Origin of the sequence: Pedobacter sp. G11 (assembly GCF_003860265.1) — a bacterium.
Taxonomy (GTDB): Bacteria; Bacteroidota; Bacteroidia; order Sphingobacteriales; family Sphingobacteriaceae; genus Pedobacter; species Pedobacter agri.
The window spans coordinates 582,966-640,636 of the sequence record NZ_CP034190.1 but is presented as its reverse complement, the minus strand read 5'-3'; the positions used below and the strand labels follow the sequence as shown (position 1 = coordinate 640,636).

At 37.1% G+C, this 57,671-nt stretch carries 52 protein-coding genes and 1 tRNA gene (2 of these 53 cut by a window edge); 27 read left to right on the top strand and 26 right to left on the bottom strand.

Features of this window, described 5'->3' with window-relative positions:
* Positions 1–2,391 carry the 5' portion of an isoleucine--tRNA ligase gene (gene ileS, locus EA772_RS02825; RefSeq protein WP_124911102.1) on the bottom strand. Its footprint begins 1,020 nt before the window's first position, so only the first 2,391 of its 3,411 coding nucleotides appear in the window; the start codon lies at positions 2,389–2,391; its stop codon lies off the left edge, out of view.
* Between the two features lie 268 nt (positions 2,392–2,659).
* Between ileS and EA772_RS02820 the strand changes: the two genes are divergently transcribed.
* The gene (locus EA772_RS02820) at positions 2,660–2,932 is read left to right on the top strand and encodes an isoleucyl-tRNA synthetase (protein ID WP_116169220.1); all 273 of its coding nucleotides are present in this window, start codon (positions 2,660–2,662) and stop codon (positions 2,930–2,932) included.
* 307 nt (positions 2,933–3,239) lie between these two features.
* Here the strand turns inward: EA772_RS02820 and EA772_RS02815 are convergent, their stop codons facing one another.
* The gene (locus tag EA772_RS02815; protein ID WP_246834027.1) at positions 3,240–5,591 is read right to left on the bottom strand and encodes an RND family transporter; all 2,352 of its coding nucleotides are present in this window, start codon (positions 5,589–5,591) and stop codon (positions 3,240–3,242) included.
* Between the two features lie 121 nt (positions 5,592–5,712).
* On the opposite strand from EA772_RS02815, the gene recO reads away from it, so the two are divergent.
* Together recO and EA772_RS02805 are read left to right on the top strand one after the other, a co-directional pair.
* Positions 5,713–6,438 (top strand): DNA repair protein RecO, encoded by a 726-nt coding sequence (gene recO, locus EA772_RS02810; RefSeq protein WP_116169221.1) that lies wholly within the window; start codon positions 5,713–5,715, stop codon positions 6,436–6,438.
* A gap of 63 nt (positions 6,439–6,501) precedes the next feature.
* Positions 6,502–6,576: transfer RNA gene (locus tag EA772_RS02805), tRNA-Val, on the top strand.
* Between the two features lie 31 nt (positions 6,577–6,607).
* On the opposite strand, the gene EA772_RS02800 is transcribed toward EA772_RS02805, so the two are convergent.
* Positions 6,608–7,111, bottom strand: coding sequence for a cupin domain-containing protein (locus EA772_RS02800; RefSeq protein ID WP_124911101.1), 504 nt, complete (start codon positions 7,109–7,111; stop codon positions 6,608–6,610).
* 124 nt (positions 7,112–7,235) lie between these two features.
* On the opposite strand from EA772_RS02800, the gene EA772_RS02795 reads away from it, so the two are divergent.
* The 3 genes from EA772_RS02795 to EA772_RS02785 all read left to right on the top strand — a co-directional run bounded on the left by EA772_RS02795 (position 7,236) and on the right by EA772_RS02785 (position 9,780).
* Positions 7,236–8,147, top strand: coding sequence for a hypothetical protein (locus tag EA772_RS02795; protein WP_116169223.1), 912 nt, complete (start codon positions 7,236–7,238; stop codon positions 8,145–8,147).
* Positions 8,148–8,184: 37 nt separating this feature from the next.
* Positions 8,185–8,811, top strand: a complete 627-nt coding sequence (locus EA772_RS02790) for a class I SAM-dependent methyltransferase (protein ID WP_124911100.1) — start codon at positions 8,185–8,187, stop codon at positions 8,809–8,811.
* A 72-nt stretch (positions 8,812–8,883) separates the two neighbouring features.
* Complete coding sequence (locus EA772_RS02785; RefSeq protein ID WP_124911099.1) at positions 8,884–9,780, top strand: NAD(P)/FAD-dependent oxidoreductase; 897 nt, start codon at positions 8,884–8,886, stop codon at positions 9,778–9,780.
* Between the two features lie 14 nt (positions 9,781–9,794).
* Here EA772_RS02785 and EA772_RS22000 read toward each other — a convergent pair whose 3' ends face one another.
* Positions 9,795–9,959: a hypothetical protein gene (locus EA772_RS22000; RefSeq protein ID WP_010600366.1), complete on the bottom strand. Its 165-nt coding sequence runs from the start codon at positions 9,957–9,959 to the stop codon at positions 9,795–9,797.
* Between the two features lie 246 nt (positions 9,960–10,205).
* Between EA772_RS22000 and EA772_RS02780 the strand changes: the two genes are divergently transcribed.
* Positions 10,206–11,291: an SGNH/GDSL hydrolase family protein gene (locus tag EA772_RS02780; protein ID WP_168187472.1), complete on the top strand. Its 1,086-nt coding sequence runs from the start codon at positions 10,206–10,208 to the stop codon at positions 11,289–11,291.
* On the opposite strand, the gene EA772_RS02775 is transcribed toward EA772_RS02780, so the two are convergent.
* On the bottom strand, positions 11,292–12,725 hold the full coding sequence (locus EA772_RS02775) for an amino acid permease (RefSeq protein WP_124911097.1): 1,434 nt from the start codon (positions 12,723–12,725) through the stop codon (positions 11,292–11,294).
* A 407-nt stretch (positions 12,726–13,132) separates the two neighbouring features.
* Here EA772_RS02775 and EA772_RS02770 point away from each other — a divergent pair, with 407 nt between their 5' ends.
* From EA772_RS02770 to EA772_RS02755, 4 genes are all read left to right on the top strand, one after another.
* On the top strand, positions 13,133–13,468 hold the full coding sequence (locus EA772_RS02770) for a PadR family transcriptional regulator (protein ID WP_116169228.1): 336 nt from the start codon (positions 13,133–13,135) through the stop codon (positions 13,466–13,468).
* Positions 13,469–13,480: 12 nt separating this feature from the next.
* Entirely contained in the window at positions 13,481–15,235 is a 1,755-nt protein-coding gene (locus EA772_RS02765) for a PspC domain-containing protein (protein WP_124911096.1), read from the top strand.
* 114 nt (positions 15,236–15,349) lie between these two features.
* The gene (locus tag EA772_RS02760) at positions 15,350–17,800 is read left to right on the top strand and encodes an outer membrane beta-barrel family protein (RefSeq protein WP_124911095.1); all 2,451 of its coding nucleotides are present in this window, start codon (positions 15,350–15,352) and stop codon (positions 17,798–17,800) included.
* An 81-nt stretch (positions 17,801–17,881) separates the two neighbouring features.
* Complete coding sequence (locus tag EA772_RS02755; RefSeq protein WP_124911094.1) at positions 17,882–18,247, top strand: hypothetical protein; 366 nt, start codon at positions 17,882–17,884, stop codon at positions 18,245–18,247.
* 27 nt (positions 18,248–18,274) lie between these two features.
* On the opposite strand, the gene EA772_RS02750 is transcribed toward EA772_RS02755, so the two are convergent.
* Positions 18,275–18,769 (bottom strand): hypothetical protein, encoded by a 495-nt coding sequence (locus EA772_RS02750; protein WP_010600373.1) that lies wholly within the window; start codon positions 18,767–18,769, stop codon positions 18,275–18,277.
* A gap of 207 nt (positions 18,770–18,976) precedes the next feature.
* Between EA772_RS02750 and EA772_RS02745 the strand changes: the two genes are divergently transcribed.
* The 4 genes from EA772_RS02745 to EA772_RS02730 are packed head-to-tail and all read left to right on the top strand — an operon-like array spanning position 18,977 to position 23,825.
* A complete protein-coding gene (locus tag EA772_RS02745; RefSeq protein WP_124911093.1) occupies positions 18,977–19,636 on the top strand; it encodes a GDSL-type esterase/lipase family protein in 660 nt (219 codons plus the stop codon).
* A 56-nt stretch (positions 19,637–19,692) separates the two neighbouring features.
* Positions 19,693–22,017 carry a TonB-dependent receptor gene (locus EA772_RS02740; RefSeq protein ID WP_124911092.1) on the top strand — a complete coding sequence of 775 codons (2,325 nt, stop codon included), beginning with the start codon at positions 19,693–19,695 and terminating at the stop codon, positions 22,015–22,017.
* Positions 22,018–22,021: 4 nt separating this feature from the next.
* The gene (locus EA772_RS02735) at positions 22,022–22,825 is read left to right on the top strand and encodes a DUF4249 domain-containing protein (protein ID WP_124911091.1); all 804 of its coding nucleotides are present in this window, start codon (positions 22,022–22,024) and stop codon (positions 22,823–22,825) included.
* A 40-nt stretch (positions 22,826–22,865) separates the two neighbouring features.
* Positions 22,866–23,825, top strand: a complete 960-nt coding sequence (locus EA772_RS02730; RefSeq protein WP_124911090.1) for a D-glycerate dehydrogenase — start codon at positions 22,866–22,868, stop codon at positions 23,823–23,825.
* 143 nt (positions 23,826–23,968) lie between these two features.
* Here the strand turns inward: EA772_RS02730 and EA772_RS02725 are convergent, their stop codons facing one another.
* The 6 genes from EA772_RS02725 to mutL all read right to left on the bottom strand — a co-directional run bounded on the left by EA772_RS02725 (position 23,969) and on the right by mutL (position 32,203).
* Entirely contained in the window at positions 23,969–26,695 is a 2,727-nt protein-coding gene (locus EA772_RS02725) for a carboxypeptidase regulatory-like domain-containing protein (RefSeq protein ID WP_246834026.1), read from the bottom strand.
* Between the two features lie 174 nt (positions 26,696–26,869).
* Positions 26,870–27,502 carry an NAD(P)H-dependent oxidoreductase gene (locus tag EA772_RS02720; protein WP_010600379.1) on the bottom strand — a complete coding sequence of 211 codons (633 nt, stop codon included), beginning with the start codon at positions 27,500–27,502 and terminating at the stop codon, positions 26,870–26,872.
* Positions 27,503–27,607: 105 nt separating this feature from the next.
* Positions 27,608–28,714: an endonuclease/exonuclease/phosphatase family protein gene (locus EA772_RS02715; protein WP_124911089.1), complete on the bottom strand. Its 1,107-nt coding sequence runs from the start codon at positions 28,712–28,714 to the stop codon at positions 27,608–27,610.
* Positions 28,714–29,568 (bottom strand): rhomboid family intramembrane serine protease, encoded by an 855-nt coding sequence (locus EA772_RS02710; protein ID WP_124911088.1) that lies wholly within the window; start codon positions 29,566–29,568, stop codon positions 28,714–28,716. Before EA772_RS02710 ends, EA772_RS02715 begins: the two co-directional genes overlap by 1 nt.
* A complete protein-coding gene (locus EA772_RS02705; protein ID WP_010601304.1) occupies positions 29,561–30,265 on the bottom strand; it encodes a rhomboid family intramembrane serine protease in 705 nt (234 codons plus the stop codon). Before EA772_RS02705 ends, EA772_RS02710 begins: the two co-directional genes overlap by 8 nt.
* A 102-nt stretch (positions 30,266–30,367) precedes the next feature.
* Positions 30,368–32,203 (bottom strand): DNA mismatch repair endonuclease MutL, encoded by a 1,836-nt coding sequence (mutL, locus tag EA772_RS02700; protein WP_124911087.1) that lies wholly within the window; start codon positions 32,201–32,203, stop codon positions 30,368–30,370.
* Between the two features lie 329 nt (positions 32,204–32,532).
* Here mutL and EA772_RS02695 point away from each other — a divergent pair, with 329 nt between their 5' ends.
* Together EA772_RS02695 and EA772_RS02690 are read left to right on the top strand one after the other, a co-directional pair.
* Entirely contained in the window at positions 32,533–34,167 is a 1,635-nt protein-coding gene (locus EA772_RS02695) for an amidohydrolase (RefSeq protein ID WP_124911086.1), read from the top strand.
* A complete protein-coding gene (locus tag EA772_RS02690; protein ID WP_371683159.1) occupies positions 34,154–35,971 on the top strand; it encodes a serine hydrolase domain-containing protein in 1,818 nt (605 codons plus the stop codon). The genes EA772_RS02695 and EA772_RS02690 overlap by 14 nt, the downstream gene beginning before the upstream one ends.
* 104 nt (positions 35,972–36,075) lie before the next feature.
* Here EA772_RS02690 and EA772_RS02685 read toward each other — a convergent pair whose 3' ends face one another.
* The 5 genes from EA772_RS02685 to EA772_RS02665 all read right to left on the bottom strand — a co-directional run bounded on the left by EA772_RS02685 (position 36,076) and on the right by EA772_RS02665 (position 40,076).
* Positions 36,076–36,678: a lipopolysaccharide assembly protein LapB gene (locus tag EA772_RS02685; protein ID WP_124911085.1), complete on the bottom strand. Its 603-nt coding sequence runs from the start codon at positions 36,676–36,678 to the stop codon at positions 36,076–36,078.
* A 90-nt stretch (positions 36,679–36,768) separates the two neighbouring features.
* Entirely contained in the window at positions 36,769–37,488 is a 720-nt protein-coding gene (locus EA772_RS02680; protein ID WP_124911084.1) for a sterol desaturase family protein, read from the bottom strand.
* Between the two features lie 67 nt (positions 37,489–37,555).
* Positions 37,556–38,149 (bottom strand): Crp/Fnr family transcriptional regulator, encoded by a 594-nt coding sequence (locus EA772_RS02675; protein ID WP_124911083.1) that lies wholly within the window; start codon positions 38,147–38,149, stop codon positions 37,556–37,558.
* 13 nt (positions 38,150–38,162) lie between these two features.
* Positions 38,163–39,005, bottom strand: a complete 843-nt coding sequence (locus EA772_RS02670; RefSeq protein WP_124911082.1) for a hypothetical protein — start codon at positions 39,003–39,005, stop codon at positions 38,163–38,165.
* A gap of 108 nt (positions 39,006–39,113) precedes the next feature.
* Positions 39,114–40,076, bottom strand: coding sequence for an isopenicillin N synthase family oxygenase (locus EA772_RS02665; protein WP_124911081.1), 963 nt, complete (start codon positions 40,074–40,076; stop codon positions 39,114–39,116).
* A gap of 243 nt (positions 40,077–40,319) precedes the next feature.
* Here EA772_RS02665 and msrA point away from each other — a divergent pair, with 243 nt between their 5' ends.
* From msrA to EA772_RS02640, 5 genes are all read left to right on the top strand, one after another.
* A complete protein-coding gene (msrA, locus tag EA772_RS02660) occupies positions 40,320–40,919 on the top strand; it encodes a peptide-methionine (S)-S-oxide reductase MsrA (protein WP_124911080.1) in 600 nt (199 codons plus the stop codon).
* A 398-nt stretch (positions 40,920–41,317) separates the two neighbouring features.
* The gene (gene cysS / locus EA772_RS02655) at positions 41,318–42,778 is read left to right on the top strand and encodes a cysteine--tRNA ligase (RefSeq protein ID WP_124911079.1); all 1,461 of its coding nucleotides are present in this window, start codon (positions 41,318–41,320) and stop codon (positions 42,776–42,778) included.
* A 181-nt stretch (positions 42,779–42,959) separates the two neighbouring features.
* Positions 42,960–43,940 (top strand): M28 family peptidase, encoded by a 981-nt coding sequence (locus tag EA772_RS02650; protein WP_124911078.1) that lies wholly within the window; start codon positions 42,960–42,962, stop codon positions 43,938–43,940.
* Between the two features lie 80 nt (positions 43,941–44,020).
* Positions 44,021–44,878, top strand: coding sequence for a nuclear transport factor 2 family protein (locus EA772_RS02645; protein ID WP_010601292.1), 858 nt, complete (start codon positions 44,021–44,023; stop codon positions 44,876–44,878).
* A gap of 220 nt (positions 44,879–45,098) precedes the next feature.
* Positions 45,099–45,983: a glycerophosphodiester phosphodiesterase family protein gene (locus EA772_RS02640; RefSeq protein ID WP_246834025.1), complete on the top strand. Its 885-nt coding sequence runs from the start codon at positions 45,099–45,101 to the stop codon at positions 45,981–45,983.
* A 105-nt stretch (positions 45,984–46,088) separates the two neighbouring features.
* On the opposite strand, the gene EA772_RS02635 is transcribed toward EA772_RS02640, so the two are convergent.
* From EA772_RS02635 to EA772_RS02600, 8 genes are all read right to left on the bottom strand, one after another.
* Complete coding sequence (locus tag EA772_RS02635) at positions 46,089–46,331, bottom strand: hypothetical protein (RefSeq protein WP_010601290.1); 243 nt, start codon at positions 46,329–46,331, stop codon at positions 46,089–46,091.
* A gap of 70 nt (positions 46,332–46,401) precedes the next feature.
* The gene (locus tag EA772_RS21995; RefSeq protein WP_010601289.1) at positions 46,402–46,890 is read right to left on the bottom strand and encodes a hypothetical protein; all 489 of its coding nucleotides are present in this window, start codon (positions 46,888–46,890) and stop codon (positions 46,402–46,404) included.
* A gap of 56 nt (positions 46,891–46,946) precedes the next feature.
* Positions 46,947–47,525 (bottom strand): YdeI family protein, encoded by a 579-nt coding sequence (locus EA772_RS02625; protein WP_124911076.1) that lies wholly within the window; start codon positions 47,523–47,525, stop codon positions 46,947–46,949.
* 6 nt (positions 47,526–47,531) lie between these two features.
* Positions 47,532–47,984 carry a DUF1569 domain-containing protein gene (locus EA772_RS02620; protein ID WP_124911075.1) on the bottom strand — a complete coding sequence of 151 codons (453 nt, stop codon included), beginning with the start codon at positions 47,982–47,984 and terminating at the stop codon, positions 47,532–47,534.
* 73 nt (positions 47,985–48,057) lie between these two features.
* Positions 48,058–48,747, bottom strand: coding sequence for a YafY family protein (locus EA772_RS02615; RefSeq protein WP_010601286.1), 690 nt, complete (start codon positions 48,745–48,747; stop codon positions 48,058–48,060).
* Between the two features lie 61 nt (positions 48,748–48,808).
* Positions 48,809–49,771 carry a MoxR family ATPase gene (locus tag EA772_RS02610; protein WP_124911074.1) on the bottom strand — a complete coding sequence of 321 codons (963 nt, stop codon included), beginning with the start codon at positions 49,769–49,771 and terminating at the stop codon, positions 48,809–48,811.
* Between the two features lie 5 nt (positions 49,772–49,776).
* Positions 49,777–51,144, bottom strand: a complete 1,368-nt coding sequence (locus tag EA772_RS02605) for a peptidylprolyl isomerase (RefSeq protein ID WP_010601284.1) — start codon at positions 51,142–51,144, stop codon at positions 49,777–49,779.
* A 50-nt stretch (positions 51,145–51,194) separates the two neighbouring features.
* Positions 51,195–51,791 carry a hypothetical protein gene (locus tag EA772_RS02600; RefSeq protein ID WP_124911073.1) on the bottom strand — a complete coding sequence of 199 codons (597 nt, stop codon included), beginning with the start codon at positions 51,789–51,791 and terminating at the stop codon, positions 51,195–51,197.
* A 95-nt stretch (positions 51,792–51,886) separates the two neighbouring features.
* Here EA772_RS02600 and EA772_RS02595 point away from each other — a divergent pair, with 95 nt between their 5' ends.
* Together EA772_RS02595 and EA772_RS02590 are read left to right on the top strand one after the other, a co-directional pair.
* Positions 51,887–52,540: a hypothetical protein gene (locus tag EA772_RS02595; RefSeq protein ID WP_124911072.1), complete on the top strand. Its 654-nt coding sequence runs from the start codon at positions 51,887–51,889 to the stop codon at positions 52,538–52,540.
* Between the two features lie 57 nt (positions 52,541–52,597).
* Positions 52,598–53,179: a non-canonical purine NTP diphosphatase gene (locus EA772_RS02590; protein WP_124911071.1), complete on the top strand. Its 582-nt coding sequence runs from the start codon at positions 52,598–52,600 to the stop codon at positions 53,177–53,179.
* A 57-nt stretch (positions 53,180–53,236) separates the two neighbouring features.
* Here the strand turns inward: EA772_RS02590 and EA772_RS02585 are convergent, their stop codons facing one another.
* Entirely contained in the window at positions 53,237–55,558 is a 2,322-nt protein-coding gene (locus EA772_RS02585) for an OstA-like protein (RefSeq protein WP_124911070.1), read from the bottom strand.
* Positions 55,559–55,623: 65 nt separating this feature from the next.
* On the opposite strand from EA772_RS02585, the gene tilS reads away from it, so the two are divergent.
* From tilS to EA772_RS02570, 3 genes are all read left to right on the top strand, one after another.
* Positions 55,624–56,955: a tRNA lysidine(34) synthetase TilS gene (gene tilS / locus EA772_RS02580; protein ID WP_124911069.1), complete on the top strand. Its 1,332-nt coding sequence runs from the start codon at positions 55,624–55,626 to the stop codon at positions 56,953–56,955.
* The gene (locus EA772_RS02575) at positions 56,956–57,444 is read left to right on the top strand and encodes a hypothetical protein (RefSeq protein WP_010601266.1); all 489 of its coding nucleotides are present in this window, start codon (positions 56,956–56,958) and stop codon (positions 57,442–57,444) included. It abuts the gene before it with no gap.
* A 133-nt stretch (positions 57,445–57,577) separates the two neighbouring features.
* Positions 57,578–57,671, top strand: partial view of a hypothetical protein gene (locus EA772_RS02570; RefSeq protein WP_116169260.1) — the 5' end (the start) only. Its footprint extends 371 nt past the window's final position; 94 of the gene's 465 nt are visible here — the first part of the coding sequence; it begins with the start codon at positions 57,578–57,580; the stop codon falls past the right edge of the window.

The window sequence follows — 57,671 nt, the reverse complement described above, 5'->3', positions numbered from 1 at the left end:
AATTGCTCTGGTAGCCTTAGTAGGCTCATAAGTGTTGTATGCCTCATCAACTTCGTTAATTAAGTTTTGCAATAAAGATAAAATCCAACGATCTAATTCGGTTCTATCTGCAACCTTGCTTAAGTTGTCTTTATCAATTTCGAACTTATCAATATTAGCATACAAAGCAAAGAATGCATATGTATTATAAAGCGTTCCGAAGAATTTACGACGCACTTCCTCAATTCCGTCGATGTCAAATTTAAGGTTATCCCATGGATTGGCATTTGAAATCATGTACCAGCGAGTAGCATCGGCACCATATTTATTTATGGTTTGAAAAGGATCGGCAGCGTTGCCTAAACGTTTAGACATTTTCTGCCCGTTTTTGTCCAACACTAATCCATTTGAAACCACGTTTTTGTAAGCGATCTTATCAAAAACTAAGGTAGAGATGGCATGCAAGGTATAAAACCACCCACGGGTTTGGTCTACACCTTCGGCTATAAAATCTGCCGGGAAATCTTCATTTCCATCAATACTTTCCTTGTTTTCAAAAGGGTAGTGCCACTGTGCATAAGGCATGGCGCCAGAATCGAACCAAACATCAATTAAATCACTTTCACGCGTCATTGGTTTACCTGATGGAGATACCAGCGTAATCTGATCCACTACATTTTTATGCAAGTCGATTAAATCGTAATTCTCTTCAGACATGTTGCCAATTTCAAATCCTTTAAACGGATTTTCTTTTTGGAAACCAGCTGCTATAGATTTTTCGATGGCATTGTAAAGTTCTTCAACAGAACCGATTAAAACTTCTTCTTTTTTATCTTCAGTTCTCCAGATTGGCAAAGGAATGCCCCAATATCTAGAGCGTGATAGATTCCAGTCGTTCGCATTCTTTAACCAGTTACCAAAACGACCTTCGCCGGTAGATTTTGGTTTCCAATTAATGGTTTCGTTCAGGTCGAACATTCTGTCTTTAACATCTGTTACCTTAATGAACCATGAATCTAAAGGATAATATAAAAGCGGCTCATCAGTTCTCCAGCTATGTGGGTAACTGTGAACATATTTTTCTACTTTAAACGCCTTGTTTTCTTCTTTTAATAAGATGGCAATTTCTACGTCAACTGATTTTTCAGGTGCGGTACCGGCATCATAATATTCGTTTTTAACATATTTGCCAGCGAATGGACCAACATGTTTAGTGAATTTCCCTTGTAAATCTACCAGAGGAACAAGAATATCGTTATCATCCAATACCAACATTGGTGGAATTTCAGGGACTGCTTCTTTTGCAACTTTAGCATCATCAGCACCAAAAGTTGGAGCGGTGTGTACAATACCGGTACCATCTTCAGTCGTTACAAAATCTCCGGAAATTACTCGGAAAGCATTTTCAGCATTATTGTATGGTAAAGCATAAGTTAAAAGTTGCTCGTATCTAATGCCAACCAATTCAGTTCCTTTGCATTCGGCAAGAATTTGGTAAGGGATTTTCTTATCGCCTGCTTTAAAATTTGCGAAATCATCCACATCATTACTTTCGAAGAAAGTTTTGCTGAATTGCTTTCCAACCAGGTTTTTGGCAAGAATAACATTCGTTGGCAAAAATGTATACTGGTTAAAGGTTTTTACTAAAACATAATCAATTTTTGGCCCTACAGTTAAAGCGGTATTCGATGGTAAAGTCCATGGAGTTGTGGTCCAGGCAAGCAAATAGATGTCGCCAAAGCCTTGTAAAAAGGCCGGCAAAGTATCGTTTAATGCCTTAAACTGTGCAACAATTGTGGTATCGGTAACATCGCGGTAAGCACCAGGTTGGTTTACCTCGTGCGAGCTTAATCCTGTTCCTGCTTTCGGTGAATATGGCTGGATGGTATAACCTTTATAAATTAAGCCTTTATCGTAAATCTGTTTCAGTAACCACCAAACCGATTCCATGTATTTCGATTTATAGGTGATATATGGGTCGTCCATATCAACCCAATAGCCCATTTTTTCAGTCAAATCGTTCCACACATCGGTGTAGCGCATTACTGTTTTTTTACACGCTTCGTTATAATCTTCAATAGAAATAGTTCTACCGATATCCTCTTTGGTTATACCTAATTCTTTTTCAGTACCAAGCTCTACAGGTAAGCCATGGGTATCCCAACCGGCTTTACGTTTAACCTGATAACCCTTAATTGTTTTATAGCGGCAAAAAATATCTTTAATAGCACGAGCCATTACGTGGTGAATCCCCGGCATACCATTGGCAGACGGAGGTCCTTCGTAAAAAGTAAACGGATTGGATTTTGGGCGTGAAGAAATGCTCTTTTCAAAGATGTTTTCTTCTTTCCAAAAATCCAGTATATCTTGCCCTATTTTGGCAAGGTCTAATTGTTTAAATTCGTTATACATCAATCAAGTACCTCAAAAAATTAAGGTTGCAAAGTTAAAATTTTTCGCTCAAATTCGGTAGTTTAGATGTAAATACTTTTGAGGTGAAATTATTTAATATCGGACTTTTGTTAATGATTACAGCCGTAATTGCACTGCCAATTGTAGCAGTTATTAATCCTGCCAATCGCGATTTCGTACTGTATTCATTTTATTTCTGTGGTGCATTAGAACTAATTGGACTCATCTTTGTTTTAGTTCATATTATCAAACTTAAACGAATGAATCCATGATCAAGTTACTTAAATTACAAAAAGCCGTTTTGGTGCTTATACTTGGCGTGCTATCGTTTATTGCCTACCGCATTTTAAGCGCTTACGAAGTAAGCTGGGCCCGCTATTTACAAGTTTTAGCAGGCGTTTTGGTTATGGTTGGTGCGTTGTGGATGTTATACCCTATACTGTTCGCCAAAAATGATGGGGACGGTAAAGCAGAAATCATTACCGATCCTACAATTCCTGTACCGGTAGACGAAGAAGATGAAAAGCCAGCCAAGGAGTAAGTTGGTTGATTATTTGATAGTAAACTCATATTTCCTCAAATCTGTTTAACAGCTTTCTAAATAAAAGATTCTGAAAATCATGACCTGCATTTCATTTTAATGTTCGTCCTGCTGTTCTCTTTACTCGTTCAATGAAAAATTTCACTCGTGTTCGCTGCCATCAGGTTTAGATACTCAAGTTCGAATAATAAATTCAATTTCTAAAGCTCAAGTTATGCCAAAATTATTTCAGTATCTCCCTTTGAAAGAAAAACTCTGAAATAAATTCAGGTAACTGCAGATTAAACTAAATCAGTTTCAGCAGTGGTTAGTGGTCAAACTCTTCCGCATTTTTAGCCGATTCTTCATCAGAAACCATCTTCCTAACTTTCTTTTTATCTAACCACAAAACCAAAGCTGGTAATAAAGTTAAGTTGAAAATTAACGCAACAAATAAAGTTATCGAAAGAAGTAAACCTAAAATAACTGTTCCGCCGAAAGTGGAGGCCGTAAAAATTCCAAAGCCAAAAAATAAAATTAAAGCAATATGGGTCATGCTTACGCCAGTTTCGGTAATCGTATCTGTAATTACTTTCGGAACGCTAAAGTTGGTCAGGTTTAATTCTTGCTGGTATCGGGTTAGAAAATATATGGTTTGATCGGATGCCAATCCAAAAGCAATGGTGAAAATTAAAATGGTTGATGGTTTTAGAGAGATACCAAAATAACCCATAATTCCAGCAGTAATAATTAACGGAACAATGTTCGGTAACAGGGAAATAAACATAATACCCAAACTTTTGAATTGGGCCAGGCGAAGAAGCGAGATCAGAACAATCGCCAGTCCGATACTTTCAAAAAGGTGTTTGAGCATATAATCTGTTCCTTTTGAAAAGATGATGCTGGAACCTGTCAACTCAACATCAAATTTATCCGGAGGTAAAATGCTATCAATACGAGGTTTGAGTTCAGCCATAATTGCATCTAAACGTTTCGAACCCACATCGGCCATCTGGAAACTAATTCTTGTGCTTTGATTGCCCTTGCTTACAAAATTAGTTAATAAGCTTGCGTTTCCTTTTCCACCACTGGCAATGTAAGCCAGGATGAAGTTTTTCTCCATGTTATCAGGTAATCTGAAAAAAGTGGAATCATTATTATAAAATGCTTGAGTAGCATATTTTAAGCCCATATTTACGGAGATCGAACGGGAAAATTCAGGATAAGCTGCAATCATCTTTTCCATTTTCTCCATGCGTTTTAGGTTAGTCAGGTTGAAAACACCATTTTTTTTCCTGGTGTCAACGCTTACTTCCAAAGGCAGTATCCCTTCGAAATTTTTCTCAAAGAATTTTAGGTCTGCTAGTATTGTTGAGCTCTTAGGCAAGTCATCAACTACATAACCATTTACATTAATTTTCATCACGCCAATAAAAGCAATAATGGAAATTACAATTGTGCCTATATAAATCAGACTACTTTTCTGCTGAACAAGGCGATCGGTTTTAACCAATAACTTGTGCAGAAAACCATCTTCCAAATGTGTTTGCGCTTTTAATTTAGGAGCAGGCAGGTAACTGAAAATGATCGGGATTAAACACAGGCACATTAACCAGGTAATCATTACATTTATCGATGCCACACTACCAAACTGCATCAATAATTCGCTGCCTGTGAAATATAAAACACCAAAACCGATAGCTGCAGTGATGTTTGCAATTAATGTAGTAACGGCAATCCTTTCAATAGTAACGCTTAAAGCCCTTTGTTTGTCGCCATCTTTCCGAAGTTCGTTTTGATACTTATTGAGCAGTAAAATACTGTTCGGGATACCTATAATAACAATTAGCGGTGGAATCAATCCGGTTAATATTGTCAGTTCATAGCCGAATAAAACCAAGGTACCAATACTCCAGATTACGCCCATAACCACCACCAGAATCGGGTAAAAGACTGCTGAGAACTTCCTGAAAAATATCAATAAAATGAGTGCTGAAACGAGAATTGATAAACCTAAAAACAACACAAATTCATTGCTAACCAACTTACTTACTGCCGTACGGATGTATGGCAAACCGGAGATGTGAACTTGTATTTTTGTTTCCTTTTCGAAGGCTTTCGCTTTTTCTTCAATTTGTTTTAATATTGGATTTCGTTCCGCAGAATTCAGGATTTTTGTATCGAAGGTAATTGCCATCAATGTGGCATTTTGTTTATTATAAACTAATCCTTCAAAAAATGGCGTGTTGTATAATGTGCTTTTAATCGAATCCATTTCAGCATCCGTTTTCACCAAACCATTTGGAATGGCCTTTAAAACAAACTTTTGCTCAACAGTATCTTTTTCCAGCTGGAAAATCTTACCAGACGATAGAACGGCCTTTATTCCTTTTAGCTTCTGAATGTCATTCGATAACTGAACCCACTTGTTGTAAATATCTTTCTTAAAAATACCAGGCGATTGAATGCCAACAACCATAACGCTTCCATCCTCACCAAAAGTTTTTTTGAAGTTATTATATTTCACAAAGGCGCTGTCGGTTACGGGGAGGATTTTGCTTCCGGTATAAGAAAGTTTGACATTTTTGGCCTGATAAGCCATGAAAACTGTACCAAGTACGAAAAATACAATAATCGCAATACGGTTCTGAAGAATAAACCTCGATAGCTTAACCCACATGTGTTGTCTAGTTTTAATAATATGATAAGGGCAAAACTACTCTTATTTATAAATTGGCATGCTTTTTTGCTCAATTTATTTTGCACAAATAACATACTTTTGAAAAAAATGTTTTAGCTAGATGTTGCACAAAGTCAAGGGGATTGTTTTGAAAACCACCAATTACAGTGAAAGCAGCGTAATTGTTCAGGTGCTTACCGATAAATTCGGGATGCAATCTTACCTAATCAATGGGGTAAAGAAGCCTAAAGCAAAGATTAAGATGAATATGCTGCAATCGCTGCATCTTTTAGATATGGTGGTTTACCATAAAACAAATACCAATATTCAGCGGGTTTCGGAAATTAGGCAGACGCCTGTTTTCAAAAGTATTCCCTATGATATGGTGAAAACCAGTATTGTTATTTTCTTGAATGAAGTGCTTTACAAAAGTATTCGACAACAATCAGCAGATGATAGCTTGTTTGATTATATCTTTAATGCCATCGCCTGGTTTGATGAAACTGAAGAACTCAATCCAAATTTTCACCTTTCATTTTTACTTAAACTCACTCGTTTTTTAGGCTTTTCTCCAAATGAAAAGAGAAGGACGGATCAAAACTACTTTGATTTACAGGAAGGAGAATTTGTTTCAAGAGTTCCCATTCATTCCAACTATCTTCAGTTAGAAGATGCTTTAGGCTTTATTTCTCTTTTTAAAACACCACTTGAAAAAATTTCTGAAATAAAAATGAGTAACATACAAAGGCGTTTTTTGTTAGATAAGATATTGGTTTTCTATACCTTACATACGGCTTCGTTTGGGGAAGTTCAATCGCACAAAATATTAGAAACTTTGTTAAGCTGAAAAAAAATAAAAAAGATTTGCGAAACAAGATTATAGCGCTATATTTGCATTCCCAAAAGGAAAGGGAAATTAGCTCAGCTGGTTCAGAGCACCTCGTTTACACCGAGGGGGTCGGGGGTTCGAACCCCTCATTTCCCACACTAAGCCTTTCAGGAAACTGAGAGGCTTTTTATTTTTTGAAATAATCTGCCGGATAAAACTTCTGACCATACTTTTCTCCAACTTCACTTACCTTGGCTATGGTTTCTTCATTAATCTCAGGAGTGGGCAAAAACGTATTGGTTTCAACTGGTGTCCCAATTTCTTCAAACATTTCTTCCATACCAGCAGGAGTAACAATACAAATCATATGTGCAAGATTCTTCCTCAGGTTTTTAAATTGATGAATCATGCCTCCCTTTGGGATGTTCACAAATGAACCCTTCTTTGCTGTATAATTTCCTTCCTCGGTCGTAAATTCAATTTCGCCATCTAAAATGTAGAATGCTTCCTGAATATCTGGATGTGAATGAGGACCAGGTCCGCCTAGAGATGGAACAAGCATGTCTATTACCGCATATTCGTTATTGGTATGCTTGCCGGAGATAATCGTTTTATAATTATTTCCTGCAACCGAAACAGTTTTGCCATCTTCTGTATTAACAGTAGTAAGCTTGTTGAATAAATTTTTCATCTCTATCGTTATGTATTATGCTAACATTTCAATTCTCCACTTGTTTGATTGTTATTAATTTACTCCGTATTTAAATAATATATCCGAAATTGGCTCTTAAATTCACGATGCACTTCAGAAGTAAATGGATAAAATAATTAGGTTTATATTTTTTGGAAATTACTTCGTAGGTTTTCTTGCAGTGGCTTTAACTGTCGAGGCAACTCTGCAATTGCGTTTGCCTTTCAATTCATTAAACTATTATCTTTTGCTGTTTTTAGCACCTACCATTTATTATACTTACGCCTATAACAAAGTTTCAAATCAGCCATTGGCTACAAACCCCAGAGCACAATGGTATTTTAAACACAAAAAATTAATCAATTGGAGTCAAAGTATATTATTTACAGTTTGTACTTCGCTAATTGTTAATCTACTTTATGATAATTTTAATAACCTATTAAAACTTCCAATCAGCTATTGGGCTGCCATTGTCGTAGTTGTAGTCGCGGCATTGTTGTATTATGGTTTGTTGCCCAAATCTTTTTTAAAATTTAACTTGCGCAGTACAGGTTGGCTAAAAGCTTTTGTTATCGGATTTGTTTGGGCATGCTGTGCAAATGTGCTACCACTAATTATGCTCAAAATCGAAACCGGAATAGGTTATCACGATTCTGTTTTGTGGACGTGGCTATTCATAAAAAACTGGATGTTCTGCACCGTCAATGCCATAATTTTCGATATCAAAGATTATCCAACAGATGCCAATAAGCATTTGCGAACTTTCGTGGTGCGTTATGGATTGCGCAAAACTATTTTCCAAATTCTCATCCCTTTATTAATTGTAGGATTATTTTCATTAGGAATATTTGCAAATTACAAAGGATTTGGCCTTCCGCAGGTATTGTGTAACGTTTTGCCATTTGTTGTAACCATTTACGTGGCCTATTCCATGCACCGAAGAAAAAATATTCTCTATTATTTGATGGTTATTGATGGTTTAATTTTATTTAAAGCCATTTGTGGTATTATCGGGATGCAATTTGTAACTAGCTAGCAGATTACCATGAATTTTCCAGTTAACTTTAACGTTCTTGATCAATAACTACGATAAAATAGCCAACTACTACGATTCCTTAAGCCGTTTGGTATTTGGGAAATCGCAGCTCAACGCCCAAATTAATCAGCTGAAAAATATTACGAAAAATAGTTCTATACTGATTGTCGGTGGGGGTACGGGCTGGATTTTGGAAGAAATAGGTAAACGTCATCCTTCAGGCTTAAAAATTACTTATGTGGAAATTTCTGCTAAAATGCTGAAACTCTCTAAAGATAGAGATTATGGAGCAAACAGCGTTTTGTTTATTCATTCCAGTATCGAAGATTTCAATCTAGAGGATCATTTCAATATTATTTTAACGCCATTTTTGTTCGATAATTTTGCTCAGGAAAGATGTCATTTAGTTTTTCAAAAATTGGACGTCAGGTTAAATAAAGATGGACTATGGTTTCTCGTTGATTTCACAACTCAACCCAAAAGCGGAAAGTGGTGGAAAAAACTTTTTTTAAAGGTGATGTATAAATTTTTCGGTTTGATAAGTGATGTTGAGGCAAGTAATCTGGTAGATATGTCACCATATTTCAATGATGCAGGTTATAAAATAATTGAAGAGCGAAGCTATTATGGTCAGTTTATTAAGGCATTGATCTATCAAAAATAAAATGACATTTATTTAATGCAACTATATTGCATTTAAAAAATTTTTGCTGAATTTTGTTTCAAAGAACTTGATATGGATTTTGATGTAATTATAATCGGCGGCAGTTATGCCGGGTTATCTGCGGCCTTAGCTTTAGGTAGGGCTAAAAGAAACATACTAATTGTTGATGCTGATAAACCCTGTAACAGGCAAACGCCACATGCTCACAACTTTTTAACTCATGATGGAGATCGGCCTGCGGAGATTTCCGCCCAGGCAAAAGCAGAAGTGCTTCAATACCCTACTGTAAAATTCATTGATGGAACGGTGAACGCAGCCAAAAAAATAACAGGTGGTTTCAGTGTTGTAGTAAACGAGCTTATAAGTTATTCAAGCAGAAAATTGCTGATTGCAACCGGTTTGAAAGATGTATCTCCAAATATTAAAGGCTTTGCTGAATGTTGGGGTATCTCGGTTATTCACTGTCCATATTGTCATGGCTATGAAGTAAGTGGCGAAAAAATCGGCTTACTTATGAATGGAGATATCGCTTATGAAATGGCCAAAAATGTTAATCATTGGAATAAAGATTTAACGCTTTTAACCAATGGCAAGTCAGAATTGACTGCTGAACAAACCAATAAGTTAAAATCTAAATCAATTAAAATCATCGAAACAGGAATTGCGGAATTAATACACCATGATGGCGAATTGGAGCGTGTTGTTTTCGCCGATGGAACGATTTTGAAATTAAAAGCCATTTACGCTAAAACTGATGTGGAACAACATATCGATTTTCATCAACAACTAGGCTTTGATCTCACAGAATTTAAAACAATAAAAGTAGATGAGCAGCAGCAAACAACTGCTAAAGGCGTTTATGCCGCAGGAGATTGTACGACCCTGATGAGATCGCTATCAGTAATAACAGCAGCTGGAACTATTGCGGCCGTAATGATCAATAAAGAAATGATTGCAGAAGATTTCTGAAGAATCATTAGAAACTAAAATAAAATAGCGCCAACAATTGTGGCAATAAGCATTGTAGCCATTACAATTCTATCTGCATTAATCCACTGTTCTCTGGTTAATGGTATGTCAGCTTTTTTTACTTTTTCAGCTTTTTCTCGGCTGAGTCTGAAAACCGATGTGTCTAATTTAATAATCATAGGAAAATGTTTTTACGGGTTATTTTTTTAATTCAAATCCTAAGCCAAAAACCCATAAAATTGTTTAATTGTGGATAACTTACAATATTTTGTGAAATATTGATGATTTATAAAAGCGTTATGTAAAATTATTGATAAACAAGTGGTTAGTTCTGTATTTAAAAAGAAACAACGATTGATTTTTAATATGTGATAGGTATACAGATTGCTTATATTGGATTGATTTTTTTAAATAAGTTTATCCTTATGAAATCTATATATTTCTCAATGGTATTCCTTTGCTTGTTGGCAAAACCCTCTTATTCGCAAGATGCGAATCCTGCCCGATTTGTTAAAGCAGCCGATCTGACGATAATTGGTAAAATGATTCAAACCGGGAATATTTATCAAAGGTTAGATACTATAGATTATCCAAGGCTTCCCGCTGCAGTTAAAAGATTACTGACTATGTCGGCAGGGATTGCGGTTTCTTTTAAAACTGATAGCAAATTTTTAAAAGCAAAATGGTGTAATTCTAAAAGTAAAGTGGGTAGCAATATGACTGCTATTGCTCAAAAGGGACTTGATTTATATGTTAAATTAAATGGGAAGTGGCAGTTTTGTGGTGTAGGTAAACCTTTAGAACAGTGTACTGAAGCATCGCTGGTAAACAATCTGATGGAAGGGCAGAAGGAGTTTTTGCTCTATCTTCCTTTATATGATGAGATTAATGATTTAGCAATTGGCATTAGTTCTAACTCAACGATTACAGCCGGCACAATTCCATTTAAGAGCAGGATTTTAATTTATGGCTCTAGTATTTTGCATGGTGCTTCGGCGAGCAGATCAGGATTGGCCTATCCGGCAATTTTGTCTCGACAAACAGGTTTAAACTTCATCAATATGGGTTTAAGCGGAAGCGCTAAAATGGAAAAGGAAGTCGCCGATTTGATAGCTAAAATTGATGCCGACGCTTACATTTTAGATTGTGTGCCTAATTCATCGCCCGAGCAAATTAAAAGCAGAACGGATTATCTGGTTCAAACCATCAGAAACTTACATCCGAAAGCGCCTATTATTATCATGCAGAGTTTGATTAGGGAAAGTGGTTATGTAGATGCGGCTATTGGAGATCGGGTACGGTTACAGAATGAAGAGATCAAAAGTCAATTCCTCAACTTGCAAAAGAAAGGTGTTAAAGATTTATATTTTATTTCCGCAGAAAATTTTCTGGGAAATGACCATGAAGGAACTGTTGATGGCACGCACCCAAATGACTTAGGATTTTATCGTTTTACGGAAGATATTCGGCCAAAACTCTTGAAAATTTTGGCCAAATACAATATCAAATAATTAGCCTTCACGGAGTTTGCTATTCTTTTTACCGTAAAAGAAATAAATTGCTAAACCGATAGCTAACCACACTACTAAACGTATCCAGGTATCGGCAGGTAAAAATACCATCATGGCTACGCAGGTTAAAATACCTAAAATCGGAATCAACGGAACCCAGGGCACTCTGAACGGACGTTTGGCATCCGGATCAGTTTTTCGTAGAATTAAAATACCGACACATACCATCAGGAACGCTAGCAAGGTCCCGATACTTGTCATTTCACCCACTACATTCATCGGAACGAAGGCTGCGAAAAGTGCAATGAAAATACAGAGAATAATGTTTGATTTCCAGGGCGTTTTAAATTTTGAATGCACATCAGAAAACATTTTTGGCAATAAACCATCCTTACTAATAGAGTAAAACATTCGCGATTGTGCCATTAAATCTATCAAAATTACAGAAGTATAGCCGATTAAAATGGCCAAAATAATGGCCTGGCTTAACCATCCGTAAGGTGTTTTTTCAATCGCAATGGCAACTGGTGCACCACTATTTGCAAATTCTTTATAATTTGCTAAGCCCGTCATTACATGGCCGAACAGGCCAAATAAAACTGTACAAACTAATAGTGACCCAATAATTCCGATTGGTAAATCACGGCCGGGGTTTTTGGTTTCCTGAGCAGATGCGGCCACGGCATCGAAGCCGATGAATACAAAGAAAACCAAGCCTGCACCACGCAAAATTCCACTCCATCCAAACTGCCCAAACGTACCCGTGTTTTCCGGAATATATGGATGATAGTTTGCTGGGTCGATGTACTGCCAACCGAGTGCGATGAAAATCAGAACCACGCCAACTTTTAAAAATACAATAATTCCATTTACAATTGCTGAACCTTTGGTTCCACGGATTAAAATGGCTGTCATTAAAACTACCACTAAAGCGGCAGGGATATTAATAATTCCATTTACGGTTGAACCATCGGCTAGTTTTGCAGTTTCGAAAGGAGAGAGGGTAAGTTGTGGTGGTAAATAAATCCCTAAACTTCCTAAAAAGCGTGTTAAATATTGCGACCAGCTAATGGCAACCGTGGCACAACCTACAGAGTATTCCAAAACCAGATCCCAGCCAATAATCCAGGCAAAAAGCTCGCCCATGGTGGCATAAGAATAAGTATAGGCACTGCCTGCAACTGGAATCATCGAGGCGAATTCGGCATAACAGAGGGCTGCAAAACCACAGCCTAATGCCGCTATTACAAATGATAAAGTTACCGCTGGTCCGGAATGATTGGCTGCCGCCAGACCTGTAATGGAAAATAATCCGGCACCGAGGGTTAAACCAACGCCAATTAAAATCAAATTAATCGGACCCAAGGTTCTTTTGAGCGTTCCCTCGCCGCTTTCGTTTGCTTCAGCAACAATGCTGGCAATTGATTTTTTCATGAATGAAGTTATAATGCTGCAAAATTATTAAAATATATTTAGCCTACCTAATTTGTAGTGATTTGTTTGATGGTTTATACTTTCTATTGAACAAAGTATTGACTTGAGAAGATTTTTCAAAGGATCACTTTATTTCTTACACAAGCCTAACTATATAAACCCGATAAAGCCAAATAGCTCCCGATTTCTTTTTTAAAATCGGGACTATGGGCGATAGCGGGACCGCTGATACCGAAGCATTTCTGGCATTCCTTTCCAACAAAACCTTAAAAAGATAATCCTAATGAGAAGAATAAAAATTTCACCATAAAATTAATTATCTGACTATCAATGCTTTGATTCAAAAGTTTAATATATTTTAGTACTATGTATTGCATAGTACAATATAAAACATATATCTTTGTATTATGATAGCAGAAAATACGCAAACACAAATGCGGAAGGGAATTCTGGAATACTGTGTTTTATCAATCATCTCACGTGGCGAAATTTACGCCTCGGATATTATTGCTGAATTAAGGTCGGCAAAGCTATTGGTGGTTGAAGGCACACTATATCCATTATTAACCAGGCTTAAAAACAATGGTTTGTTAAGCTACAACTGGGTAGAATCTACCTCAGGCCCGCCCCGTAAATATTATACCTTAACAGAAGTTGGAAAGGATATTTTATCTCAATTAGATCAAACCTGGCAAGAACTGGCTTATGCTGTAGGTGTTTCACAAGAAGGAGCCAAATCATAATTTTAAATAGAAATGGAAAAGACCATCATCATAAATATAGGCAACACAATTATTCACATCGAAGAAAGTGCCTACGAACTCTTAAAAGTTTATTTAAACGAAGTAAAGCAGCATTTTATTAATCATGCCGACGATTTAGAGATTGTAACCGACATCGAAAATCGTATCGCTGAATTATTAACGGAACAACTTGAAGCGCAAAAGAAACAGGTGGTTGATGTAAATGATGTGAATTTGGTAATTGCACAAATGGGGCGTGTTCAGGATTTCGACGGTGTGGAAGAGAATGAAGAAGAACCTGTACTAAATACGAACTATCAATTCCAAGCGGATAAAAAATTATACCGCGATATGGATGAGCGTGTAATTGCAGGTGTTTGCGCCGGAATTGCGCATTATATCAATACTGAAGCGAAATGGATTCGTCTGGCTGCCTTGCTTTCGGTGTTTTTAGGTGGTGCTGGCTTTTTGGTTTATGCCATCCTTTGGATTATTATGCCAAAAGCTAAATCACGTATCGAAAGAATGGAAATGAAAGGCGAACCTGCGAATTTGCAAGGTTTTCAAAAGAACTTAGATGAAGAATTGCTTGCGTTAAAACAAGGTTTGGCCATTGCTGGCAAACATACCGGATCTATTTTCGGGCAAATTGGTATTTTCATCGGCGAATTTTTCGAGTGGCTGGGCCGTTTCATTTCAGGAACCGGAAAGGTAGTTTTTAAAGTAATTGCAGGACTGATCGTACTATTTGGTGTGCTGTTTATGCTTTCGCTAATTGTTGGTTTTGCAGCATTTCAAGGATTCTGGGATTCGAGTGTTTATGAATATTTCCCTTTTTCTATTATTGATGAAGGCAACCGGGGGGTAATTTTATTCAGTGCATTCATCGTATTTTTTATTCCGGTGTTGGCTTTGGTATTGTTTTCCATTCGTTTTGCTTTCAACAAGCAGGCTATTAACAAAACACTTTCGTTTCCATTGTTAATTATTTGGTTGGCGGGTGTAGCAACAGCTGGTTATCATGCGGCAAAGATTTCATCGGAGTTTAAACAACATGCAGAGCTTACACAAAGCAATGATTTAAAATCGTATAAAACCTACATTATTGATATTGACAGAAGTAAATATTTTAGTAAAGAGGATAGCTTAAAATATAATATCAATCCGGATAATCGCAGGCAAATTGTAACAGATGATTTTGATAACGGTCCTTTTGTAGCGCCATATAATATCCGCATCAATGTTGAAAAAAGTGAAAACACGGCTAGTCGATTAATTCAAAAATATGAGTCGCAAGGTAAAACGTTTCAAAGGGCCTTACAAAATGCACAGAATATTGATTATAACTATCACCTGAAGGATTCCACCATCTTATTTAATCCGCGTTTTCAATTACGAAAAGGCACCATTTGGAGAAACCAGGAGGTTTGGCTGAATCTTGAAGTTCCGGTAGGAACGAGATTAATCTTCAAAGAGGATGCATACCGTTACATCAATAACTGGGGAACCTGGGACTGCTCAGATAAAGAAGGTGATGACAATGGTTACAGTACCTGGATCATGACGGAAGAAGGTTTAAAATGCATTGCTCAATTGAAAGAGGAGGCTTTGAACAAGAAAAAATTACAATTAGAATTACGTGAGCTGGAACTTTCGAAAAAAATGAGAACTACAGATTCCACTTTTCAAGATTCTGTATTAAGTAGAATGAAAGAAGTTAAAGAAGAATTAGGCATCAAGCCTGAAGAAAATACCGATAATCAATAGAAGTAAACGCATAATCTTAATTGAGTGGTTGCAGTTAAGAAATTTCTTGTCTAAAATGAGTACGCTCCGTTGTAAAATGCCGCGGAGAGACTAAAATGAGTTAAAGAAAAAATCATGAAAAAGTTATTAATGCTCTTGACATGCCTAATGGTGTGTGGGGTTTCCTTTGCCCAAAATATCTATAAAATTACAGGTAAAATTGTTGATGAAAAGGCTGTGCCTGTGCCGTTTGCGATTGTTCGTGTTCTCAATTTTCCAGATACAAGCCTGGTGAAAAGTGTTTCTTCGAATCAGGATGGTTTATATGAAATCAATCAGCTAAAAAGCGGAAGTTACCTGTTATCGGTGTCAGTGGTGGGATACAAGGCCAAAAAAACGGAAAGATTCTCACTGAATGCAGATCTGAAAATGTCCGACATCAACATCGAGAGTTCAACGAAACAGTTAAAAGAGGTGAGCATTTCTGGTAAAAAGCCTTTTATCGAACATCAGATAGATAAAACCGTTCTGAATGTTGAAAACAGTATAACCTCAACCGGTGGAACGGCTCTTGAAGTTTTGGAAAAAGCACCGGGTGTACAAATCGATCGGCAAAGTGACCAGATCAAGCTGAATAATAAATCTGGCGTGCTGGTAATGATTGATGGTAAAACCAACTTTCTATCCGGTGCTGATGTGACGGCCCTGTTGAGTAATATGAGTGCGGAGCAAATTTCTACTATTGAATTGATCACCAATCCATCCTCAAAATATGATGCAGCCGGAAATGCAGGGATCATCAATATCAAACTAAAACGAAATAAAGCCTACGGTACAAACGGAACAGTTTCTTTTAATGGCGGCCAGGGAATTATGCCAAATTCGCCAACAGATTTATATCGGGGCGGCGTTAACCTGAATTTAAATCACCGTGAAGGGAAATGGAATATTTTTGGTAATGGAGCCGTAGCACGGAAATCAAATTTTAATAATACCTACCTCAACCGAACCACTTTATCTAATGGATTGGCCAGTTACTTAACCCAAAATTTTAACAGGCAAAATAAAGGTGTTGGTTTTCAGGGAAAACTAGGCGCAGATTATTACGCTTCGGAGAAAACTGTATTCGGTGTGATGTTAGATGCAAATACGATAAAAACGAAACTGACTAATTTTAGTAATACCAACATCAGTGCCGTTCAAAATGGGGCAACTAATTTGAGTTCGATTTTACAAGATGCCTTGTCTACTTCGCCAATTGGTAATTTAACCGCGAATTTCAACATCAAACACGATTTTGACAAGAATGGAAGGAGCTTGACATTTGATGTGGATTATTCGGGCTTTAGCAATGAGAAGCAAGAAAATTTTTTGGCGAACTATTTGAATGCTTCAGGTGATGCAACCAACCAAACCAGTTTACGAAACACTACCGACGCTAAAATTAATGTTTACGCAGCCAAAACAGATTTAACGCTTCCACTTTCCAAAACCATGAAAATTGAAACTGGCTTGAAGAGCAGTTATGTGGTTACCAATAATGATTTTCTTTCGGAACAATTTTTATCTGGTGTTTGGCAAAATGACTTTGGGAAATCCAACTATTTCGTATACAAAGAGAATATTAATGCCGCCTATGCAAATTTCTCGAAAGATTGGAAAGTATGGCAAGTTCAGGTAGGTTTAAGAGCGGAGCATACGCATTCGAATGGAAATTCAGTTACAGATAATAAAGAAGTAGACAGGAACTATCTTTCACTTTTTCCCACGGCATTCCTAAATCATAAAATTACTGAAAATCATAATATTCGTTATTCATATAGCAGGAGAGTAGATCGCCCGAATTATCAGCAGCTCAATCCATTTGTTTTCTATATGGATCCGTTGGCTGTAGATCAGGGAAATCCATATTTAAAACCTCAGTTTACTGATAATTTCGAGATCAATTATAGTTACAAACAGGCTTCACTATCATTAGGCTATTCTGATACCCGTGATATGATTACCCAAATTAGTCAACAAAATGATGCGACCAGGGTAATAAGCGTCATTCGTCAAAACCTAGGTCGGTTCCAGAATTTTTCGGCAGGTATTTATGTGCCCATTAAAATTGCAAAATGGTGGAATTTGCAAAATAATGCCAGCGTCTATTACAGCAAATTTGAAGATGGAAATTTAGAAGGTGCGGCTTACAGCGCTGGAAAAGCCGCTGTAAATTTGTATAGCTCGAGCAGTTTCACATTACCGCAAAATTTTTCTGTAGAAATAAATTTCTGGTTAAATACACCCCGAGTTTCGGGAGTAGAACGCACCACTGTTACGCAATATGCCATTAACGCCGGTATACAGAAAAGCATGCTCAATAAAAAACTTAAGTTAAGATTAAATATGGATGATATCTTCCTGACGAATTACTGGGCAGGAAGCCTGATTTATCAAAATGTGAACATGAATGTAACGAACCGCTACACCAGCCGACGAGCCAACTTCAACATCAGTTATAGTTTCGGAAATCAAAATGTGAAATCTGCCAGATCAAGAAATACGGCGACAGATGATATTAAAAACAGAGCCGGAGGAAGTTAATGGTAGTTAGTTTATAGGCAATGAGTCGTTAATGCATCGAACCAATTAACCATTTCAATTAATCAACTAAATAAACATCATATGAAAAAAATAGTATATGGAATAGTTATTTTCCTTTCTTCTCTTGGTTACAGCTGTAAAAACGGCCATGGTAACTTATCTTTAAATACAATAGATACTGAAACCGGGTTCAAATTTATTGCAGACTATGATAAAGATAAAGCCGGAAAAATAGAAAAATACTTAGATAGCGCTTTAAACAACGAACGCCCACTTGATCAGAATATCGATTTGTTGGTTAACTTAAACAGTACAGAAAAGTTTAATTTAAAAGCTCAAAAAGGCAGGCTGGAAATTAATTTTGATAAAAGAAACAGCTCTTTAGCTGGATATATGAAAGTAAAAAAACTGACAAAAGGTATTCAGAAAAGGCTGCTGGAGCAATAGAGAAATATTTACTCAGTTGAGATTAGTTTATTGATTGAGTAATTTCCTATACATACTTGCTTTTTTGAATATAAACTCATCAGCATGAGTGGGGTAGGGTTTGCCATGAGGCCCGGCATAAACATGGTCATGATGTGTTTTTTTATCGTATTTAGCATCATAAACAAACAGCCATAAATTAACATGATCTAAAATATCCAAAAATTCGTTTGGCATATGATCAAGTAAGTGAGATTGAGTCATAATGATTCTTTTGATCTCTAAATTATTTGGATACCAGATGCTTTGTTCGATAAATTCCCTTTCTCCCGGAATGTGGTTAACGATTTTTTGAAATCTTGTAAATTCCTGCTTATTCACTTTTGATAAGATCTCCAGGGGCGCAAAAATTTTTTCCAATTGTTCCCTTTTGCTTGCGAGCAATTTGTTCCGTTTATCGAAATACCGATTAATAATAATCGCTAAAATGGCACCAAGAATACCTATGGTTCCGGGAATGATTATTGGCAGCAGTTTGTCCATTTTACATCAGTTTAATATTTATAATAGATATTTTTTTTTGAATTAATCGATTAGTATCGAGTATGTTATGGATTATCGAATATAATCATTCAACGTTATTTATGCAAAGCATTATGTTGCTTTTAATTTCTGCTATTAATCCGTTACATTTTTAAATAGTTTACTAAACTGATCCTCCTTATCTTGCAGAATTCAAATATGATAAGCATGAAAAAAATATTCTTAACCTTTTTATTTTCACAACTTATACTTTTAACCGCTTTTGCACAATCAAAACCAAACTTTTGGGATGATGTACAAACCATTAAAAAGTACGATAAAATGTTTCAGCCGCCCGCTAATCCGGTTTTATTTGTGGGCAGTTCATCGATAAGAAAGTGGGATGATTTGACACAGGTTTTTGCAAAATATAACGCTTTAAACAGAGGCATTGGCGGGGCGGTAATCAATGATATCACTTACTATTTAAATGATGTTGTTTTCCCTTACAACCCTCGTCAAATTGTGCTTTATGTTGGTGAAAACGATCTTCCTGATTCGAAGACTACCGCAGATAGCGTATTAAACAGAACGATTAAGTTGTTCAACTCCATCAGGGCGAAGCTGCCAAATGTGCCCATCGTTTATATTTCCATAAAACCAAGCCCGAGCAGAGATCAATTTCGGGACAAGGCTGTCGCATCAAATGCTTTAATTAAAGATTTTCTTTCCGGCCAGCTTAATACCAAGTTTGTAGATGTATTCAAACTGATGCTGACCAAAGATGGGAAAAACCGCCCTGAATTGTTTGTAGGCGATATGTTGCATATGAATGCTGCGGGCTATGCCATTTGGAAAAAGGCTGTAGAGAAACATTTGATAAAATGATAGCACTTTCAAATGTGTACCTTTGAAAACCATCTTAAAAATCAGATTATTTTAGCATGTCGATAAAACAATATTTGCTCCTCCTCCTTTTTTTTACTTCAACCTCCACATTACTTGCTCAAAATAAATTTACGCTAAGCGGTACTATTCGCGATGGAAGTTCAGGTGAGACGCTTATCGGTGCTACGATTAAGATTTCAGGGCCAACTTCTGCAGGAACACAAACCAATAATTACGGGTATTTTGCATTAACCCAACCTGCCGGTAACTACACAGTCACCATCAGCTACTTAGGTTTTATTCCGGTTACGAAAAACATCTACCTTAACAAGGATACAAAGCTGAATGAGGAACTCAAGGTAGGAAACGATTTGGGTGGAATCGTAATCCGTGCCAAAAACCGCAAAAATGAAAATGTAAAAAGTGCACAGATGGGTTTGGAGCGCATTGATATGAAAGCTTTGAATTCTATTCCTGTTTTGTTGGGAGAGAAGGACATTTTAAAAACCATTCAACTTTTGCCTGGCGTAAAATCGGGTGGGGAAGGAAATACTGGTTTCTACGTCCGTGGTGGTGCTGCCGATCAGAATTTAATCATTTTGGATGAAGCTGTGGTTTACAACTCATCGCACTTGTTAGGATTCTTTTCTACTTTCAATGCCGATGCCATCAAAGATGTGAGTTTGTACAAAGGCGGAATGCCTGCTCAATATGGTGGTCGTTTATCATCAGTTTTAGATGTGAAGATGGATGATGGAAACAATAAAGAATTCAAATTCCAAGGTGGAATTGGTTTAATTGCCTCTCGCTTAAAAGCAGAAGGGCCAATTGTGAAAGATAAGGGTTCGTTTATGGTGAGTTTCAGAAGAACCTATATTGATCTGTTTTTACAGGCATCTCCAGACTCATCTATCAATGGCAGCACTTTGAATTTTTACGATATCAATGCAAAAGCCAATTACAAAATAAACGACAAAAACACCATCTATATTTCGGGTTATTTTGGTAAGGATAATATTGGCGTGAAAGATCTTTTTGAAAATAACTGGGGGAATGTAACCACAACTTTTCGTTTGAACCATATTTTCAACGACCGCCTGTTCTCCAATACCTCTTTAATTTACAACAACTATAATTATACGGTCAGGCTGCTGAATGATGTAACCAATTTCAAAGCGACATCCTTGGTTCGCGATTTTAACTTTAAGGAAGATTTTCAGTATTTCAGCAATAAACATACATTGAGGTTTGGCCTTAATGCTACCCATCACCGCATCTCGCCAATTGATATTACCACTTCGCAAGAATCGCAGGTTAATCCGTTAACGCAGGAAAAACGGTATGGATTGGAAACGGCGGTTTACGTTTCTGATGAGTGGGCTGTAAATGAAAAGCTAAATTTCCTGTATGGTGCAAGGTTGGCGGCCTTTTCACTTTTGGGGCCAGGAAATTTTGGAAGTTATGATGCAGATGGAAATGTTTTATCATCAGAAAAAGTAACCAGCGGGAAATTTTATAAAAATTACCTTAACCTCGAACCACGCTTTTCGGTAAGTTATCTTTTTAATGAGGAAAATTCCGTAAAAGCTTCATACAATCGGAACACACAAAACATTCATATCTTAACCAATGCTACGTCCAGCTCACCAACGGATCAGTATGTATTGAGCAGCAACAACATTAAACCAGAAATTGCCGATCAGGTGGCAGCAGGTTACTTCCGGAATTTCAATGAAAATAACTATGAATTTTCTGGTGAAGTATATTATAAATGGATGCAGAACCAAATTGATTACCGCGATGCTGCTGAACTTTTGGGCAATGCGAATGTAGAATCAGAGCTTTTGTACGGAACGGGCAGGGCCTACGGATTAGAACTGTTTTTTAAAAAGAAGTTTGGTAAGTTAAATGGATGGGTTGGGTATACTTTATCTAAAACAGAAAGAAAATTTGCGGAATTGAATAACGGAAATTATTTCCCGGCAAGGCAAGATCGAACGCATGATGTATCGTTTGTAGGAATTTATAATTTGAACAAACGCTGGACTTTTTCATCGAGTTTGATTTACAGCACCGGAAATGCTGTAACTTATCCGGCAGGAAAATATATTGTTGGCGGGCAAACGGTTTATTATTATACCCAAAGGAATGCAGGCAGAATGCCCTACAATATGCGTTTGGATTTAAGCGCTACGCTTGAAGGAAAAAATAAAGGTAAATTTCAGTCGAGCTGGAACTTTGGAGTATATAATGCGTTGGGTAGAAAAAACCCTTACTCAATAGAATTTATCAATGATCCGAATGATCCTGGTAAAACCGTTGCCGAACAAACCTCGCTATTTGGAATGATTCCTTCAGTAACCTGGAATTTTAAATTTTAATGCCATGAAGAAACTTATCATATATATCGCAGTAATCAGTTTTTGTTTTACTTCCTGCAAAAAAATCATTGAGGTAGATACCACTAATGCCGAGCCACAAATTGTAATTGAAGGAAAAATTACCGATCAGGCGGGTGGTGCATCTGTAATTATCAGCAAAACGGTTGGTTATGATGAAAGTGGTGTTTATCCGAAGGTTTCAGGGGCAACAGTTGTTGTTACAGATCCCAGTAACGGAATGGTGGTTACCTTTTTTGAGCAAAGTCCAGGGGTTTATTCGCAAACTTTGAAGGGGATCCCCGGCCATACTTACAATTTAAGTGTTAAGGTAGATGGCAAAACTTATACGGCGAGCTCAACCATGCCGAAGCTTGTAAAACTCGATTCTATTGGCGTAGTAAGCAATTCATTTTTTGGCAATGAAAGGAAAACAGCAGCTGCTTTTTTGGTTGATCCTGCAAATGAAACCAATTTTTACCATTTCAACTTATACGTAAACAACGTTTTTTCTAAAAGAGTTTACGTTAATAACGACCGATTAACCAATGGAAATAAATTGCGTATTCAGTTATATTATGAATCGAACGATGATGATGACGATGGTTTGAAAACAGGTGATGCAGTTATTGTTGAGATGAAAGGAATAGATTCTAATATATTCGACTACTGGTATACTTTGAGCCAGCAATCGGGGCGTGGGCCAAACCAGGGCACAACGCCGGCAAATCCTCCATCAAATATTTCGAACGGTGCGTTGGGTTACTTTAGTGCGCACACCTATCAAAGGCAGTCGATTACGGTAAAATAATATTTGCAAAACCCGCATGGCTTTTAGCTGTTAACCTTAGATGAAAGTATTTATTAGCGGTAACATTGCTCCGGCTGCTTTACAGCGGCTGGAAGAAAATAATATTTCCATTACCCAATGGAATGAAGATCGACAAATTACAACCGATGAGCTAATTGAAGCTTGTAAAAACCAGGATGGTTTTATCAGTGTAGGCCCGAATAAAATTAATGCCGATTTTTTAAATGCCAGTAAGCACTTGAAGGTAATTGCACTACATTCTGTAGGTTTTGATCAGGTTGATATTGAAGTAGCCAAAAAATTAAATATTCCCGTTGGAAATACGCCGGGAGTTTTAAGCGCTGCAACAGCCGATACGGCCTTTCTGCTGATGCTAGCAGTTTCAAGAAAAGCCTTTTTTGGTTATAGAAAAATAACAGATGGCAACTGGGTAAAATATGAGCCTGCCCAGGAACTTGGAATCGAACTAAATGGCAAAACACTTGGCGTTTTTGGCTTGGGGAAAATCGGATTGGAAATGGCAAAAAAATGTAAAGCTGCCTATAACATGAAGGTGGTTTACCATAATCGTTCAAGAAACGAAGCGGCTGAAAAGGAAATCGCGGCTGAATATCTTTCATTCGATGAACTTTTAGCGCAAAGCGATGTGTTAACTGTGCATACGGCACTTACTTCTGAAACTAAAGAGAAATTCTCAATGGAGGTTTTTCGGAAGATGAAATCCAATGCTATTTTTATCAATACAGCTAGAGGTGGCATTCACAACGAGCAGGATTTAATTAAGGCGCTTGAAGAGAAAGTAATTTGGGGAGCCGGTTTAGATGTAACCAATCCTGAGCCTATGGATAAAAACAATCCGTTATTATTTATGGAAAGTGTTGCTGTTTTACCACATATTGGTTCGGCAACCGAAGAAACCCGGGAGGCGATGGCAGGATTAATTGTCGAAAATATTCTGGCAGGATTAAATGGCGAGAAGATTCCTTATCCGATTTATTAGCATTTCTTAAAAATTACAAAGGCATATGTTTTTTAAACCTATGCCTTTGTAATTTAGTTCACTTATTTTTTGCCATTGGTCGAGATTTGCAATCTCAACCTTTAAAATGTGGATGCGTAATCCACATCGAAACAAATTAAATTTTATTTTACCAAATACCTCAGCACCGACCGGCCCAGGTTGCCGTTACCATCAATCCCTTCAATAATTACTTTGTACTGCCCTTTTCCATCAGCATTATAAAATTCAAAAGATGAATTCCCGGTAGCATCGGTTACAATTTTAGGATTCCAGTAAATCGTGGTTCTTAAGTCGTTTCTGTTCATGTTTGCAGCAACATCGTAACGTGGGGAATAAAATTCTTTCTCTTTATTGTAACCTTGCGGTGAAAATGTAAGCTCATAGCTTTTAGGCAACATGTCTAAAAGTTGGGCCTTCGATATTTTTTGACCTTTTGGTGCTTTCTTCTGATTAATTACAATCACACCATTAACATTATTGGCTCTATTCACTAAACCTAACTGGTCTCTTAAAAATATTTCAATTGATTCGATGTCATTTGCGTTTAATGTGTTAATCTGATTTACATCCACATTCATCCCATTGATAAAAACACCCATAGGTACCCTGTTTCCCTGATTATAATCTCTGCTTACATAGAAAACATTATCTATAAAGGTTACCCCAGGCATCAAAGTCTGTAAACAATTAATCAACAAATTACAGCCCTGTAATCTATCTCCGGTAATTTCGTGATCTGCAATTTGGCTTAAGCCGCTTAAGGCAGGATAATCTTTATGACTAACTTTTGGGATGGTTGCCGCTTTAATGGTTACATCTTTCAAAGTATGCAGGTAAGCGTACTGCCTTTTGCTGTTATCCAGGTAAGTTGTTAAAGCACTGTCGATATTGACAACCTCTTCTGCTGCACTAAAGTTTCTGGTTAATGCCGGTACCGGCGATCCGTTTAAACTAATGGCCATAGCTTTGTAGTTTACATTGTACTTGGCAGAAACAGTTACTTTAGATGAATCGTTTAAAACCAGATTCTGCACCCTGAAGTTACCCACCGGGTCTGTAGTAATCTGGGTATTGAAACGTTTGTCAGGAATAGTTACCAAAAGTGTTCCTTTTCTTACGGGGATACCATTGTTCATTCTTAATACCCCCGATAGTTCGATGCCCTGCTCAGGTAAGAAGCTTATTTTCGGCAATTGTCCGCTTAAAATATCTGTGTACTTAAAACTACGATAGCCTTGTGTTAAAAGAAGCGCATCTAAATCAGCATTTTTCTTGGCATCTGGTGAATTGAAATAATAATTTGGTTTTTCAATATAACCTTTCAAGTCACTGCTCAATAATAACCCGGTTAAAATGGTAGTTGTGCCATCTTCGCTGGCTGGAACTTTACTTTCGTCGATTACTGCTACAGAAAATGTACCTTCTACAGGTGCGCCGTCTTTTTTAGCGGAAACATTAACTTTTACTTTTTTCTTAATTCCAGATGTAGGCGTAGGCGTTGACAGCGCTAAATTTAACGTGTTTTTGTTTTGCACAAAAACCAAACGTTCGCTTAAAGGTTTACCTGCATCGGTAAATAAAGTGAACTGTGCAATGCCCATCGGGAATTTTGATTTCGGAACAGTTGTACTGTATTCTTTAGTTGATAAAGCCGTTTGCGCACCATAGCAGATTACGCCTTTACTTTGTGCAACCAGATAAAGTTTTTTAGTGCGGTTTTGATCATAAAAAGCATCGTTGGAAACAATTTTTACCAGCACATTTTCTGCGTTACTGTTATCAATACTGATGGTAATTCCAGAGGCTTTGACTTCAGGTAGATTGTAGCTTCCGGTAGTTCCATCTGAATAGGTAACGTTGGCTTTATAAGTTTTGCCACTCTCTGCAAGCAGGTTGAAACTACCCATACCCAAATGCTGAGCTGTAAAAGTAGCCACTTGTTTGCCATCATTATCTGTAACCGTTCCTTTCGAGTTAATGCCCAATCCATCGCTTTTAATGGCTTTAAAAGCTACCTTATTGGTTAATCCGGCAATCAGGTTTCCACCTTCAGGAAAAAGTTGAAAATCCTTTTTAACAATGGCGGTGTTTAACGAGAAATTATTGTAAACGATATCTTTTTCAGTAGTATTTAAAGAGGTAATTAATTCGCCTTTGTTTAACTGATATTCTGCCTTTTGATTGGCTGACATGCTAATGGTTAAATAACCATTGGCATCAGTTGTTCCACGCCCTTTTGCTATTACCGTGAAGCTGGTAACCACCTGCCAACTCACATTTCTATTGGCGTATGGTTTGTTATTAGCATCTTTAAACTGTACACGGGCATCAATTTTTTCAAGCTTATCTGTAGAGGTGTTTTTGTAGCTGATATGTGTTTTTACTTCTTTATCAATGGCTTCACCAACAAAAAATGTTTTGTTGAAATAGCTTGGGTCTTCAAAATTCATCATCCACATGGTATAAGCCCGTATATGATAATTGCCCTGTTTGTAGTTTACCTGATCTAACGGAAAACTTCCGTTTGCTACACCACCGGTAATGGGTAGTTTTAAAGTTTGAATAAGCGAATCCTTTTGATTGATCACATCAACATACACGATTTTGCTTAATCCGGATAAAAAATTTTGATTTTCTGTAATGTAAGCTTTAAACCAAACTGTATCTGCAATGGCGTAATAAGGCTTATCAAAATGAAGATATATTTTTTCAGTAGGGTAATCGTTTAAAACCTTATTGGTTTTCGCGATTAAAGTGTTTATGCTAACGGTATCGGTTTGTGCCGAGGAAGATAAATTTAGTAATGATAGGATGGAGAGTATTAAAAACGATAATCTAAAAATCTTCATGAATTGGAAATTAAATACTAATGGGTAAATATATCCAATTAAAAATAGAGCGCCTAAATTGTAACAAGGTTTAACATTTTTTTACAAAAAGAAACTACTCCTTTAAGTTATCAGCACAAAAAAAAGCGAGCTAATTGAGGTAGCCCGCTTATAATTTTTTAAGATTTCGAATACTTATTTGTACTCAATTACAAATTCGTTTAATGGCTTACGTACCTTTTTAAGGTTAACCAACCAGTCACCAGCTTCATCTCTGTAACCTAACGGCAATAACGTAACGCTCTTTAAGTGCTTTTCACCTAAACCCAATAATTCATCAAGTTGAGAGGCGTTGAAACCTTCCATTGGAGTGGCATCAACTTTTAGCGAAGCAGCTTCAGCAAGTGCAATGCCAAAGGCAATATAAGCTTGTTTGGCCGCATGGTTGAAGTTTTCTTCTGCTGATCTAGATAAAATCATGCCTTTCAACTGGTTCTTATAATCATCAGTAGTTTCTAAAGGCAAACCACGTTCCGTGTTCATTCGGTTGAAAACAGCATCTATTCCCTCTTCGGTATAGTTTTCTTGCGCAGCAAAAACCAATAAGTGCGAGGAATCGATCACTTGAGATTGGTTGAATGCAATTGGTGCAATTTTTTCTTTCAACTCCTGATTAGTGATCACGATTACTTTGAAAGGCTGTAAGCCAGACGAAGTAGGAGCCAACGAAGCGGCTTTTATAATTTGATCAACCTTTTCTTGTTCTACCGGCTGACCATTCATTTTTTTAACGGCGTAGCGCCAGTTTAGTGCATCTATTAAACTCATGGGATTATTTCAATTTTATAAGTCAAATATGTACATAACAATTTTTTATAATGTTGATGTATGGTAAGAAAACCACTTACTATCGAAAAAGATAGTCCGGGCAAATCAGGGAATAAATCTTAAATCACTCCTCACCGGAAAATGATCGGATAACTTGGCCTCGGTAATGTGATAATTTAATACTTCGAGTTTTTTCGAAGTCAGAATGTAATCAATTTGAAAATTAGGGAATTTGCCGTTGTAGGTTTTACCCATGCCCGAACCTTTTTTAATAAATGCGTTATTTAAATTTTCTGAAATTTGGGTAACAACGTACGAAGCTGGGGTGTCATTAAAATCGCCTGCAATTAAATAGGGTGTTTTGCAGGACGCCATTTCTTTTTTCATAAGGTCAACCTGTCCGCTTCTTTTTAAAAATGCACTTTTAAGCATCCTCAAAATGCGTTTGGAAGGCTGAAGCTGGGTATTCATCTCTTTCACCTTATCCAAATATTCATAATCCTGTTTCTCAAATGAAATGGATTGGAAGTGCACATTATAAACCCGTAAAGTTTTTCCTTTGATGTTCAAATCAGCATATATGCTCATGTTCCCGTTATAATCATCAACAAAAGGAATTTTACCGCTATTTACTACCGGATATTTGGAGAATATCGCTAAACCATAAGCTTCATAGTCGTTTCTGTTTGTCGGAACAAAATAGAAGTGTTTAAGTTTTAATGTGTTTTTTAAGCTATCGATGATATCGAAATTGCCTTTGTATCTGGTGTAAAATTCCTGAAAGCAGATAATATCAGGATTTTGATCTTTCACCACTTTTAGCATTTTTTCCTTCACCGATTCATCGTTTTCACCACCATAAAGCTTAAAGGTGTGCACATTGTAAGTCATCATTCTTACACTACCTTCCACCTTTTCGGGGCCACCTTTATCACCGCCAAAAGCGAAAGTGGCCTTAAACGTTCTTAACCCAATTGCGATGACTACGATGCTTGCCAGGGCGAAAAGCCATTTTTTGCTGATGCACCACCAGGCCAGAAACACAATATGAAAAAATAATACATAGGGATAAGCTAATCCAAAGAAAGCAATAATAGCATGTTTGCGTGGGTCCATATTGCCTGCAACTGTACCAAGTATTAACGCTATAGCCAATAGAATTGCAATTGGCAATAAAAGTTTATCCAAGAAATTGTATTTCTTTTTTGCCATTAATCTTTACTTGCTTTAAAAAGTTTTTCCTTTTCAGTTGCCGATAATTTATCATAACCTGAGGAAGATATCTTATCTAAGATGGCATCAATCTCCTGCTGAGAAACACTGTTGAATATCGGCTTTTTAGGCGCAGGTTGTTCATTTCTTACCACTTTCAGCTTTGGTTTCCGCTCGAAGATACCGCTCCAGTCGTTACCTCTTTGTAAGCTTTTGATAAAGATAAATCCTAACAATGCACCGCCAATATGTGCTAAATTTCCTCCGGCATTTGCAGATGACAAGCCTAAAAATGAAATGAGAAAGTAAGCAATGGCCACCCATTTAATTTTTACTTCGCCAAATAACAGCAATACAATACTGTAGTTAGGTACTAATGTAGCCGTTGCCACTATGATTGCCATTACGGCTGCCGATGAACCGATTACAGTTTGACCAATTAAACCACCATTGAAAACCGGTATGAGATTTAAGCCAGCAATATAAATAAGCGCACCAACTAAACCTCCGGTTAGGTAAACAAAATGAAATTGGCGGCTCTTTAAAAAATTCATAAAAATATTGCCAAACCAAAATAGTCCCAGCATATTAAATAACAAATGCAAAAAGCCTTCGTGGAAAAACATGTACGTAATTACGGTGTAAAAACGCGTTGGTAATGATTCAATTCTGGCAGGTACACCAAAATAGTTCCTTACCCAATCACTCATGCTAAAATCTGTTTTCCCTAAAAAGAGAATTACAGCAATAATAGAGGTTACTAAAAAAATGATCACATTTAACCCGATATATAAAAACAGCGGATTACCTGATTGAAAAATTTTAAATTTTAAATCTCTAACCGTATTATTCATAGTAAGTATAAAAGTTTGTGTTTTTATCCTTCCAGATTTTCACTAATATAAATCCAATTAAAGCACCGCCCAAGTGAGCGTAATGCGCAATGGAGTCTCCTTCAAAACGACCAACACCTAAAAATAGCTCAACTAAAATATAAAATGGAATAATATATTTAGCCTTTACCGGAACGGGAATAAACATAATGTAAAGTTCGGCATTTGGGTATAACATACCAAAAGCTACCAGCAAACCAAATACCGCTCCTGATGCTCCAAGCATTCCGCCACCATAAATCTGCCCAATGGTTTGGTAATCGGCCTGGCTTTTAATTTGGTTCTGCCAACCTTCAAACAAAGTGAACTGACCGATAATTTGTTGTACTTCAAAGGCCTGTACCGCCCACTGAAGCAATAAGGCGCCTAAACCAGTAATCAGATAAAATATTAGAAATTTTTTGCCACCCCAACGGGTTTCCAATAAACTTCCAAAAGAATAAAGGGCAAACATGTTGAAAAAGATATGTGCAATACCACCATGCATAAACATATAGGTTAGCACCTGCCAGCCACCAAATTTTGGAGAATCAAAGTAGTAAACCGCCAGCATATTTTCCAAATCAATGGTCGATCTCAGAAAATATGTAGCCACGAAAAACAAGATGTTAATAATCAGTAGGTTTTTAACTATTGGTGGGATATAGATGTTGTTCATTTAATTTTTGTTGTCTGTAATCAGGTTTTTATTCCTCGTTATTTGCTCCTTACTCCTTACGCCTTGCCCTTACGCTTTGCTCCTTACTCCTTGCTCCTTACGCTACTTCTCAAACTTCTTATCCAATTCTCCTAAAGTAATGGTTTGAATAATCGGTTTCCCGCTTACACTAAAATTTGGTGTTTTGCAGGCGAAAAGTTCATCAATTAAAGTATTCATTTCTTCCTGTGCTAAAGCAGTTCCTGCTTTTATCGCACTGTTTTTGGCCAGTGTTCTGGCTAAACTATCACGCTTAGTTAACTTCAGTTCTTGCTGAGAGTTTTTAAAACCCTCAATTAATTGTTCAAATAACTGTGTTTCGTTGATATTGCTACTGCCCAGATCAACCGGAACACCTTCTACTACCAATGTGTTTTTTCCAAATTCACGAACATCAAAACCTAAACTTTTTATATCATCCAGTAAACTTTTAGCCAGTTCAAAATCATTGGCATTTAGGGTAATGGTTTGTGGAAATAAGCTTTGTTGCGATGCGCCTTTGCGATCATCTAAATGTACGAGAAATCGCTCATAAAGAATACGTTCATGTGCCATTTGTTGATCAATAACCATTAAACCTGATTTAATTTGTGAAACGATATAGCGATTGTGCAACTGCATATATTGCTTCTGTTTCGTTTCCAAAATAGGCTCGTCGGCATAAAAAGTCGTTTGTTCTACAATCGGTTGCTCCACTATCTCATACAATGAACCCCAGTTTTTTGCACTCGGTTTGGCCTCATAGTTTCTCGGTGATGAAGCATAACCCGAACTTGAACTGCTATCGTTAGCAAATGGATTGAAATCAGGATTAAAATTGATGCTTGGTGGAACAATATCCTCAACCGCTTTTTGCGTAATCATATTGCTAAAGCCCGTTTCCTGATCAAAATCTAAAGTAGGCGAAATATTATACCGACCAATAGAACGTTTTACCGCAGATTTCATGATTGCATAGATAGATTTCTCATCTAAATATTTAATTTCTGTCTTGGTTGGATGAACGTTTACATCAATTTTGGAAGGGTCAATTTCGATGAATAGCACATAAAGCGGATAACTGTCATCAGGCAAAAGATCTTCGAAGGCTGAACTTACCGCATGGTTGAGGTAGGGGTCTTTAATGAAACGATTGTTTACAAAAAAGAATTGTTCACCTCGTGTTTTCTTCGCGAAAGCTGGTTTACCAATATATCCTTTTAGGTTAATAATGGTAGTTTCTTCTTCAACTGGCACCAAACGTTCGTTGTAGTTGTTGCCAAAAAGATGCACAATACGTTGTTTTAAATTACCTTTCGGAAGGTTGAAAATCTCGGTACCATCATGATGCAAACTAAAAAATACACCCGGATGAGCCAAAGCAACCCGCTGGAATTCATCGATAATATGACGCATTTCTACCGGGTTGCTTTTTAAAAAGTTCCGGCGGGCAGGCGTGTTAAAAAAGAGGTTTTTAATGGCAATCTGTGTGCCGGCTGGCGTAGCAACAGGTTCCTGAGCCGTTACCATGGCTCCTTCAATTGAAATGCAGGTTCCGATTTCATCTTCATGCCTGCGGGTTTTCATCTCTACCTGCGAAATTGCGGCGATGGAAGCCATGGCTTCACCACGAAAACCCATGGTGCGGATGGCAAACAAATCTTCTGCTTTCTTTACTTTTGATGTTGCATGGCGTTCAAAGCACATTCTGGCATCGGTAACACTCATTCCACAGCCATTGTCTATAATCTGAATCAATGCTTTTCCGGCATCCTTTATTACCAGTTGAATTTTATCTGCGCCCGCATCAATTGAATTTTCGAGCAGTTCTTTTACTGCAGAAGCAGGTCGTTGAACAACTTCTCCGGCGGCAATTTGATTGGCAACAGCATCAGGCAATAAGTGAATAATATCAGTCATGTATTAGGGCAAAGTGAATTCGCTAAATTATGTAAAATAAGCTTAAGGATGTCGATTTGTTTAAAACTCAACATGTAAATGACTTGAGGATTTTGCCGGAAGTTGGCAGCCAGAAGTTTGCAACGGTGATGCAATCTCACTTGTTAACCCAGTTTTATTACTTACATAAAAGTTTAGTACGATAGGAAATTTGAACAATCACAAAATTTCCGGCAGCAACAAAGTATTACGCTTATCTGGTTGATCCCGTATTATCCTGTAGAAACAGTGCGTGTAAGTCATCTTGATTTTACGATAGCAAATGATTTCAATTTTCTATCTTTAACAGTATGAAATCCCTTTTATACATCCCATTGTTTGTTGCTTTATTTACCTCCTGCGTCAAAAAAGAACAAACCGATCTAATTGTTTACAATGCAGTTGTTTACACTGTTAACAATAGCTTCGATACCGTTGAGGCCTTCGCCGTAAAGAATGGAAAGATTTTGGCTACAGGGTCATCAAAAGATATTCAGACAAAATATCAAGCCAAAGATGAAATTAATGCTGAAGGGAAGTCAGTTTATCCGGGGTTCATTGATGCACATGCGCACTTTTTTGGTTACGGACAAAGCTTGCAAGCTGCAGATTTACGGGATACCAAATCCTGGGAGGAGATTTTAGACAAATTAGCCAAATTTGCTAAAACACATCCTGATGGCTGGTTAATTGGCAACGGCTGGGATCAAAACGATTGGGAGAATAAAGCCTTCCCTACAAATGAAAAGTTAACCGAACTTTTTCCTAACCGACCGGTGCTACTGAACAGAATTGATGGTCATGCTGCTGTAGTGAATCAAAAAGCTTTTGATGCTGCAGGAATAAAAGGCGGGCAAAAACTCATTGGTGGAGATATGCTTACCCAAAACGGGAAACTAACAGGTGTTTTAATTGATAATGCTGTGGGGTTGGTCGACAGTAAAATTCCATCACCTGATGGTAAGTTGGCAGAGAAAATTTTTACCGATGCGCAAACAAACTGCTTTGCTGCAGGATTAACCACTATTGATGATTGTGGTTTGCCTTTTCAAGCCGTTGATTTTATCGAAAAACTGCAAAAGGAAAACAAGTTGAAAATGCGTTTATATGTAATGCTATCTGATGCGCCACAGAATTATGATTACCTGTTTAAACGCGGAGCGATAAAAACTGATCGTCTGAATGTACGCTCATTTAAGGTTTATGCCGATGGTGCATTAGGATCAAGGGGTGCTTGCTTGTTGCATCCTTATAGCGATATGCCAAATAAGAGCGGATTTCTATTAAGCACTCAAAAGCATTTTGAAGAAGTGGCCGAAAAAATTGCTGCACATCATTTTCAAATGTGTACCCATGCCATAGGCGATTCTGCTAATCGCGTAATGCTGAATATCTACAATAAAGTACTGAAAGGTAAAAATGATAAACGTTGGAGAATTGAACATGCACAGGTGGTGAATCCAAATGATTTTAACCTGTTCGGGAAAGCAAATGTAATCCCATCCGTACAACCCACTCATGCTACTTCGGATATGTATTGGGCCGGACAGCGATTGGGTGTCAGCCGCGTTAAAGATGCTTATGCTTATAAACAGTTGTTAAAGCAAAATGGCTGGATTCCGTTGGGAACTGATTTTCCGGTAGAAAACATTAATCCATTATTAACGTTTTATGCTGCGACAGTGAGAGCAGATGCAAAAGGTTTCCCTAAAGGGGGTTTTCAAATTGAAAATGCTTTAACACCTCAAGAGGCATTGAGGGGAATGACCATTTGGGCTGCAAAAGCTAATTTTGAAGAAAATGAAAAAGGTAGTTTAGAAATAGGAAAATTTGCCGATTTTGTGATCCTTGATCATGATATTTTGAAAGCAACACCTCAAAACATCTTAAATACAAAAGTTTTAAAAACCTATTTGAACGGAGAAAAAGTATATGATGCGAAATAGATTATTTATTCTGGCAACGGCTAGTTTCTTTAATATTTTATGTTTAATGGCTTGTGCACAAGAGCATGCAGCAAATGAAAAAAAATTATCGATAGCGAATAGTATTGCACAAACTACCATTTTGCTAAATAATCAGGATGCTATTATTCCATTAAAATCACTGGAGAAAAAAAATATAGCATCGGTTAGTTTAGGTTTTTCATATAGTTTGATCTTTGATAGTTTGGCCAATAAGTACGATCAAGTTACTCCGTTTTCTGCTGCAATGTACAAAGACAGCGTGAATTTGAATAATCTGGAAGATGACTTAAAATATTACAATACAGTTTTGATTTCCATTGATGATCAAAATTCTAATAATGCAAAATACATCAACTTTATCAACAGTATATCTAAAACGAAAAAAGTAATCGTATCGCTTTTCGGCAATGGAACGGCATTAAAATCCTTCGATTTATTGCAGTCGCCGATTATTTGGACAGCTCAAAATACAGCTGATGCTGCAGCCATCGTTCCACAATATATTTTTGGAGGTATTGCAGCTGAAAATAAATTAACCAAAGCTTTTTCAGCAAAATATACTGTCGGATCAGGTTTTACGACGACTAAAACACGTTTAAAATACACGGTTCCGGAAGATGCCGGGGTAAATTCAAACAGCTTAAAAGAAATTGATGCGATAGCCGCAGAAACCATCCGGGAAAAAGCAGCACCGGGTTTGGTGGTTTTGGTAGCCAAGGATGGCAAAGTCATTTTTAACAAAGCTTATGGTACACACACTTATGATGGCAATTTGCCTGATAAAGTAACTGATATTTTTGATCTGGCTTCGGTAACCAAAGTGACAGCCACTACACCTTCGGTAATGCGTTTATTCGAAGAAGGTAAGTTAAAATTGGATACAAACATTGGTGCTTACATTCCAAAAGCCCGAACCACACCCATGAACAATATCAATGTTCGAGAGGTGATGCTGCATCAGGCAGGATTTATTCCCTATATTCCTTTTCACAACTATGTAAAAACAGGAGATTACAGTGTTGATTCTACAGCAGCTTTCCCTACTAAAGTTGCTGATGGCTATTATATCAAAAAAGATTTCTTTAAAGATTTTATGTGGCCTAAAATGCTCAATTCGCCTATCAAAACTCGTGGACAATATGTATATAGCGACATCAGCATGTATGTGATGAAAGATATTGTGGAGCATATTAGTGAAGAGCCGTTAAACCAATACACCTACGAGAATTTTTACAAGCCGTTAGGGATGCAAACCGCAGGATTTTTGCCTCGGAACCGGTTCAGCAGAGATCAGATTATTCCAACGGAACAGGATACTTATTTCAGGAAAACACTTTTGGTAGGTTATGTCCATGATCAGGGTGCGGCACTTGCAGGTGGTATTTCTGGTCACGCCGGTTTATTCTCCAGTGCAAATGATTTAGCTATTATTTATCAGATGCTTTTAAATCGGGGTACTTATGGCGGTACGCAATATTTTAAGCCAGAAACGGTTGATATGTTTACCTCTAAACAATCGAATGTGAGCCGTCGTGGTTTGGGTTTCGATCGCTGGGATCCGGATAGCACTAAACATTATCCATCAAATTTAGCCTCACCACAAACTTATGGCCATACAGGCTACACCGGAACTTGCGTTTGGGTCGATCCATCAAGAGGTTTGGTTTATGTTTTCCTTTCCAATCGTGTAAACCCAGGTGTTAGCGAGAAACTGGGTAACTTAAAGATCAGGGGCAGAATTCAGGATGTGATTAATAAGGCAATCGATGAATCGAAGAAATAGTGTAGAATAATATATTTGTTGTTAGGTAACGTGGCGTCATTATGAGCTACGGAGCAATCTATTTAGCTTCGGTTTGTTTCTTTATTCGTAATAATGAACTTTAATTACTCATCATCTAACAAGGTGATGCAATCGCCAGCAAGTTTTTTAATTCTAACATCAAAAGTTTTCAGCGCTTCATTATTTTTTGAAGTTTGGTAGAGATAGGTAATGATGCCTTTGGTCGAATCATCTGGGTCGCAGGCGTAAGACTTTTCTAAATAGGCTGCGGTTTTGGTTGATAGCTTTTTATAGTCTTCTACCATTTTGCCATAAATTACCACACTCTTTGCATCAACTGCGGCATTCATTTTTTTAATCATCGCCTGACAATCTTTGAAATAGTGATTGCCTAGCGCAAGATAAGGCACATAATAACCAGGTGTTAATTTAATACTCTTTTCATAATATGGAATCGCAAGATTCATCTGATCGGTTTCTTCATAAAGCCTTGCTAAGTGATAGTTCACACTTCCCGTTTGCTTTTGATTTAGTTCAGATGATCTTTTAATTAATGCTTCTGCTAAATTAATCGCTTTGCTTTTTTCACTGGCTTCCAATCTGATTTGCAGGAAATCCCAATAGAGATCTTTAATGTCTTGAGTTTGCGAGAAGCAGAATTGACAGGCTGATAATATAAGGAAGAGCGTTAGGAAGCGTTTTTTCATGATTTAAATTTTGGCCGAAGATAACAATTATGCCGCTAGAATTTAAGCTCAGTTGGCAAAGATAGCAAGTGATAAAAAAGCGAAAGGGCATTATTTTTTGTGTACATCTTTAAATCTGATCATATCAAACAATCTTTGCTCTTTTTCATTGTCAAATCCACATGTGCTCTTGAATTCTTTAGGATTTTCATAAGTGCCAAATAACATATCCCACCAAACAATATCGCCGTAGTTATTGCTGTGTTTTTCATACTGATGATGAATTCGATGCATCTCTGGTCGCTGGAAAATATAGCCAATCCATTGGGGCGTTTTCACATTGGTATGATAGAAAAATTCACCTAATGCTGTGCATAAAGTATAAATTGCTCCAGCTTCAGGATTTAATCCTAACAATGTGTAAACCAACAGACTTCCAATGATGGAATTTACAGTCATTTCCAAGGGATGTTTATAGAACGATGTAATGACTTCTAAACGTTGCGGACTGTGATGAATTTGATGAAATCCTAACCATAAAAAATCTACCGTATGCCTCCACCGATGCCACCAGTAAAAAATGAATGTTGCAATAAAATAAGCAATAACTCCTCCGATCCAATTGGGCACAAATTGAGATAACTTAAACATAGATACAGAAGAGAACCATTTCTCCCAGGTGAAGCCTGCCAAAACCACAATGCTAAGTTGGATGAAATTAACACCTAAAACCCTGATGGTCCATGTAGAAACGTTTGGCAATTTCCAGCCGGGTTTAATTCTTTCAAGTAAAAAGCAAAATCCGAATACAATAAAAATGATGACTAACATAGATTGAAAATTTATTCATCAAATCTATGAGGAGTTGTTTGGCTGGCTTTTGACAAAAGTCAAAAAATCATTTTTGCTTTCTGATTCTGCTTAAAGTTTCTTGTGTGACCCCTAAATAAGAAGCAATGTGTCCTAAAGATACCCTTTGAAAAAGCTGTGGGGTTCTTTCCAATAACTTATGGTATCGTTCTTTAGCGCTGAACATCCGCAATTCGTTCGCCTGGATTTCATTACGCATGTGATAAAATTCGGTTAATTTCCTTCCAGAAAAGTTGAATTCCAAATACTTCAAGTATAATTCATCCAATCTATCTTTTTTCACAGCGATGAGTGTGCAATCTTCGAGGGTTTCTATGTACTCGAAACTAGGCTTGCCGGTGTAAAAGCTATAAACAGAAATCAAAAGCTCGTTTTCAAATAAAAACCAGGTATTTGTCTCTTTGCCATCCTTATCAAGATAAAATATTCTGGCTGCTCCTTTTAAAATAAAATAGATGGTATTGCTCCGTTCGCCTGCATTTAGAAGCTTTACTTTTTTGGTAACTTTAATAACTTCGCTATTGGCGATGATGGCTGTTTTAATTTCTTCTTTTAACGGGTAGAGATTATTGAAAAGGCTGAATAGATTTTCGTAATCTGAAGCCGGCAAGTGATTGACCATAAAAAATTCGCTATTAAATTGACAATCCTATTTTGTAAATCACTGTTTTTAACTCCGCTGTATCCCGATCTTCACAGAGCAAAAATTCTACGCCCGAACTGGTTTTCTGGTATAATGAAATTCCCTCAAATTTATGCGATCCCGAAATTCTATGTGAAAAATTAAGTGTGAGCGATTTCAAATCAATACTGCCAATAAAACTTCCTAAAATTTCACCATCTGCATAAGTAGACTTAGTATCTTCTGCTGTCGAGATGAAAAATATGGCATCGTTCACCATTACGGCATCTGTAAATGTTGATTCAACATGATTAATATTGGGCAGTCTGATTGGCTTAAACTCAATTTTTGTGGCTTCTGCCAGATCATCATCGAAAATACGGAACGTTCCATTTTTGCCATCACTTCCATTTCCCCGGTTAAATAATACCCAATCTTTACCGGTGAAAACAGCTCCTTCAATATTTAGATTGTCATCATCGAGGTTTGCGATTGCCTTCATTTTACGATAAGTATCCGTTAAATCTTTGCGCATAATCCGCCCTGATTTTGGTTCAAATTCAATTAATGAATTTCGTTTTGCCGTAGATCCTGAACCTAGAATATAAAACTGATCGGCATATTGGCAAAGCACTTCAAAATCTGGCTTTTGTGCTTTAGGAATGTTTTCCAGGCCATGAAATTTATCATCAGATAAAATCTGGATCTTTCTTAACTTATGGTCTTTTATATTGTATTCGTTTAAAAATCCACTATTGTCGCCAATAATATAAAGTAAATTTGGCTGATAGATAATTCCTGAAGCAGAACCAATGCCTTGAACTTCTCTGAATATTTCCAAATGGACTGAATGCATAATTTAAAGTAACAAAAAAAGCATCGAATTAATCGATGCTTTTTATTTTAGAATCTGAACTTTAGTCTCTAGACTTAGGGCTATTGACTTCGTCCGCCCGACTTCTAACTATTTTTTTAATCCAATTTCTCTTAATCTTTCGTCCAGATATTCACCTGCAGTCATATCGCTATAAGCCTTTGGATGATCGGCATCAATGGTTGATGGCAAACTTGTCAAATCCATATCGCTACGTGGATGCAGGAAAAACGGAACCGAAAAACGAGAGGTTTTCATCAGTTCACGAGGTGGGTTGACTACCCTGTGCGTAGTTGATTTTAACTTGTTGTTGGTTAAACGTTGCAACATATCGCCCACATTAACTACGATATCCGTATGATGTGCTTTTATTGGCAGCCACTCATTGCTGCGGGTTAACACTTCTAAACCATCAGCGCTTGCGCCAATTAAAAGTGTAATGAGGTTAATGTCTTCATGTGCACCGGCACGAACGGCATCATCAGGAATCAACTCCGGATTTTCAATAGGAAAGTAGTGAATACCTCTTAAAATTGAATTTCCATTATGTACATGTTTATCAAAATAATCCACAGGCAATTCCAGATAAGTTGCGATGGCTCGCAATAAATGCGTTCCGTTTTCCTGTAATTTTTTGTAGATGTCGCCTGTAACTTTGTTAAATTCTGGTAATTCTTCCAAAACTTCGTTGTCAGGGTACTCATCCTTCACAGGGTCGCCATCCGTAACCTCCTGGCCAATTTGCCAGAATTCTTTCAAATCGGGTGTTTTGGCACCTTTTGCAGTTTCTTTACCTGCACTGGTATAACCGCGTTGGCCAGCCAATTCAGGTTTTTCGTATTTCCGTTTGGTTTCTACAGGAAGTGAAAAAGCTGCCTTTATGTTTTCGTAAAGTTTATCAATTAATTCCTGACTTAAACCATGGTTTGTAATGGTAACAAAACCTGAATCGTTAAAGGCCCTGCCTAACTCATCAGAAAATTTTTTGCGTTCTTCTTCAGTTCCATTGATGTAAGAACCCAAATCCAAACAAGGAATATACGGTGTAGACATAATTTTATTTTTAATGTTGTACGAATTTAAAAAAGAATTGTTAATAAGTATGGATGAACCAAATATTATGGCTTTAAAAAATTAGTTAGCAGTAGTTTAAGTTATTAACATCAACAATTAAATTCACAAAATGTTAGGTTTGTCATCCAAAATCCATTATTATTCGGTTAGAAACTATGCAAGGTATATTTTCGTAATATTAGTACAGAAAGCATTTTTTGCTTCAATAACCTACACACACACATGAAACGAATAATTTTAATTTTATTATCTGTTCTGGCATTGAACCAGGCACAGGCACAAGGCAAAAAAACAGAAAAAGCAACTTTTGGTATGGGATGTTTCTGGTGTACAGAAGCCATTTTTCAAAGGCTAAAAGGTGTTACAGCAGTAAAGTCTGGCTATGAAGGTGGGCGTTTGGCCAATCCAACATATGAGGAGGTTTGTACAGGCGCTACTGGTCATGCAGAAGTTTTGGAAATTACGTACAACCCAATGGTAATTTCATATGATGAATTATTGGAAGTTTTTTGGAAAAGCCATGATCCTACCACTTTAAATCGCCAGGGTGCAGATTCAGGAACACAATACAGATCTGTTGTTTTTTATCACAACGCAGAACAAAAAGCTTTGGCTGATAAATACAAAGCAGCGCTGAATAAAAACAATGCTTTTGGAAAACCCGTAGTAACTGCTGTTGAAGCTGCAAAACCATTTTATGTAGCAGAAAACTATCATCAGAATTATTATTTAAAAAATGGTAGTGAGCCTTATTGCAGGGCGGTCATTTTACCTAAAATGCAGAAGTTAGAAAAGATTTTCAAAGCGAAGCTGAAGAATTAATCCTTCAATTATGATGATAGTTAGTAAGATTTTATAATAATCAATTTTTCTATAAATTTTGTCACGTTGAGCTTGTCGAAACGACCTGGTAAGCTAATTTTAAAAGTCCTTCGACAGGCTCAGGATGACATCCGTAACTAATATAGCTAATTATTTTATTGTTAATTTGAAGTTCAGTTAATTGCCGTACCCTTTTTTAATAAACCGTATTGAAGCGATATCCCCGATTCTTTCTTCATCGGGGATTTAGCGGAAAGACGGGCTGCATTTTCCGATTAGCATTACAGTACCTTTCCAAAATTGCTTTTTTTGATTTAAGAATTGTCAATTATCCGATTGAGCAATGAAACAATGAAGCATTCCTGAAACTTTACGTTGGTAAATATTACATTTGCAGTATGAATACTGGCTTACAGCTTTACAATACGCTTTCACGTAAAAAAGAATTTTTCCAACCACTAAATGCCGCCCATGTGGGGATGTATGTTTGTGGTCCTACCGTATATAGCGATGTGCATTTGGGCAACTGTCGCACTTTTATTTCTTTCGATTTAATTTTTAGATACCTTAAATATTTAGATTACAAGGTGCGTTATGTGCGTAACATTACCGATGCCGGCCATTTGGAAGGCGATAGGGACGAAGGAGACGATAAGTTTGCAAAACGGGCAAAGTTAGAGCAGTTGGAGCCGATGGAAATTGTACAGAAATACACTTTAGGTTTTCATGATGTATTACGCATGTTTAATACTTTGCCACCGAGTATTGAACCAACCGCTACCGGACATATCATCGAGCAAATTGAGATGATTAAAGTGATTATTGCCAACGGTTATGGATATGAAGTAGGTGGGAATGTTTATTTCGATGTAGAGAAATATAGCAAAGAATATAATTATACCATCTTAACCAATCGCAACTTAGAAGATATGTTAAACAACACCCGTGAATTGGGTGGACAGGATGAAAAACGTGGTCGATTGGATTTTGCGCTTTGGATTAAGGCTAAACCTGAAACTTTGATGCAGTGGCAATCGCCCTGGGGAATGGGTTTCCCAGGTTGGCATATCGAATGTTCGGCCATGAGCGCTAAATATCTGGGCGATGAATTTGATATTCACGGCGGCGGAATGGATTTGGCGGCTACGCACCATACCAATGAAATTGCTCAATCAGAAGCTTGCAGCCATAAACAGCCTGCCCGTTATTGGATGCATACGAATATGCTTACGGTAAACGGAACACGTATGTCGAAATCGGCAGGAAACGGTTTTCTTCCTTTAGAATTATTTACCGGTGCGCACCCGCTCTTGAGAAAGGGCTATAGCCCGATGACGGTTAAATTTTTCATGTTGCAGGCACATTACCGCAGTACTTTGGATTTTTCTAACGATGCGCTTGATGCTTCGGAAAAAGGTTTTCGCAGATTAATGGCGGCAGCCGGTTTACTGGATAAGCTGACCGTTTCTGAACAAAATGATTTTGATATTGATGCATTGAAAGAAAAATGTATTGCTGCAATGAATGACGATTTTAATAGTCCGATCTTGATTGCCGAACTCTTTGAAGCAGTAAGGATTATCAATACGGTTTATGATGGCAAAGCAAAAATCTCTGCTGAATCATTAGCAAAATTGAAAGCATTAATCAATGATTTTGTTTTTGATATCCTCGGGTTAAAAGATGAGGATGCCGGCAGCAATGACTTGAACGGTGTTTTAGAAATGGTGATCGACTTGCGGACCGAGGCTAAGGCCAACAAAGATTATGCTACATCAGATAAAATTAGAATCGGCTTACAGGAATTGGGCATTCAATTGAAAGATAGTAAAGAAGGAACTACCTGGAGTAAGGCGTAGTCTGGTTTTTGAAGCGGACTAAAATGATACTATCAATCATTTTTGAGTACTGATTGATTCATTCTTTTAAGGGGAAACGCCACTACAAAGTAAGGGATAATCTTCTGATAGGCTAAGTCATTAAAGTTGTTGGCAGAGTTGCCACACTCCTTTATTATCTCTATAAGAACAAAATTTTACAATGAACAAAAAACTTTTATTCCTGTGCTTAATCTTATTAATAGGGTTTCAAGCTTGTAAAAATAAATCAAGTCAAACTACAGAAAATGACACAGATGCTGTTGTTAAATTAGTATCTCCAGATTTTAATGCCGATAGTGCTTATGCCTATGTAAAGGCTCAGGTTGATTTTGGTCCGCGAATTCCGGGTACAATTGCACATCAAAAGTGTGCTGATTATTTGGTTTCAAAATTGAAATCATTTGGTGCGGAGGTGAAAATTCAAGGAGAAAAAACCCAGACCTATGATGGAAAAACTTTCCAGCTTAAAAATATTTTAGCCAGTTTTAATCCTGAGATTAAAACCCGCGTGTTAATTAGTGCACATTGGGATGCCCGTCCTTTCTCAGATCAGGATGCCGATCCTGCGAATCAAACAAAAGCATTCGATGCGGCAAACGATGGAGGGAGTGGAGTTGGAGTGATTTTAGAAATGGCTCGTCAGATCCAGCAAAAGGCCCCTAATGTGGGTATAGATTTTGTATTGTGGGATTTAGAAGATTATGGCAAATCGAATGACGAAACGCCTGAAGAAACCACCTGGTGCTTAGGTTCACAGTTTTGGGCTAAGAATGCCATCGCAACCAGATATAAAGCTGCTTATGGTATCAACCTCGATATGGTTGGCGGTGGAAACGCACAATTTACGCAAGATGAAATTTCCCGTCAGTCGGCGCCAGAAGTTGTTAATCGTGTTTGGGATATCGGAAACGAAATTGGTTATTCTTCGTACTTCGTTCGTATTCCAAGTGGGAACGTTGTTGATGATCATTTCTGGATGAATAAAGCCGGGGTGCCGTCAATTGATATTCTGCACTATAATGATAACAGTGGCTTCTACATCAACTGGCATACGCAGTTGGATAACCTGGCCAATATTGACAAAAATACGTTGAAAGCAGTCGGACAAACCGTACTCGAAACCATCTACAGGGAAAAATAAAATGTGTAATTGTTAATTACTTTTAAAAGCACAACCTTCAAAAAATTTTATATTCGCCAAACATATATCTATAACTCATAATGAAACAATTATTTTCTACTGCAATATTATCTCTTTTGGCCATTGGTGCATTCGCACAGAAGAATGATGGAACCACAAAATCACTGGTAAACGCAGAAAAAGATTTCGCAAAAGCTATTGCAAAAAATGGAGATAAAGAATCTTACCTTGAATATTCATTAGCAAGTGCTTTGGTTTTCAGACCGAATCCGGTAAATGTAAAAACTTTTTATAACGCACAAAGCAAAGGTGAAAATTCAGTAAGCTGGGAACCAAACCTGGCGAAAGTTTCCCGCAGTGGAGATTTGGGTTTCACTACTGGGCCTTACGCTCTTGATGGCGCAAAAAAAGAATACGGACAGTACTTATCTATCTGGAAGGCAGAGAATGGTAAATGGAAATTGGCAATTGATGTTGCTACCTCAAGTAACAAACCGCTAGATAAAGTAACGCCGAAATTTGTAGAACCTAAAGATCATGTTGCGCCGAAATTCTTAAACGAAAAAGAACTTAAAGCAGGCAAAGATATCATTACCACCACTGAAAAAACGCTTAATACATTGCTTAAAACACATGGAATTGCAGCGTTTGGTGGTTTCTTAACTGAAGATGCCCGTTTATTGTTTCCTGGCAATGAAGCCATTAACGGTAAAGGAAAAATCATCTCGTTTTACAATGGAATGATTAGTAAAATTAACTTAAAAACTACTGGTGTAGATAAAGCAATTGGAAGTGATTTAGCTTATACCTACGGCGTAGCCACTATTGATTATAAAGCTGACTTACGCGAAAGCTTTAATTATGTTTTTGTTTACGAAAAGGCTGCTGATGCAAGCTGGAACTTAATTGTACAGGCATTTGTACCTGCTGAAAGATAAATTAACAATGTGAATTAAGAAGGGCTCTCTGTAATAAGAAGCCCTTTTTTTATGTGCTTTATGATTGTATTGCAGTTCGGTTGTTTTTAGCCCCGATTGCAGCGGACACGAATCCCGGTTTCTCGGGAGAGTAAAGCGAAAAGCGGGAACAAACTTTAAAATGAGCAAAGTTTTTGCGCTTCAAAAAATATAAGAATTAACCATTTTGCGTTTTATGTTTATGAATAAAAAATTACATCTTTTACTCGTTTTACTGTTTATTATTTTTCAGGTTTCTGCCCAGAGGAAAAAGTTTGATATACAAGGAAAAGCCGGTGCCCGTGGCATAATGCCCGAAAATACCATTGAGGGAATGCTTAAGGCGTTAGATTTAGGGGTTACAACTTTAGAAATGGATGCCGTGATTTCGAAAGATAAGAAAGTGGTTTTGTCACAAGAGCCTTATTTTAACAATGAAATTTCATTAATGCCCAATGGAAAACCCATTTCTTTGAAAGACCAAAAGAAGTATAACATCTACAAAATGGATTATGAAGAGGTTAAAAAGTTTGATGTGGGGAGTAAAGTTCATGGACGTTTTCCAGGTCAGGTTAAATTTAAAGCTTACAAACCTTTGCTTGCAGAAACCATTGATGCAGCAGAGGCTTATGTAAAGGATAAAAGGCTACCAAAACCTGTTTATAGTATTGAAACTAAAACGATCAAGAATGGCGACAATGATTTTCACCCGGAACCTGCTGAATTTGTGGAGCTGATTATGGAAATTGTAAACGCAAAAAAGATTACTAAACGTGTAATTATCCAATCTTTTGATATGCGGACATTACAATATCTGCATGAAAAATATCCGAAGATACAGACTTCGCTGTTGATTGATGAGAAAGAGCCTTTTGAAGATTATATTGATAAATTAGGATTCAAACCGACAATTTATAGTCCATACTCGGTTTTAGTTGGAAAGGGATTGGTTGATCGCTGTCATGCGATGGGTATTAAAATCATCCCGTGGACGGTAAACAGCCTGAAGGATATTAAATACTTCATGAGTTTAGGTGTAGATGGTGTGATTACCGATTTCCCAAATTTAATGGGGCAATTAAAATAGCTACTTCAAACAAAAAGCGTTACAATGTTAGTTGTAACGCTTTAGTATTTTTTTCGACCTGTTGAAAACAATAAAATTTTCAACTTTGCACATTTAGCTTAATAATTAATGGTGCGATGATTCTGCTTCTTCAGCTTTTGAATGTGGTTTCTCTGTTTCGTGATGACCTGAACCTTCTGGTGCATGAACAAAGATTGGTCTAGTGAAAGCCACAAGAAGGATTAAAACAATAATCCAAGCTGTTAATGGTAATGCCCAAATGCCTTTTGTTTGCTGAACTGGTGCGTGTGAATCGTGAGCTGACATGTTAAATATTTTTGTTTTGAAATTATGCTTTGTAATTGCCATAAAGATAGCAACTATTTTAAAATTAACATATGGATTTGTGTACTTATTCCATAAACATAGGACTTTACCGCTAATCGCTGAATTGAATCAAGGCTTTTTCAATTTGGCGCCTGTGCCGTAAAACATGAACAATCGCATGTTCCATCATTTGTTCTACATCGTATTGTTGGCCCCATCTGGTATTTATTTTTTTTGAAGAATCAAACTCTTCTAATTGAATATTCGGGTTTTGAACAAAGACATTTTCTGTATAGGCCATAGCTTCTTTTAGTCTCGAAATGTATTCATCTACATGAAGAAAAAGCATCCTTGGCGGTCGTTCAGTTTTTAAGCCAATAACATTTTCGATGTAAACGGCATAACTGAAAATGGATGACGTGACGTGTGTTAAAATGGTTTGAATAGAAAGGCAATCTGGGTTTTCACTTTCAGGCGCAATAGTCTTCATGAGATGCGCAGGTGAAATCAGCTGAATAACTTCAATCAGTTCGTTTGTTGCTTTGTGATACTCATCCATTAAAGCAGCAAATGCACCAGAAAGTTTATGATTGTCAGACATTGAGTAAATATAGATTTTTTACTTTTCGTTTTTGTTGTATTTGATCTTGGGCTAACTTAAAACTGTTTAGGTTTTAATTTTTGACTGGCCAGATCAACTACTTCTGCAATTCGTTTGGCTTTAGTTTCCGGTCGTTTTGCGAAAGCGATCCATTGCAGAATCGCTTTTCTGATGGATTTACTCAAGGTTAGAAAAAATGCCTTTGCTTCGGGTTGCCTGCTAAATTCAACTTCCAAATCATGTGGTATAACCAGTTCTTCCACTTCATCTAAAATCGTCCACGAACCGTTCTCTTTCGCCCGGATAATACTTTCGTGGCCAGCTGTAGTCATCAATCCAGCCTCTATCAATTCCAAAACCTTCGCTTTATTAATTTTAGACCAGGTACTTCTAGGTTTTCTTTTGGTGAAGAATTGAATATACCTTTCATGATCTATTGATTTTCTAATGCCATCAATCCAACCAAAACATAAAGCTTCTTCAACCGCTTCGCTCCAGGATATTGTTGGAATATTTGCACTCTTTTTATACTGAACAAGCCAGACCGCTTGCTTCGAAATATGATGTTCGCTTAACCATATTCTCCACGCTTGTCGGCTTGCTGGATAGAAAGTTTCAATTTCTTCACTTATCATAGCTTTTTAGGCATTGAATTGTCTCAAATGATGATCAAAATGTTTCCACTGCATGGTTGCCCATTCTGTTGGTGTAAGTTTACCAAAAAATGCGTGAATATTGGTCGTGCATTTTTCCGGGCCTCCCTCCGCAAATTGTTTAACTTGTTTAATCACCTTAGCTTTTTCCGCTTCAAAATCAGGATTTCCGGTAATGATATAAGTTTGGTCCGTAGCGGAATTTTTAGGGAAAGGTTTTTCGCCAAAAAAAGTTGGTTTTAATAATATACCAAAGAGCCTTGCTACTATTCCAACTCTTTCAGATGAAGTGATGCCCATCGCTGTTTCTAGTGATGCATTACAATGCGCCAGCATCTGGTTAACATTCATTTTTCCCCACTGCTTTGTTGCCTCCGGTGATAGTTTTTCCAGTCTGGATAGGATTTGAGCAGAATCGCCAGCATTAAATAAATTGTTCATTTTTTAATTGATTTACGTTTATACTGCAAAGTTAAAACGCCCATTGACAGCCCTGTGTCAGGGGTGTGAACAATTAAGAAAATTTATCGAAAAATTGCTGCAAAGTGAGTGGGTGAGGACTGAATTTTTCGTTCATTAGCTGGAGTTTCTGGATGCGATCAAGACGAAAATATCTGAATTCTTTACGTAGACGGCACCACGCCACCAGCAGCCAGTTTTGAGTGCTTAGTAAAGCAAATGGTTCAATTAACCTGATGGACGATTTACCCGTTTCATTCACGTATTCTACTTCAACCAAAAGAAAATTTGTAAGTGCGAACTGTAAATCAGACAAGTTGTTGCTGCTCCGTTCATTATTGAAGTTTTCCGCAAATCTCGTTCGCTCGGTAAGCAAATTGGCTTTATCTTTCTGACTATGCTTCAGCACCGCTTTTATTTTATCTATCGCTTCCGAATAATCTTTGATGAAAGAGGTGTCCTTATTTTTCAAAACCAATTGTTCGGCAAGAATAAGTGCATTGGCCTGGTTTTCGGTAAACATGATGGGCGGGATACGATATCCTTCCATTAATGAATATCCTTTGCCATCTTCCATTAAAATGGGTACGCCAGCCTTTTCCAGGGCTTTTATGTCTCGATAAATAGTTCGGATACTTACGCCGAATTTTGTTGCCAATTCTGGTGCAGTGAGAAGCCTTTTAGTTTGAAACTGCGTTACAATAGCAGTCAATCTGGAAAGGCGTTTGGTGTCGTGATCAAGCATTACCCAAATTTAGCTAAATGTGATCAATCTTAATTAATAAGAATAGCGGTTGAAAATGGAATTATAACAAATCTTTAATGATCTTTTCTATCGATAATCCTTCTGCTTCAGCACGGTAATTTCTAACGATACGGTGGCGAAGAATAGGTTCGGCAACCGCCTGCACATCTTCAATATCAGGCGCATATTTACCTGATATTGCAGCATGACATTTTGCGCCTAACACCAGGAATTGTGAAGCTCTTGGCCCGGCACCCCAGCTGATGTATTTATTTACCGCATCAGTTGCAAATTCGCTGTTCGGACGGGTTTTTGAGGCCAGTTTAACAGCATATTCTAAAACGTTATCTGTTACCGGAATATCACGAATCAGCTTTTGAAAAAACTGAATATCATCCGCATGAATAATTTTTTCAAGCTGAATGGTTTTGTTGCTTGTAGTGTTTTTTACAATATTCAATTCATCTGCAAATGCAGGATAATTTAATTGAATATTAAACATGAAACGATCCAATTGTGCTTCAGGTAAAGGATAAGTTCCTTCCTGCTCAATCGGATTTTGTGTAGCCAGAACGAAGAAAGGTTTTGGTAGCGCATGGGTTAATCCAGCTGCGGTAACCGATTTCTCCTGCATGGCCTCTAATAGTGCTGCTTGGGTTTTTGGAGGCGTACGGTTAATCTCATCAGCCAAAATAATGTTTGAAAAAACAGGCCCCTTGATAAACTTAAAGTGCCTGTCTTCTCCTAATATTTCCGCACCGATAATGTCACTCGGCATTAAATCGGGCGTAAATTGAATCCGGTTAAAATCTAAATCCAGAACCGAAGCAACCGTTTGAACGAGTAGTGTTTTTGCCAGCCCGGGTACGCCAACCAACAAACAATGTCCGTTGGAAAAAATGGCGATTAAAACGGATTTAATGATATCATCTTGCCCAACTACAACCTTACTAATTTCGGTTTTAATTTTATTAAAGGTAAGATGTAAGGCATCAACGGCTTCTACTTCGTTTTTATACTGCATTCGTATTATTTTGCGGCTGTGGCGGTTTTAGTCCAAATTTTTAATTCATCGCAGGTATTAAATTCGTCGTCAATTTTAATATAAGTGCTTTCACGACGTTTTTCAAACCATTCGCTTAAAGTACGATTAATTTTATCACTTTGTGCTGCGTCTCTGATTTTTGGAAAATCCTGAGCCATATTTGCTTTGTGTGGTGGTATTTTCGATTTTAAATAAAGCAAGCGATAACCTTGTTTACCATCAGCCGCAGTGTATAAATCAGGTTTAGAAATGCCGCCAATTTTCATGGTATCAATTACCAAAAATACAGATGGATCTAATTTATCAATTGGAATAAACGTGGTTCTGGCCTGAACATTCTCTGCGTTTAACATCATACCACCATTATATTTAGACTCTTTGTTATCTGAATAAATGTTTGCTGCGGCAGCGAATGATAATTTGTTAGCAATAACTTTATTGTAAACACTATCAGCATGCAGCTTTAAACGCGTTAAGCTTTCTGGTGTTGTTACGGGTCTGATTAAAATATGGCGGGCGTGAACCTGTTCACCACGACGTTCAATTACCTGAAGGATGTGGAATCCAAATTCAGTTTCAAATACAGGAGAAATCTCACCAGCTTTAAGTTTAAATGCCCAAGCTGTAAATTCTTTCGCCATCATGCTTCTGTCGAAGAAACCTAAGTCTCCACCATCTGCAGATGATCCCGGATCTTCCGAATAGGTTTTTGCTAAAACGCCGAAGTCATCACCACCCTTAATTCTCAATCGCAACGCTTCAATTTTATCGCGGAACCTTTGTTTCTCTGCTCTTGATAATTTCGGATCCAATATAATCTCCCCAACTTCAACTTCTGTGTTAAATTCAGGAATACTATCGCCTAATGATTTGAAGTATTTTTCAACTTCCATCGGCGTTACGTTAATGTTTTCTGTGATTTTAGCCTGCATTTTTTGAGCGATTAAACCATCTTTAATAGTTGGTCTCATCTCATCTTTATATTGCAAAACCGATTTGTTCAAAAACTGTTCTAGGCGTTCTTGTCCGCCGGCACGCTGCATCATCGAGCGCATACGTTTATCAACCTCATCATCAACCTGTCCGTCTTCAACCATTACAGAGTCGATTTCAGCTTGTTGTTTCAATAATTTTTGTGTTAAGGTATTTTGTAAAATTCTACACTTGATACTTTCATTAGGTGGGTTTCCCTGATAAAGATATTGTGTGTATTCCTGGTTCAGATCAGAAAGCAGGATAATATTATTACCTACCACAGCAGCAACTTTATCAATGTTATGTTTTCCTGGCTGGGCATAACTGTTTAAAAATAAGCAAATTAATGCTGTTGCTACTAAAAAAAACTTCTTCATTCTATTTATTATATTTTGCAAATTTAATACTAATCTTTAATCAATGCGCTTTACTGTTTGGCGAGTTTTCGTAACTCATTTTCATTGATTTTAATCTGGTGTTTTTGTCTAAGCCCGTTAAGCCAGCTTTCTTCAAGGGTTTGCTGATAATCTGCAATAACCTGACCTCTGATTTCACTCAAGGGTTTATTATAGTTATTTTGGTTTTTATTGTAAAACTCATTTATCGCCTGCTCATCTTCTTGTGCCTTGTTCCAGATTTTTTGTTCTGATACATTAAACATCAATACACCTTCCCGGTATTCGTTAAGCAAAAAATCCTGATCTTTATGAGCAGTATTTGCCTTTTTATGGTGCATCAATGCCGTTTCGTAAGTCTTTACTTCTTCCTGGTAAACTGGATTTTTATCCAAACCCATTTCTCTGGCATCCAAAACCTTAAGTTTAAAATTTATATAGAGATTTAAATAGTTCTGTAAATTGGCGTAGTCAGCACTCACATTTCCATTATGACTCTTTTTGTATGCCCACAAAAATTCTTTTGCACTTATGGATTTTCCATTAATTACGGCTACGTTTTGACCAAACGAGCAACCGAAAATAAAACTGAAAATTAAGAAGCAGTAAGCCTTTTTTAAGCAGAGCACTCTATAAATTTTAAAGGATAAAAGTAACAATTAGCGGCGCTATTATAAGATATTTAACTAATTTTAACAGAAATTATTATCCGGCAAAAATACGAATGGAAAACCAGGTTACCAACAATGCGAATGCTTTACGTTTATTTTTCACTGACGATGTTTTTTTAGTGAAAGATGAAACTGTTGAAATAGCGGCTGTTGATATCAAAAATGCCGTTTCAGAGAACTTTTCAGCTGAAGATCATTTAGTTCAGCAAAGTGCTTTACAACCAAAAGTTGAGTCAATCGTGGTTGAAAAACCTGAAGAAGAAGCTAAAAGTTACGTTTCTAGTGTGGAAATTCCTCCTGTTGTAGCTGAACCTAAGACGCCTAAAAACTTTAAATATTTGGGCGGAAACAAAAAATCGGTTTTGATTTTGGTAAACGATCAGCTTAATGAGGTAAGTACTGAGCAGGGAAGGGATTTGCTTAGAAAAATTGTGAAGGCGGTAGATCTTGGCACACCTGATTTTGCGATCGTAAATTATGCCCAATACCGGGGAACAGATTACGTAGAATTTCATGCGTTTTTCAAGCCGGTTACAATGCTTTCATTCGGGGTAGAAATCGCTGATTTGAAATTAAATCTGGTGTGGCAGAATGAGATTATTAACCATGGCAATACAAAAATCATCTTCGCACCAAACCTGCACCAACTAGATAGCGATCTGACAGCGAAAAAGCTACTTTGGGCAAACCTGCAGAAAATTAAGTAGTTTATATCAAAATTTAGGCGCACGTCTCTACCTAGATTCCATTTCCGACCATCCATCATGAAAAAACTTGTATTTGCAACAAACAACGAACATAAAACAGCAGAAATCCGCCTAGCACTTTCCGGAAAATATGAGGTGCTAAACCTTCAGGATATTGGTTGTGAGGAGGACATTCCGGAAACGGCCGAAACGTTTGAAGGTAACGCCAGTTTGAAAAGTAAATATGTTGTAGAAAATTTCAAGTTAGATTGTTTTGCTGACGATAGTGGTTTGGAAGTAGCGGCTTTGAATAATGAGCCAGGTATTTATTCAGCAAGGTATAGTGGGAGTAGAGACAGTTTAGAAAACATCCAGCTAGTTTTGCAAAAACTCGAAGGACAAAATAACCGCAAAGCAAGGTTTAAAACAGTCATTTCTTTAATGTTAAATGGTGAAAATCATATTTTTGAAGGCGTGATAAACGGTAAAATCACCGAGGGTCTATCTGGCTCAAAAGGTTTCGGCTACGATCCCATTTTTCAACCTGATGGTTATGATATTACTTTTGCAGAAATGGATATGTCAGAAAAAAATAAGATCAGCCACAGGGCAATAGCATTAAATAAGATGATTGAGTTTTTAAATAATTTACAATTGTAATCTCCAGCAATTCATCTAAGGCGGTTAGCAAAACCATATCCCCCGCTGCAATTGAATCTACAATTTCTTAATTTCTTTTTTTAAAGAATCCGCCTTAGGTAAAATCGGTTTAATACCAAAATTTACAGTATCTAAAGGGTTAGCCAAAGGCACATTTTTATTGAGGTTAAAGTTTGTTTTTCCAGTTGTGTTCACTTGTTTTTTGGCAGCTGTAATTCCTGATGTATTTTTAGTAGCCGTACCAGGTTTTCCGGCAATAACATTTTTGGCGGGCGGTGTTTTAGGCTTTGCCTTTGGTTTAGCTCTGCCTGATGAACCTACAGCATCCTTTTTTGTTTTAGGTCTTTCTTTCGGCTTCCACGAAAATCCTTTCAATACATTATCTTTTGCTACTTTATTTTCCGGGTTCAGCGCACCTTCAACTCCCTTAATGTAAACGATATCCTCAATATCATTTTCATTATCCTGGAAAATAAACTTGATCCTGCTACTTAACGTTTGGTTCATTTCCTTATAAACCTTCGTGCTGTCATCCTGGGTATAATAAATGCTTTCGGCATTACCGTCTACATACATCGTTTTAAGCTTGCCATTTCTGAAAAATCCAGTCATCAGTCGGCCTTTGATCTGATTAAATCGCAAAGAATCTTTTGGTGTATTAACTAAAAATGCATTTTTAATGGCTTGAAGATTATTCAACTTTTTGTTCTTAAACTGAACATAAATGGTATCGGCAATTTGCTGCGAACCTTCTGACCAAATGATTGGATTTATATAACAGCGTAGGGTAGAATCGGCGCTTGTATAAAAAAGGCTATCCGTTTTTGCCTGGATATTTGTCTTGAAAATTTTTACCCCATGATAAGCCTTAATAATACGGGCCTGTACAGTATCCGCAGGATTAAATTTGGCCGTGTCATTTTTTAACCCAGGTTTTAAACCAGCTAAAGACTTATCTTTCGCAACGTTCTTAATCAAGTTTTTTGCTAAAGTATCTGCTTTTGATGGCTTGATATTTTTTAAAGCATTACCCGCTTTGGCAGTTAGTGCTTTGGCTGAACTGTCTGTTTTTAAATTAGGTAATTTTTTTACAATAGAATCAGCCTTTAACTTGATTGCATTTTGAGTGCTATCAGCTCTTGCTTTTGAAGGCAACTTGCTCAGCGAATCAATATTCAAACTATCGAAATCCCTCTCCAGAAATTGACTTTTAGTGTCTGTGGTTTTAGGCTCATCCTTCAGTTTGTTTTTAGCTTTTCTATCATTCTTAGTTTTAGCTGCAGTTTTTTTATCAACAGGAGAGCTGGTGGTTGATGATGGTCTAGCAGGATTTTCCTGGGTTTCTTTTGTTCCGCCCTCTTCCTCATCATCTTCGCCTATTTCGTTATCCGCTTTGACAGATATTTTTGGGATGAGTTTCAAAGATTTTTGTAACACCATTTGAGTTTCCAAAGTATCGGCTCCCATCCATAAACTATCCGGGCGCTTCTTGCCTTTCACCAAAACAGAATCTTCAGTTCCAATTCCTAAATAGGCATTTCTGGTAACCAATGTGCGTTGATCAGCCTTATAGTAATAACCCAAATCGCCAAACATCTTCATTTTATCCTTCGTATCGGAGAATACGATGTTTTTAACGGCTTTACCGTAACCAATCTTGCCAAAATAATAAAGACTATCGCCTCTTAAAGACCTTGTTCCTTGCGTATACAGATTTTTTTTTCCGAAATAAGCATCTTCAGTCATGGTATTGTAGGCACCATTTTCCGTATATAAATTGTCGTCTTTACCTTTAATATTTGTCGGACCATAAAAATAAGTCCACTTGGTTTGCGTATTGTAACGCAAAGTGTCTGATTTTATCGTTACCTGAGGCGTAACCACCACTACATTGTATCTAAAATAAGCATCGCTGCTTGTGCTGAAATAGTAACCATTTTTACTGGTAAGCGTAACACTCTCATTTACAATTTTTCCGCCACTGGTATAAGTGCCAATTTTACTAAGGGTATTATAATCTAGTATGTTGGTAGTTAGCGTTGATGTAGGATCTTTCATCACAACATTTCCCGTTAAATGGGCGTGTTTTTTATTTCCGTCATACTCCAGCTGATCAGAATAGATATCAGTTGTTAACTGATTGATGTGTACATTTTTAAACGCTTCGAAGTAGTTCCTCTTACTATAAAAGACAGCACTGTCACAGGTTAAGGTGGCATTATCTTGCTGGAAAACAGGGTTGTTTAGCAGCGTTTTATTTTCTTTAGTGATTACAAAAATTTTCGAAAACGAAACAATTTTAATCTTCGTGGCCTGTTGTTGGCCAAAAAGAAATACCGGAAAAAATATTGAGAATAAAAAGACAAATAGTTTTTGCACTTTACAAAGTTAGTTTTTTGTTCCGAACGTTCGGAATACCAGTTAAAATTAAATATTTTTGGTGGATGTTACCCGTAAAACAATTTCAGGATTTTGTAGCGAAGCACCAGCTCTTTGCTCAGGGTAACAAAATTCTTTTAGCCGTTAGCGGGGGGAAAGATTCGGTATTGATGTTGCATTTGTTTAAAGCAATAGGCGTTAATATTGGTGTGGCACATTGTAATTTCAACTTGCGTGGCGATGAAGCACAGCGTGACGAGCTTTTTGTAAAAATGCTGGCCGCTAATTTTGATCTTCCGTTTTACATAACGCATTTTGATACAAAAAAATATGCTGCCGAAAATAAAATTTCAACCCAAATGGCAGCCCGCGATTTACGCTACAACTGGTTTGAAGAAATCAGGTTAGCAGAAGGATTTGATTATGTTGCATTGGCGCATCATCAAAATGATGGGGTAGAAACTGTGCTCATCAACTTAACAAGAGGTACAGGGATTAGTGGTTTACATGGTATTTTGCCTAAGCGAAACCATCTGATCAGACCATTGTTGTTTTTAAACCGGCACGAAATCGATGAAATTATCCATCAGATGAATTTCGACTTTGTGGAAGATAGTTCCAACCTGAGTGCAAACTACACCCGAAATAAAATCAGGTTAAAGGTCATTCCTCACTTGCAGGAAATTAATCCCCAATTAGAAAAAACTTTTGCAGAAAATGCTGCCCGCTTTGCTGATATTGAAATGCTGTTGAATATTCATGTTCAAGTACTTGCTGAAAAAATACTAAACCATCGAAGTGATGGTATTTATATTGCTTTGGATGAAATTTCGAAATTAAATCCGCAGAAGCTTCTGTTATTTGAGTTATTAAAGCCTTATGGATTTACTGAAAGCGTGATTGAGGAAATGCTGAATCATTTGCATTCATCTAGCGGAACACATTTCTTTAGTTCCAGCCATCAGGCCATCATTAATAGAGCTTATCTGGTAATTGCCGCAAAAAATAGTAGTGAAATAGCTAATCAGTTTATTCATCCATCCACTACACATGTTTTGTTTGGGGCAGATACACTCAACCTATCCTTCTCAACAGTAATTGAGTTCGAAAGCAATTCTAAAAAGGCCTTTGTAAACGCAGATAAGTTAATTTTTCCTTTGATATTAAGGCATTGGCAAAACGGAGACAAGTTTGCGCCATTAGGGATGCGGCAGCTGAAAAAAATCAGCGACTTTTTTATCGATGAAAAAGTGCCGCTGCATTTGAAGACGACCACACCGATTTTAGTAAATGGCAACGGCGATATCATTTGGGTTGCAGGTATGCGTCAGGATAATAGATATAAATTAACTGCTGCAACAAAAAAAGTTGCTATATTCGAACTCAAAAATTTGTAAGTGGAAAGCAAGTACGCCTATATCGAAAAACAATACATCGGTCGTGATTATGTTCGCATTTTCATCAGGTTGATTATGGCTGCGTTTTGTTTTGCGGCCTATGTTTACGAACGAGATCGAGATAATACACAAGATTTATTTTTAGTAGTTGGTTTTGGAATCATTGGGGTTTCCATGTTATTGCTTTTTTTAATCCAGTATAAAATTATTGTTGATAATGGCAGCATGATTTTAGATGGCCTGTGGACAACAAAACGTGTTAAAATTGATTTAAATAGTATTGTAGATGTTAGAAAGGCGACTTACAGCCGTTATTTTTTTAACAACCCGGTTTACAATCTTCATACTAAAGGAACCATTCGGTTCTACTCATCGGGTAAAGATGCTGTTGTACTCACAGATCGCGACGGGCTGGAATATTTTATAGGTACCCAAAGACCAAACGAGCTTTTCCTTGTGATTAAAGAAGAAATGAGAAATCTGAAATAAACTTCGGGTATTTTTTTTCTCAAATGTCATCGTCTTAAATTCCGTAAATTTTATACTTTCTTTAAAATAATGCTTTAGAGCGTGTTTTTGGCATTGGGCATTTTTATTGATTTGGCGTAAGCAAATAATGATCATGAAAAAATTAATATTTGCTTGCGTGCTGATTGCCGGTTCTATCTCTGCAATGGCTCAAACCTATAGTCCGAAAGTTTCAAAAGATTCTTTAA

Coding starts and splice junctions, on each gene's coding strand:
- EA772_RS02820 (WP_116169220.1), top strand. CDS start 2,660: ATGATCAAGTTACTTAAATTACAAAAAGCCGTTTTGGTGCTTATACTT.
- EA772_RS02815 (WP_246834027.1), bottom strand. CDS start 5,591: ATGTGGGTTAAGCTATCGAGGTTTATTCTTCAGAACCGTATTGCGATT.
- recO (WP_116169221.1), top strand. CDS start 5,713: ATGTTGCACAAAGTCAAGGGGATTGTTTTGAAAACCACCAATTACAGT.
- EA772_RS02800 (WP_124911101.1), bottom strand. CDS start 7,111: ATGAAAAATTTATTCAACAAGCTTACTACTGTTAATACAGAAGATGGC.
- EA772_RS02795 (WP_116169223.1), top strand. CDS start 7,236: ATGGATAAAATAATTAGGTTTATATTTTTTGGAAATTACTTCGTAGGT.
- EA772_RS02785 (WP_124911099.1), top strand. CDS start 8,884: ATGGATTTTGATGTAATTATAATCGGCGGCAGTTATGCCGGGTTATCT.
- EA772_RS22000 (WP_010600366.1), bottom strand. CDS start 9,959: ATGATTATTAAATTAGACACATCGGTTTTCAGACTCAGCCGAGAAAAA.
- EA772_RS02780 (WP_168187472.1), top strand. CDS start 10,206: ATGAAATCTATATATTTCTCAATGGTATTCCTTTGCTTGTTGGCAAAA.
- EA772_RS02775 (WP_124911097.1), bottom strand. CDS start 12,725: ATGAAAAAATCAATTGCCAGCATTGTTGCTGAAGCAAACGAAAGCGGC.
- EA772_RS02770 (WP_116169228.1), top strand. CDS start 13,133: ATGATAGCAGAAAATACGCAAACACAAATGCGGAAGGGAATTCTGGAA.
- EA772_RS02765 (WP_124911096.1), top strand. CDS start 13,481: ATGGAAAAGACCATCATCATAAATATAGGCAACACAATTATTCACATC.
- EA772_RS02760 (WP_124911095.1), top strand. CDS start 15,350: ATGAAAAAGTTATTAATGCTCTTGACATGCCTAATGGTGTGTGGGGTT.
- EA772_RS02755 (WP_124911094.1), top strand. CDS start 17,882: ATGAAAAAAATAGTATATGGAATAGTTATTTTCCTTTCTTCTCTTGGT.
- EA772_RS02750 (WP_010600373.1), bottom strand. CDS start 18,769: ATGGACAAACTGCTGCCAATAATCATTCCCGGAACCATAGGTATTCTT.
- EA772_RS02745 (WP_124911093.1), top strand. CDS start 18,977: ATGAAAAAAATATTCTTAACCTTTTTATTTTCACAACTTATACTTTTA.
- EA772_RS02740 (WP_124911092.1), top strand. CDS start 19,693: ATGTCGATAAAACAATATTTGCTCCTCCTCCTTTTTTTTACTTCAACC.
- EA772_RS02735 (WP_124911091.1), top strand. CDS start 22,022: ATGAAGAAACTTATCATATATATCGCAGTAATCAGTTTTTGTTTTACT.
- EA772_RS02730 (WP_124911090.1), top strand. CDS start 22,866: ATGAAAGTATTTATTAGCGGTAACATTGCTCCGGCTGCTTTACAGCGG.
- EA772_RS02725 (WP_246834026.1), bottom strand. CDS start 26,695: ATGAAGATTTTTAGATTATCGTTTTTAATACTCTCCATCCTATCATTA.
- EA772_RS02720 (WP_010600379.1), bottom strand. CDS start 27,502: ATGAGTTTAATAGATGCACTAAACTGGCGCTACGCCGTTAAAAAAATG.
- EA772_RS02715 (WP_124911089.1), bottom strand. CDS start 28,714: ATGGCAAAAAAGAAATACAATTTCTTGGATAAACTTTTATTGCCAATT.
- EA772_RS02710 (WP_124911088.1), bottom strand. CDS start 29,568: ATGAATAATACGGTTAGAGATTTAAAATTTAAAATTTTTCAATCAGGT.
- EA772_RS02705 (WP_010601304.1), bottom strand. CDS start 30,265: ATGAACAACATCTATATCCCACCAATAGTTAAAAACCTACTGATTATT.
- mutL (WP_124911087.1), bottom strand. CDS start 32,203: ATGACTGATATTATTCACTTATTGCCTGATGCTGTTGCCAATCAAATT.
- EA772_RS02695 (WP_124911086.1), top strand. CDS start 32,533: ATGAAATCCCTTTTATACATCCCATTGTTTGTTGCTTTATTTACCTCC.
- EA772_RS02690 (WP_371683159.1), top strand. CDS start 34,154: ATGATGCGAAATAGATTATTTATTCTGGCAACGGCTAGTTTCTTTAAT.
- EA772_RS02685 (WP_124911085.1), bottom strand. CDS start 36,678: ATGAAAAAACGCTTCCTAACGCTCTTCCTTATATTATCAGCCTGTCAA.
- EA772_RS02680 (WP_124911084.1), bottom strand. CDS start 37,488: ATGTTAGTCATCATTTTTATTGTATTCGGATTTTGCTTTTTACTTGAA.
- EA772_RS02675 (WP_124911083.1), bottom strand. CDS start 38,149: ATGGTCAATCACTTGCCGGCTTCAGATTACGAAAATCTATTCAGCCTT.
- EA772_RS02670 (WP_124911082.1), bottom strand. CDS start 39,005: ATGCATTCAGTCCATTTGGAAATATTCAGAGAAGTTCAAGGCATTGGT.
- EA772_RS02665 (WP_124911081.1), bottom strand. CDS start 40,076: ATGTCTACACCGTATATTCCTTGTTTGGATTTGGGTTCTTACATCAAT.
- msrA (WP_124911080.1), top strand. CDS start 40,320: ATGAAACGAATAATTTTAATTTTATTATCTGTTCTGGCATTGAACCAG.
- cysS (WP_124911079.1), top strand. CDS start 41,318: ATGAATACTGGCTTACAGCTTTACAATACGCTTTCACGTAAAAAAGAA.
- EA772_RS02650 (WP_124911078.1), top strand. CDS start 42,960: ATGAACAAAAAACTTTTATTCCTGTGCTTAATCTTATTAATAGGGTTT.
- EA772_RS02645 (WP_010601292.1), top strand. CDS start 44,021: ATGAAACAATTATTTTCTACTGCAATATTATCTCTTTTGGCCATTGGT.
- EA772_RS02640 (WP_246834025.1), top strand. CDS start 45,099: ATGAATAAAAAATTACATCTTTTACTCGTTTTACTGTTTATTATTTTT.
- EA772_RS02635 (WP_010601290.1), bottom strand. CDS start 46,331: ATGGCAATTACAAAGCATAATTTCAAAACAAAAATATTTAACATGTCA.
- EA772_RS21995 (WP_010601289.1), bottom strand. CDS start 46,890: ATGTCTGACAATCATAAACTTTCTGGTGCATTTGCTGCTTTAATGGAT.
- EA772_RS02625 (WP_124911076.1), bottom strand. CDS start 47,525: ATGATAAGTGAAGAAATTGAAACTTTCTATCCAGCAAGCCGACAAGCG.
- EA772_RS02620 (WP_124911075.1), bottom strand. CDS start 47,984: ATGAACAATTTATTTAATGCTGGCGATTCTGCTCAAATCCTATCCAGA.
- EA772_RS02615 (WP_010601286.1), bottom strand. CDS start 48,747: ATGCTTGATCACGACACCAAACGCCTTTCCAGATTGACTGCTATTGTA.
- EA772_RS02610 (WP_124911074.1), bottom strand. CDS start 49,771: ATGCAGTATAAAAACGAAGTAGAAGCCGTTGATGCCTTACATCTTACC.
- EA772_RS02605 (WP_010601284.1), bottom strand. CDS start 51,144: ATGAAGAAGTTTTTTTTAGTAGCAACAGCATTAATTTGCTTATTTTTA.
- EA772_RS02595 (WP_124911072.1), top strand. CDS start 51,887: ATGGAAAACCAGGTTACCAACAATGCGAATGCTTTACGTTTATTTTTC.
- EA772_RS02590 (WP_124911071.1), top strand. CDS start 52,598: ATGAAAAAACTTGTATTTGCAACAAACAACGAACATAAAACAGCAGAA.
- tilS (WP_124911069.1), top strand. CDS start 55,624: ATGTTACCCGTAAAACAATTTCAGGATTTTGTAGCGAAGCACCAGCTC.